Origin of the sequence: Klebsiella sp. JN_Kp126 (assembly GCF_033843325.1) — a bacterium.
GTDB lineage: Bacteria > Pseudomonadota > Gammaproteobacteria > Enterobacterales > Enterobacteriaceae > Klebsiella > Klebsiella michiganensis.
This window is the reverse complement of record NZ_JAWXQV010000078.1, coordinates 1-57,251: the sequence shown is the minus strand read 5'-3', so window position 1 is coordinate 57,251 and position 57,251 is coordinate 1. Positions and strand designations below refer to the sequence as shown.

Sequence of the window (57,251 nt, the reverse complement as noted above, 5' to 3'; positions counted from 1 at the left end):
ACCTGATTATAATGACCTAATTTTCATAAAGTTAGCATGTTAAAATTTCATAATTCACAGTATAACGTGACGATCATCACATAAGAGATCCTGGAACTGATGAAAGATCGAGCAATGTTGGTTTTATCCACAGATTACGCATGTGCTCTGGGCATATTTTGTCTAAAAACTCGATTTTCCTCTCACGTCAAGGCTGTAAATGGAAACAGTAGTGGGGCTTTTCCCCAGTTATCCCATTTTTCTGTGGATAACAGGGTGTAAGATCCTGTTCATTGTCGGTGACCAGTTCTGGAAAACCCGGTTTCACCATTTTCACAGCGGCAAAAAATCGCAAAAAAAACCATATGAATCATCAAATTGTCATACTTACTCAAGAAAAGGTAAACTCTATCCACAACGGATGAAATTACTGCTCACTTTTTAGTCAGAGGTTTACGCTATGCCGACCATCGCGCCGCTCTTATCCCCCCCGCAAAGCCAGGAGCAGCTTCTGGCCCAGGCGCAGCAGCTGGCAGGCTATTCGCTGGGGGAGCTGGCCCAGCTTGCCGGAATTCCGATTCCGCGCGATTTAAAACGTGATAAAGGCTGGATCGGCATCCTGCTGGAGATATGGCTTGGTGCCAGCGCAGGCAGCAAGCCGGAGCAGGATTTCGCCGCCCTCGGCGTCGAGCTGAAAACCATCCCCATCGATTCATCAGGTCGCCCGCTGGAAACCACCTTCGTCTGCGTCGCGCCGCTGACCGGCAACAGCGGCGTCACCTGGGAGAGCAGCCACGTGCGTCATAAGCTCAAGCGGGTACTGTGGGTACCGGTAGAGGGCGATCGCGCGATTCCTTTGGCCGAACGCCGCGTCGGCGCACCGCTGCTGTGGAGCCCCAGCGAAGAAGAAGATCGCCAGCTGCGTATGGATTGGGAAGAGCTGATGGATTTGATCGTCCTCGGCCAGGTCGAGCGCATCACCGCCCGCCACGGCGAAGTGCTGCAGCTGCGCCCGAAAGCGGCAAACAGCAAAGCGCTGACCGAGGCGGTGGGCGCCCGCGGCGAACCGATCCTCACCCTACCGCGCGGTTTCTATCTGAAGAAAAACTTTACCGCCGCCCTGCTCGCCCGCCATTTCCTTCTCTCCTCGAAATAACGGCCTGGAGATGATTAATTTTTTGTTCTGCCGTGGCGGTTGCATATAATCGCATCTTTCTATTTTGCAGGACTTTGAACGATGTTATTTGCATGGGTAACCGATCCTAACGCCTGGCTGGCGCTTGGTACGCTGACGCTGCTGGAGATAGTGCTCGGGATCGATAATATTATTTTCCTCTCTCTGGTGGTGGCAAAACTGCCCACTGCGCAACGGGCACACGCCCGCCGTATTGGGCTGATGGGGGCGATGATCATGCGTCTGGCGCTGCTGGCGTCAATCGCGTGGGTCGTCAAGCTCACTAATCCTCTCTTTACCGTGCTAGGCCAGGAGATCTCGTTTCGCGATCTGATCCTCCTGCTGGGCGGGCTGTTCCTGATCTGGAAGGCGAGTAAAGAAATTCACGAATCCATTGAAGGCGAAGAAGAAGGGCTGAAAACCAACGTCCATTCATTTATGGGCGCCATCGTGCAGATTATGCTGCTGGATATTATTTTCAGCCTCGATTCGGTGATCACCGCCGTCGGGCTGTCGGACCATCTGTTTATTATGATGGCGGCAGTGGTTATCGCGGTGCTGGTGATGATGGTTGCCGCCCGTTCGATAGGCGATTTTGTTGACCGCCATCCTTCGGTGAAAATGCTGGCGCTGTCGTTTTTGATCCTCGTCGGCTTCACGCTGATGCTCGAAAGTTTCGACGTGCACGTGCCGAAAGGCTACATCTATTTCGCGATGTTCTTTTCGATTGCGGTTGAAAGTCTCAACCTGCTGCGCAATAAAAAAAATCCGCTGTAGCCCGCTAAAATGCAGCCCTGAAACGGGCTGCAATTCTTTTTTAAGACTTAACTGCTTTTTATGTCTCACAAATCAGGCTATTAATATACTGGTACGAGGTGCGGCTATAATAGGGGTGATAGCGATGAAAAAATGGGCAGTATTGATTTCCGCCGTAGGACTGGCGTTCTCGGTTTCCGGTTGCAGCAGCGATTACGTCATGGCAACCAAAGATGGTCGCATGATTCTGACCGACGGCAAACCCGCCATAGACGACGACACCGGCCTTATCAGCTACGAAGATCAGCAGGGTAATAAAATGCAGATCAATCGTGACGACGTTTCGCAGATTATTAAACGTTAAGTCCCGCCGTCAGGTCGCGATTTAGCGTTTTATCGCACCGTTGAGCAGCGTTCTTTATTCTTCAGCATTCAGAGAAAAGTCGGGATACACCTGATCTGTCCGCGAGGATTCATCAGGCCGGATTCCGTCAGCCCGGCTTTTTTGATTTTTTTACTTCCCCTTTTTCTCCCCCTCTGCCATTTTTATATTCCTTTGTCGGGGAACGCCTGACCTTGTTGATAAAAAAGGAAGCCGGCTATGCAGTATCACCGTATCCCACACAGTTCTCTTGAAATCAGCACGCTGGGGCTGGGCACAATGACGTTTGGTGAGCAGAATAGCGAGGCAGACGCGCACGAGCAGCTCGATTACGCGGTGAGTCAGGGCATTAACCTGATTGACGTCGCGGAAATGTATCCCGTCCCGCCGCGCCCGGAAACCCAGGGCCTGACGGAAACCTACGTCGGTAACTGGCTGGCGAAGCGCGGCAATCGCGAAAAGCTGATTATCGCCTCTAAAGTGAGCGGCCCTGCCCGCAATAACGACAGCAGCATTCGTCCTGACCACAAGCTGGATCGTAAAAATATCCGCGAGGCGCTGCACGACAGCCTGAAGCGCCTGCAGACCGATTATCTCGACCTCTATCAGGTACACTGGCCGCAGCGCCCGACCAACTGTTTCGGCAAGCTGGGCTACACCTGGGCCGATTCCGCCCCGGTCGTCACCCTGCTGGATACGCTGGACGCGCTGGCCGAATTCCAGCGCGCCGGCAAGATTCGCTATATCGGGGTCTCTAACGAAACGGCGTTTGGCGTGATGCGCTATCTTCATCTGGCGGACAAGCACGACCTGCCGCGCATCGTGACGATCCAGAACCCGTACAGCCTGGTGAACCGCAGCTTTGAAGTGGGCCTGGCGGAAGTCAGCCAGTATGAAGGCGTGGAGCTGCTGGCCTATTCCTGCCTGGCGTTCGGCACGCTGACCGGGAAATACCTCAACGGCGCAAAACCGGCAGGCGCGCGCAATACGCTGTTCAGCCGTTTTACGCGCTACAGCGGCGAGCAGACGCAAAAAGCGGTGGCGGCCTATGTCGATATCGCGAAGCGGCACAACCTTGACCCGGCGCAGATGGCGCTGGCCTTCGTACGTCGTCAGCCGTTTGTCGCCAGCACCCTGCTGGGCGCGACCACCATGGAGCAGCTGAAAACCAACGTCGAAAGCCTGCATCTGGAGCTGAGCGCAGAGGTTTTAGCCGAGATTGAAGCGGTGCATCAGGTTTATACCTACCCGGCACCGTAAGGCCGTAAAAGCTCCCGGATTGCGGCTAATGCCTTATCCGGGCGACTCCCTTTCCCGGAGGCGATGCTACGCATCTGTCCGGGCTACAAGTTCGTGCGGTTTGTAGCCCGGACAGGCGCGACGCGCCGCCTCCGGGAGATTATTTACGCCGTCCCCAAATCCACAGGGCAGTAATCGCCAGGGCGAACACCACGCCAAAGCCAATCCCTACGCTGACGACAGGAATACCGATGCTCACCGCCAGCGAATAGAGGCCCAGCATCAGCAGCATCGCCACGTTTTCGCCGAGGTTCTGCACCGCGATAGCGTTGCCCGCGCCGACCGTATGTTTCCCTCGCTCCTGCAGCAGGGCGTTAAGCGGCACGATAAAGAAGCCGCCGAACGCGCCGAGCAGCAGCAGCAGGGCAAACGCCGGCAGCAGCGCCTGCTGGATGGCGAAAAAGATGACCGCCACGCCAATCAATATCCCGGCGGGCATGCAGCGCGACACCGTTTCCAGCGTCACCAGCTTCGCCGCCGCGCCGGCTCCCAGCACAATCCCCACCGCCACCATCGCGTTAAGGTAGGTCGGCATGGCGTTGCTGGTAATGCCCAGCGCCGCCGGCACCCACAGCACCAGCAGGAAGCGCAGCGTCACGCCCGCCCCCCAGAACAGGCTGGTGCCGACTAACGAAAAGCGGGTCTCACCGTTGCGCCATAACGTCGTACAGGCGCTAAAGAAGCTGTGGGTCATGGGCCTGAAACGCCATGATTGCCCGGGACGCGCCGCTGGCAGCTTCGGGATCCACAGGTTGGCGACCACCGCGCCGGCGTACACCACCGCGCAGACGCCGAGCGCCGCCATGATATGCCAGTCCGCCAGGATACCGCCCGCCATCGAGCCGAGCAGGATCGCCGCAATGGTCGAGGACTCCATCAGGCCGTTCGCTTTCACTAACTTATCGCCGGTGGTCAGCTCGCCGAGAATGCCGTATTTAGCCGGAGAATAGGCGGCAGCGCCGATGCCCACCAGCGTATAGCCAACAAACGGATTCACGCCAAAGCAGATGCACCCCGCGCCGATCAGCTTCAGGCCGTTCGCCACCATCATCACCCGCCCTTTGGCAAAGCTATCGGCAAACTGTCCGACAAACGGCGCGAAGAGAATGTAAGCGCCCACAAACAACATCTGTAATACCGGTTGGCTCCACTCCGGGTAGAACAGTTGCTTCATCAGCGCCAGGGTGGCGAACAACAGCGCGTTATCGCCAAACGCCGAAAGAAACTGGGCGCAGATAACCGCCATCATCCCTTTCGAATACAGCGATGTGTTAGTGTGTACTGACTCACTCATCCGAACCTTCCGCCTGTTCAACCATGCCTTTAAGGGTGACAAAGTCCGGCTTGCCGCTGCCCAGTACCGGGAGCTGCTTCAGCCAGCGAATGTCGCGCGGTACCGCCAGCTCCGGTACGCCGTGTTCACGGGCATAGCGCAGCAGTTTTTCACGATTCAGTTCATTATCGGTGGTAAACAGCACCAGCGCCTCGCCTTTGCTGGCATCCTGTTTAATCGCCGTGGCGTGCATTTTGTCCGGCGAAACCGCCAGCGCCACCTGCTCGACCATCTCCAGCGACACCATCTCACCGGCGATTTTGGCAAAGCGCTTCGCGCGGCCCTGAATCCGCACATAGCCCTGTTCGTCAAAGCTGACGATATCCCCGGTGTCATACCAGCCGGCCTCGACTACGCCGTGCTGATTTTCCGCCGCGGGCGCTTCCAGCACGCCGGGATTCTCCACTCGCAGATAGCCGTTCATGATGTTCGGCCCTTTAAGCTGTAAACGGCCCCCCTCTTCAATACCGGGCATGGCCAGCAGACGCGCGTCCATCCCCGGCAGAATGCGGCCAACGGTGCCCACTTTCGCCGCCATCGGCACGTTGATCGATACCACCGGCGCGCATTCAGTGACGCCGTAGCCTTCAAGAATGCGCAGGCCAAACTTGTCCTGCCAGATCTGCTTTGTGCTTTCCTGCAGCTTCTCCGCCCCGGCGACAACGTAACGCAGGCGATAAAAATCATACGGATTCGCAAAGCGGGCGTAGTTGCCAAGGAAGGTGGAGGTGCCGAACAGCACGGTACAGTTGCGGTCATATACCAGCTCCGGCACCACGCGGTAGTGCAGCGGGCTGGGATAGAGGAAGACCTCCGCGCCGGTAAACAGCGGGGTCAGCAGGCCGACCGTCAGGCCAAAGGAGTGAAACAGCGGCAGCGCCGACATAAAGCGGTCGTTGGCGGTAAAGTCGGCAATGGTTTTAATCTGCTCGACGTTGGCCAGCAGGCTTTTATGGCTATGCACTACCCCTTTCGGATTGCCTTCCGAGCCGGAGGTAAACAGAATCATCGCCGCGTCTTCCGGCTGCTGCGTAACCTGAGCCAGCTTCGGCATCAGCAGATGGCCAAAAATCCACAGCTTATCGGCGGCGGTAACCTCGCCTTTTAAATCTTCGAGAAATACCCAGCGTACCTGAGTCAGCTGCTCCGGCAGGTGCCAGAGTTTGCCTTTTTCGAGGAAGGTGCGTGAGGTAAACACGGTTTTGATTTCCGCCGCGGTAATGGCGCTGCTCAGGCCTTTGACCCCGGCGGTATAGTTCATCATCGCCGGGATTCGTCCGCGGGCGATCGCGCCAAAAATCACCGCCGCGCTTATTCCGGCGTTCGGCAGCATCAGGCCGATTTTTTCGCCCTGGGCGCTGTATTTTTCCAGAATGCGCGCCACGAAGAGGGTTTTGGTCAGCAGCTTACGGTAGGTGTCCGGCTGAAAATTGATATCTTCCACGCAGTGTTTGCGCGCGCCGAAGCGGTCCTGGGCCGCCAGCAGCGACTCATACAGCGTTTCGCGCGGGCGCACCGCCATCCGCGCCTCCATCATGATCTGATGCAGCATTTCACCGGCAATTTTACGCCGGTCGCGGGCGCGCGGCGCATCGGGCATCGGCAGATGCGTCGGCGGCAGCAGATGCAGCTGAATGCGCGGGAACAGGCGGCGCTTGACCAGCCCCTTCAGGCGGCTAAAGGGGGTTAGTTCAGCGCCTTCGATTCTCAGCGGCACGATGGTCGCCTGCGACTTCGCCGCCACAAAGGCGGCGCCGTCGTAAATTTTCATCAGCGAACCGCTCACCGAGATCCGCCCTTCCGGGAAAATCACCACCGGGCGCCCCTGCTCAATCAGGCGGACCAGATGTTTTATCGACATCGGTTTGGTCGGGTCCAGCGGCACAAAATCAATAATCGGCTTTAGCGCGCGCATAAACCAGCGATCGCTGATTGAGGAATAGACCGCAAACACCGGGCGCACCGGCAGGAAAAGCGCCAGCAGTACGCCGTCAATAAAGGAGACATGGTTTGGCGTGATCAGCACCTTTTGCTGCTGCAGCGCCTGGGGGTCACCGGTTAACTTGACCCGGTACAATCCTTTGAAAAGTAGTCTGAAAAATCCCAAAAGCATAACAACTCCGTTTGACCGGTTAATCAGTCAAAGCAGGTTACATGAGAAGGGACGGAAAATGCACCAGGAGGAGCGGAATTCAGGACAAAAAAAACCTGCGCATCCGCGCAGGTCGGTGCAAGATAATCAGTACGAAAAGCGTACTTAAAAAACTCACCAATCAATACCTCTGGGATCCTGATTGTCTCGTTTTTCCCGCCGCCGGCGCCAGCCATAAAACGCAAGGGAATAAGCCTAAGTGCAACCAGTTATTACTTTTTTCGTGAACTGTAACAACGGCTAACGGCGGGCAAAAAAAAACCTGCGCATCTGCGCAGGCTGGTGTAATTAAGTGGTCAACCTGAAGTTGACTCCACCTATCAATACCTCTGGGATAGCCAGAGTATCAATGCAATGAATGGGTAAACCAGCGAACATTCGCAACAGCCAATCGCAAAGTGTAAGCAAAGGTGTGGATTGTCCGTTCCCGGAATCATTCTCCGCTCCCCTGTGGGTAACTATTTCACCCGCAACGCTAATCTGCGTCACAATTGCATTAACCCAAAAGTACCAACCCTTGAATCTGCCGCGCTTTCCCGTAACATAAATGCCATGTAAACGCTTACCCTAAAAAAGGCCTGGTATGGCGACTATTAAGGATGTAGCCCGGCTCGCAGGAGTCTCCGTCGCTACCGTCTCCCGCGTTATTAACAATTCACCGAAAGCCAGCGAAGCCTCGCGCCAGTCGGTAGGCGCCGCGATGGAAACGCTAAATTATCACCCCAACGCCAACGCCCGCGCGCTGGCGCAGCAGTCAACGGAAACCGTCGGCCTGGTGGTGGGCGATGTCTCCGACCCCTTCTTCGGCGCGATGGTGAAAGCCGTCGAGCAGGTCGCCTACAATACCGGCAATTTTTTGCTGATCGGTAACGGCTATCACAACCTCCATAAAGAGCGCCAGGCGATTGAACAGCTGATTCGCCACCGCTGCGCGGCGCTGGTGGTCCACGCCAAAATGATCCCCGATGACGAACTGGCCTCGCTGATGCAGCAAATCCCCGGCATGGTGCTGATTAACCGCATCCTGCCCGGCTTCGAGCAGCGCTGCGTGGCGCTGGATGACCGCTACGGCGCATGGCTCGCGACCCGCCACCTGATTCAGCAGGGGCACACCCGCATCGGCTATCTCTGCTCTAATCACGCTATTTCCGATGCTGAAGACCGGCTGCAGGGCTACTGGGCAGCGTTAAAAGAGAGCGATCTGCCGTGCAACGATCGCCTGGTGACCTTTGCCGAGCCCGATGAGAGCGGCGGAGAACAGGCGATAACCGAGCTGCTGGGCCGCGGCAGGAACTTCAGCGCCGTCGCCTGCTATAACGACTCGATGGCCGCCGGCGCGATGGGCGTATTAAACGATAACGGGATTGATGTGCCGCGTGAGATTTCGCTGATTGGCTTTGATGACGTGCTGATTTCGCGCTACGTGCGCCCGCGTCTGACCACCGTACGCTATCCGATTGTCACCATGGCGACGCAGGCCGCGGAGCTGGCGTTAGCGCTGGCGGAGCATCGCCCGCCGCCGGAGATTACCCACCTTTTCAGCCCCACGCTGGTCCGCCGTCACTCGGTGATTGCGCCCCTCGGCAGCGATAAATCGTAGCGGTATAAACTGACGGCGCTGGCCGGATAATCCAGGCCTTCGCCGATATACTGCCAGCCAAAACGCTCATAAAAATCGCGGCAGGCGGAGTAGAGAAATAGCTCGGTATAGCCCTGCGCTCTGGCATATCCGATGACGTGCTGCTGTAGTTTTCCCGCCAGCCCCTGCCCGCGCGCCTCAGGCGCCACGTAGAGCGCCGCCATCCACGGATAGAGATCCTGACGGCTGATTAAATCGCAGCGCCACAGGCCGACGGTGCCCAGCAGCCTCTCGCCCTCCACGGCCACAAAGGTAATGGGCAGCGCTCCCGGCGTCTGGCTATGTTCGACAATGCTGGCGAAGAACGCCCGCGGCAGCGCGTCAGCGCCAAACGCTCGCCAGAGCCACTCCGTCACGCATGAAGCGTGCTGCGGCGCAGCGTAGAGGGGGTGAATAATCATACCAGCTTTCCCTGAAAAATCGGTACCGATTCAAAGAGATAGCCGTCAAAGTCCGGCGCGTCTTCATCGGAGAGCTCCAGCAGGCTGTTTTTGACATTTTCAAGATGCTGCCACATTGCCTGCCAGGCCCCCATCACATCGCGTCGGCGCAGGGCGGCGAGCAGCGTTTGCCGGTCCCCGAGCCACTTCAGCCGGTACGCCCGGCTGGCGATATGCACGTTGAACTGCTGCCACAGCGGGCTGCTGTCCATCTGCAGCCAGATGCGCTCAACCGTCGCCAACAGCATCTGATTTTGCGTCGCGCCGGCCAGCACCAGGTGAAACAGCCGGGCGTTATCCTGGCTGGTATCGTTGGCGGCAATCGCCCGCTGTTCCTGCTCGATAATCCGCTTCAGGTTATCGATATCGGCGCGGGTGGCCATTTTGGCGGCAAAAGCGGCGATATTGCTCTCCAGCAGCTGGCGGGCCTGCAGGATTTCGAACGGCCCGACGTCGCTGCTCAACATCTGTTCTTCCTCGCTATCGTCCTCGTGCGGGATGCGCATCACGTACACCCCGGAGCCCTGGCGAATGTCGACCGTCCCCTGCAGCTCCAGCATCAGCAGCGCTTCGCGGACGATGGTCCGGCTCACGCCGTAGGTCTCGGCGATATTGCGTTCCGGCGGCAGGCGCGACCCGATGGGATAGCGCCCCTGCGCAATCTGTGCGCGTAAATCATCACCTATTTCCTGGTAGGGTTTCTTTTCCGGCGGAATGATAGCCTTCTCCACAATATCACCTGTGCGTTATGAGCCTGCGAGTCAATATCGGCCGCTATCTTAGCAAAATTTCAGCCCGGCTAGCGCCACTCATCGTCAATATCCAGCGTCAATTCCCGGCTCTCGCCTAGCTTACGGAACCAGCTGGCGGACGCCTTGGGCCGCCGCGCACGATTATTTTGCAGATCGATTTCAATCAGCCCGTAGCGATTTTTAAACGCGTTCATCGGCGAAACGTTGTCGGTAAACGCCCACAGCATGTAGCCGTGGCAGTTGGCCCCCGCTTCCCGCGCGCGCAGCGTTTGCCACAGATGCTCGCTGATAAAACGGATCCGGTAGTCGTCGGCGATGGTGCCTTCACCATTGCGAAACTGCCCTTCGTTTTCCACGCCCATGCCGCTTTCCGCCACGAACCACGGAATATTGCGGTAGTCCTGCTTGATCCGCATCGCCATATCAAAAACGATTTGCGGATAAATCTCCCAGCCGCGGGAGTGGTTCATCCGCCGCCCCGGTAGCTCAAAGGGCTCATAGTAGTAAGCCGGATGGAACGGCGTCTGCGGATGCCAGGCGCGCGATGGAGCCTTAACCCGATGCGGGTAGTAGAGATTAATCCCCAGCTCATCAACGGTGTTGTCGCGGATTATCGCCAGCTCCTCCACGTCATAATCCCAGGAGACCCCGTGCTGTTCGAGCAGAGCCAGTAGCTCGGGCGGGTAGAGGCCGTGGACCAGCGGATCGAGGAAAACCCGGTTATAAAACAGATCGTAGCGTTCGGCGGCGCGTACATCGTGCGGCGCTTTTGAGCGCGGATAGGTGACCTCCGGGTTAAGAATGCAGCCTACCGTGCCGCGATAGCCTTTCTCGCGAAACAGCCGGACCACTTTTGCCGTCGCCAGCACCTTGTGGTGATTCCACTGCATCCAGGTGCCGGTGTTCTGCTCGTAAGGCCAGCGCAGCGCATCCAGATAAACGCGGGTCTGCACCACGATCGGTTCATTGAAGGTAAACCAGCGCGTGACTTTGTGGTGATAGCGGGCGAACACTTTCTCCGCGTACTGCACAAACAGCTCAACCACCTTTTTTGACGCCCAGCCGCCGTACTGCTCCAGCAGATAGCCGGGAAGTTCATAGTGCTCAAGACAGATCATCGGCTCGATGCCGTTGGCCAGCAGTTCATCGAAGAGCTGGTCGTAGTAAGCCGCATAGTCTTCATCGACCGTGACGTTTTCATAATCGGTGAGAAAGCGCGACCAGTTAATCGACGTGCGGTAGTGGGTCAGCCCCGCCAGCTTCATCAACTGCACGTCTTCGCGGAAGCGGTTGATAAAATCGGTCGCCACCGCCGGGCCGTAGCCGTTATGCCAGACGCGGCGGTCGTTCTTGTACCAGAGATCCGGCCAGGAATCCTGGCCCGCTTTCTTACCGCACCAGCCCTCGGTTTGCCACGCGGAAGCGGCGGCGCCGAGGATAAAGTCGTGGGGGATCGCCATCTTTACTGTCGTCATTGTGTCCTCATATCTGTTGGCTGGCCTGCTCGTTCTCCGCCTGGCGCTGAGCGTTTTCCGCGCGGCGGGAGGCTATTTTGACGAACGGCAGATAGATCAGCACCGCGGTCAGGATGCAGATAAGCTGCGTCACCACCGCCCCCATCGAACCCGCCGTAGAGAGCCAGGCGTTGATCAGCGGCGGGGTGGTCCACGGCACCATCACCACCGCTTTACCGGCAAAGCCGGCGGCGGTCGCGAAGTAGCCGATGCTGCCGGTCACCAGCGGCGTGATGATAAAAGGGATCGCGAGGATCGGATTGAGCATGATCGGCATGCCGAAAATCACCGGTTCGTTAATATTGAACAGACCCGGCCCAATCGACAGCTTGGCGATCTCTTTCATCTCTTTGCGTTTGGTGGCGATCATGACCGCGATCAGCAGGCCAATCGTCAGCCCCGATCCGCCGATGCTCATATAAACGTCCCAGAACGGCATGGTGATGATATTCGGCACCTCTTTGCCCTGCTCAAAGGCGCTCATATTGACGGTGATGGCCCCTAGCAGCAGCGGTTCGCGGATCGGTTTGATCATCTGGTTGCCGTGGATACCGATAACCCAGAACAGCTGCGCGACAAACATCAGCAGCAGGATCCCCGGCAGGCTTTGCACCACCCGCTCCAGCGGCTGCTGCACCACCTGATAGACCGCGTCATACAGGTACATGCCGGTGGCCTGATGGAAAATAAAGCCAAAGGTGGCAATCACCGTGGTGGTGATAATGGCCGGGATCAGGGCGGAGAACGACGCCGATACGTTGGGCGGCACGGTATCCGGCATCTTGATCTTCAGCCCCTTGCGGCCCTCCAGCCAGCAGTAGATCTCCACCGACAGAATGGCGATAAACATACCGAGGAACAGGCTACGGGTATCGGAAAACTGGCGCAGCAGCACATCTTTCACTTCATGCATTTGCCCGTCGACCATCATTTCGACGGTGGTCGGCGTCACGCAGATAAAGCAGATCACCGCCAGCAGACCGGGGAACAGGCTCTTGATGCCGTTAATCCGCCCCAGCTCAATGCCGATAAGAAAGACCGCGCCAATATTGAGAAAGTTAAGGGTGGCGTAGTTGATCGCGCTGGTAATGGGTTTCAGCGCCGCCAGAAAAGAGAGCGCCTGAAAGCTGGCGAGTCCATTTTTCGGATCCAGCACCATATTGGAGATCAGCACCGAAAAGGCGCCGACGATGATCACCGGCATCAGGGTAATAAAAGCGGATTTTATCGCCATGATGTAGCGGTAGCTGTTGAATTTCGTGGCGAAACTCCCCAGTGAGTCGATCAGTTTGTCCTGCAATGCCATAGAGGATACCTCAGGTTTAAGGGCTTTTAGCGCACCAGGTGTACAGCCAAACACCTATTGGCATACCAAAAAATAGCCACTGAGGAGAATAAGTTCTGTGATTAAGCTCCCAACCCGTTCATTGGTATTCCAGAAAGGCGATAATTGGCATACCGCATTTGCGGTTTTCTTTTCCCTGCGATCAATTCCTGTAAAAGCGTGATCGCGATGGTTTTTTACCACGCCATGAAGCCATATCCCCCTGAATGTCTGTGATAAACTGCGGTTCACCACGTGATATCAGGAATCGGATGAATGGCTACAATGCTGGATGTCTCAATTCGCGCAGGCGTCTCTAAAGCGACGGTTTCCCGCGTGTTGAACGGCACAGGTCAGGTGAAAGAGAGCACCCGCCAACAGGTTTTTAAGGCGATGGAAGAGCTGGGCTATCGGCCAAACTTTCTCGCCCGCTCGCTGGCAAACCGCACGAGCAACAGCATCGGTCTGGTGGTTTCCACCTTTGACGGTTTCTATTTTGGCCGCCTGCTGCAGCAGGCTTCTCGCCAGACGGAAGCCTGGGGCAAACAGCTGATCGTCACCGACGGCCACGATGCGCCGGAGCGTGAAGAAGAGGCGGTGCAGATGCTGGCCGATCGCCAGTGCGATGCCATCGTGCTCTACACGCGCCATATGAGCGAAAAGAAGATTATGTCGCTGATTGAGTCTATCGCCATGCCGCTGGTGGTGATCAACCGCGACGTTAGCCAGGCCCGGGAGCGTTGCGTGTTCTTCGAACAGCAGGACGCGGCGTTTCAGGCGGTTGAGTACCTCATTGCCCAGGGCCATCGCGATATTGCCTGTTTGACCGTGCCGATGCACACGCCGACGGGTAAAGCTCGCCTGGAAGGCTATCGCAACGCGCTGAAGAAGCACGGCATCAAGTGGGATCCGGCGAAGGTGAAATACGGCGACTCCACCATGAGCCGCGGCTATGAACTCTGCTGCGAGCTGCTGGAAGAGAAAACGCCGTTTAGCGCGCTGTTTTCCTGTAACGATGATATGGCGCTGGGCGCGTCGAAAGCGCTGCATCAGGCAGGGCTGCGGATCCCGCAGGATATTTCGCTGTTTGGTTTTGATGACGCGCCGAGCGCGAAATGGCTGGAGCCGGGGCTGTCGACGGTCTATCTGCCGATCGATAACATGATCACCACCGCTATCGATCAGGCCATCAAGCTGGCCAACGGCCAGCCGATCGAGACCATACCGCCGTTTACCGGCAAGCTGGTGCTGCGCGAGTCGGTCACCACCGGGCCGTATTACGCATAATTAGCGGGCCCGATAAGCGAAGCGCCATCGGGCACCACCTTACAGCTGCTCGAGCGACAACAGCTCTTCAATGGTCTGGCGACGACGGATCAGCCGCGCTTTGCCGTTGTCGAACAGCACTTCCGGCAGCAGCGGACGGCTGTTGTAGTTAGAAGACATCGACGCGCCGTAAGCGCCGGTATCGTGCAGCACCAGATAATCCCCCGGCGCCACCGCAGGCAGCAGGCGGGTTTCCACTTTCCCCCCCTCCTGCTGGGTAAATACATCACCCGATTCGCACAGCGGCCCGGCCACTACGGTTTCAACCTCCGCCGCGGCGCGCAGATCGCGGCCGTCCGCGGCGAGAGCGGTAATATGGTGATAGCTGCCGTACATCGCCGGGCGCATCAAATCATTAAAACCGGCGTCAATCAGCACGAAGTGGCGGCTGCCCATCTCCTTCACGCTGCGAACCTGAGAAACCAGCACGCCGGACTCCGCCACCAGGAAGCGACCCGGTTCGATCTCAAGCGCGACCGGATGGCCCAGATGTTTAGCGATCTGCTCGCGCGCCGCGTTCCACAGGCCGAAGTAGTGATCGGTATCGATCGCCTCTTCATCTTCGTGATACGGGATCGACAGTCCGCCGCCGGCGGAGATCGCCTGCAGATCCTGCCCGAATTCAACAACCTGACGCACCATCGCGCCGCAGACCTGTTCCAGGTGACCATAGTCGACCCCAGAACCGATATGCATGTGAATCCCCACCAGCTGGAGCTGATAGCGACGCATCACTTCCAGCGCCGCCGTTAAATGGCTGTGCCAGATCCCGTGCTTGCTGTTCTCGCCGCCGGTATTGGTTTTTTGGCTGTGGCCGTGGCCGAAGCCCGGGTTAACCCGCAGCCAGACGCGGTGGCCCGGAGAGACTTCGCCCAGCTGGCTCAGCATATCAATTGAGCCGGCGTTGACCGGGATCTGCAGCTCTTTAACCCGCGCCAGGGTTGCATCGTCGATCAGATCGGCGGTAAAGACGATATCTTCCGGATGCTGATGCGGATCGTACCCGGCCGCCAGCGCGCGCTCGATCTCGCCCAGCGACACCGAATCCACCTTCACGCCCTGCTCGCGCATCAGGCGCAGAATATGGATATTGGAGCAGGCCTTCTGCGCAAAACGCACCACGTCGAACTGGCTCAATTGGGCAATCTGGCGGCGGATAATCTGCGCGTCGTAAACCCAAACCGGGCAGCCGAATTCGGCGGGCAGACGCAGCAGGTTTTCTGCGCTCAGGTCGGTATCGGTAGCGTAAAGCGAGTGTGGCATAAGGAACTCCGGTGCTGTGTGTGCGTTATTTCTGTTTTTTACGATTACGCCACAGCGCGTACGCAATAAAAAATATCGTTTTATTGCCACTCTATGCAAAAATGATATGGCTTGCGCCACTTAAGGAACCCCCATGCCCGCCGTCAACCTGCGTCATATTGAAATCTTTCATGCGGTGATGACCACCGGCAATCTGACCGAGGCCGCACGCATGCTGCATACCTCGCAGCCCACCGTCAGCCGCGAGCTGGCGCGTTTTGAAAAGGTGCTGGGGTTGACGCTATTCTCCCGCACGCGCGGGCGCCTGCAGCCTACGGTTCAGGGATTACGTCTGTTTGAAGAGGTGCAGCGATCCTGGTACGGTCTGGACAGAATCGTCAGCGCCGCGGAAAGCCTGCGCGAGTTCCGCCAGGGCGAGCTGTCGATAGCCTGTCTGCCGGTCTTCTCCCAATCGCTATTGCCGCTGCTGCTGGCGCCGTTTTTAGCGCGCTACCCGCAGGTGAATATTCAGATTGTGCCGCAAGAGTCGCCGCTGCTGGAGGAGTGGTTGTCGGCCCAGCGCCACGACTTAGGGATCACGGAAACGCTGCATACGCCGGCGGGGACTCAGAGGACGGAGCTGCTCTCTCTCAATGAAGTTTGCGTGCTTCCTCAAAATCATCCGCTGTGCGGGAAAAGCCTGTTAACGCCACAGGATTTCCAGGGAGAAAACTATATCAGCCTGTCGCGAACCGATAGCTACCGCCAATTACTCGACACGCTCTTCAACGAACATCAGGTCAAACGCCGAATGGTTATTGAAACACACAGCGCAGCCTCTATTTGCGCCATGGTGCGTGCTGGGCTGGGTATTTCTGTTGTTAACCCACTGACCGCGCTGGACTATGCTCATAGCGGTATAGCTGTACGTCCTTTTAGTATTTCGGTCCCCTTCACCGTCAGCCTGATTCACCCGCAGCATCGTCCGACATCAGCCCTGGTTGAAGTCTTCAGCCGCCATTTAATCAGTGAAATTCCAAATATCGTCTCCTCATTTAACAAATTAATAAACAAATCCTAAAATAACGCCAGCAGCATAAATAGCTTAGATGTTATATAGGTGTATTAGTTAAATTAAACCGCACAGCGAAATAAGATTTATCGTCACGTCAAATGACATTAAAAGCATTCGCGAAAGTTATTTTAAAAATATTAAATTTCTATTTAATATTTTTTAAGTCCACTCATCTATTCCTCCTGATATATACTGCAGCCACATTCATAAGGCATATCAACAGACTCGTTGACGAATAATCACTTCCGCCGCCTGAATGAAAACCTTTCGCGATGCATGAATGCGTTGAGCATTATTATGTTAAGGACTAACAAATGAAAAAGACTCTTCTGGCCTTTATTCTCGCGACCTGCGCTTCCTCCGCGCTTGCCGCCCCCACTGCCGTATTAAAAGTCAAAGGCGTATTAACCAATGCCGCCTGCTCCCCTGAACTCAGCCAGGGCGGTATCGTTGACTATGGCACCATTCACACCTCCGAGCTTTCCGACTCCGCCGTTAACCAGTTAGGGCAGAAAACCATCGATCTCACCATTACCTGCGACGCGGCAACCAAAATCTCCTGGAACCTCGTTGATGACCGCGTGGACAGCCGCGCCGGCATTACCGTCAACAACGGCAACGCCACCGGCGGCTCCGTATCGGACGCCAGCCAGACCTACGGCGTCGGCATGGCAAAAGAGGTGGCTATTGGTAACTACTCCCTGTTCGTTAACGTCGGCAGCGTGGTGGCCGATACCAACAAAGTCGACGCCATCGTGATGGACGGCAACAACAGCGTATGGACCAAAAGCACCGACGGCTTAACCGCCGGCCTAAACAGCCGCGATTTCACCGTCGCCACCTCCGGCAGCCTGGAGCCGCTGGCCTTTACCAGCGCCACCTTCCCGCTGGTCACCTCGCTGGCGATTCAGGACACCAAAACCCTCGCCATCACCGACGACACCGATCTCAGCGGCCAGCTGACGATTAGCCTGCGCTATCTGTAAGGCTCTCCGGAATCTATTACGTTAAGGAATAACCGATGAAAAAAACGCTGATTGCCGCCGCGCTGGTACTCTTTACCGGCTCCGCGCTGGCTGAACAGAATGCGGTATTGCAGGTTCAGGGGAAGCTAACCGCGGCTTCCTGTACGCCGGAATTAAGCAACGGGGGCGTCATTGATTATGGCTATATTCACCTCAGCACACTTTCTCCTACAGAAGTTAACCCGCTGGGCTTTAAAGATATTGAATTAACTATCAATTGCACAGCACCGACCAAAGTGGCCTGGACGTCAGCGGATAATGAAACTGACAGTCAGCCCTCCCCGCCTATAAACGTCATCACGACTTCAGGTTCAATGGCATCTCCCCCAACCTATCAGGCCTATGGGGTGGGTAAAACTGAGGATGGCGTGGCTATTGGTAACTACGCTTTTTTCACGGATCAGAGCCCAACTTACGATGGTAACGTCGGCAGTATTATTTATCATAATCCTGACTGGGGCTCTGCGCGTTGGAGTGCGGGTCCCCCCTCGCTAAGAAACGATGGATACTCATTGATATCCGTTGCATCTCCAGACACTTTAGAACCTATCGCCTTTAGTCGCGCGGTTTTTAAACTGTCCGCGACACTGTCGATAAAAGACACGACCTCGTTAAATATTAAGGACGATACCGAGCTGAAAGGGCAGGCAACCTTCACATTGCGTTATTTATAATATTTTATTGCCATTACGGGTGGAATAACGCCATTCCACCTGTTTAAAACCGACGGACACGGAGTGTCTTTTTCATTCAAGGAGCACACTATGAATTGGTTAACTATTTTTTTGCGTAAGGCTATGTTCCTGGCATTAACGCTTTCTCTTCCTCTAACTGTTAATGCCGCAGGTATGGTTCCAGAGACCAGCTTATTAGTCATTGACGAAGCCACCCACAGCGGTACGATAAACGTTAAAAACACCGATAATACACCCGCGCTATTATATACGACGGTGGTTAATCTTCCCGACGACAATAATGGCATAAAACTTATTCCAACCCAGCCGGTAGTCCGCCTGGAACCCGGTCAAACCCAGCAGCTGCGCTTTATTCTGCAAAACGAGGCGCCTCTCGACGTGGAACATTACAAACGCGTCACCTTTGAAGGTATTCCGCCGAAAAGTGACGATAAGAAAGTTAAAATTGGGATCAATATTCGCCAGGATATCCCAGTATTAATTCGTCCGGCGAAACTTCCCGTGGTCACAGATGCCTGGAAAACCCTTCAGTGGTCCGGTTCCGGTACGACGGCAAAAGTCACTAACCCGAGCAAATACGTGGTCAGGCTGGCACAGAACGTGATCTTCCAGCCCTCCGGTATCGCGGGGAATATTAAAAAAACCTATATCCTACCCGGCGAGTCGCTGAACATTGCGCTCACCAAAAGCATTAGCGGCAGTAATAAGGTGAAATTCTTCCCGGCCAGCCGCTACGGCGTTGAAGTACCGAGTTTTGTCGCCGATTTCAATGCGAAGTAGGTTACTGAGTGATGCATAAAAAAAGCCTCCTCAGCTATTTTGTCGCGAGCGCGCTGTATGGCGCACTGGCACTTATGTATACCTCCCACGCCAGCGCCCGTGAGGTGACGTTTGACACCGGTATCCTGCACTCACGCGGCCTCAGTACCGATCTCAACCGCTACTTTGCCGAAACGCCCCGCTATTTGCCGGGCGTACACTCCGTGCAGGTGGTGGTCAATGGCAAAAATCGCGGTACCGCCGCGGTACGCTTTGGAGAAGACGGCACGCTATGCATTGATAATGACTTTCTGGATTTTGCCGGGTTGATGCCCGTACCGCTAAAAGCGGCTGAAGCCTGCCACAATATTCGCGACGACTACGCACAGGCGGTGGTGAACGCCCTGCCCGGGCAGAACAGCGTTGAGCTTTATCTGCCGCCGGAAGCGCTTAATGGCCTGAACGGCGAGGTTAAAAACTTCCAGCACGGCGGCACCGCGGGCATGCTCAACTACTCACTGTTCAGCACACGCAGTGAATACCAGGGTAGCGAAAGCAACAACTACTCGCAGGCCAGCCTCGAAGGCGGGTTTAACGTTGCCGAATGGGCGCTGCGCAGCCGCTACATCATGACCGACGATGACGGCGATAAAAACGCCGAGAGCATTTACACCTACGCCGAGCACGTTTTCGCGGCGCAGAAAATGACCATGCAGGTCGGCGAAATCAACGCCAGCTCAGACGTTCTGAGCGGCATGCCGATTACGGGCGTTCAGCTCACGCCAACCAGCGCTCTGCTGAGCAGCGGCAATGGCGTAAGCGTCTCAGGTATCGCCCGCACCTCACAGGCGCGCGTCGAAATCCGTCAGAATGGCCGCCTGGTATTTAACACTCTGGTACCTGCCGGCCCCTTTACGCTGGACTATGTGCCGGCGGTACGCAGCAACGTCGACCTTGAAGTCACCGTCATTGAATCTGATGGCGCATCCAACCGCTTTATCGTACCGGCCTCCGCCGTGAGGGCGCAGCAGCTGGCTCGTCCCCAGGGGCTTTCCGCTTCCGTGGGGCGGGTGCGGAATATTGATGGTGATTATGATGACCCTTGGGTTTTCAACATTTCCGATGGCTGGCGAATGCTACCCCGCCTGAACTTTTATGCATCAGGCGCGCTGACTCAGGATTATCAGGCGACCGGCGCGCGGACAGAAATTCTGCTGACCGATAGCTGGAGTGTCTCCACCAGCCTTGCCGGGAGCCGGGCGCAGTTTGGCGATAACAACAGCGGTCTCAAAACCGAAATACAAAGCACTCTCTCTTTGAGCGACACGTTGAACTTAGCGAATAGTATCGCCCACTATAGCGGCGGCTATCGTGAACTGGCTGACGCCCTCAACGATGATTTCCAGCCTTACAACAATAGCTACTCTACCAACCTGAACTGGTCCTCCGGGTTACTCGGTACCTTCAGCATCAGTTTCAACTATAACCAGGCCAGCGGCGTCGGTGAAGACTCCCGCTACGTGCTGGCTTCATGGGGTAGAACTTTTAAATATGCCTCGGTATCCGTCAACTGGCAAAGCTCGGTCGGCAATACTAACGACGCCCAGGACGACGATATGCTTTACGTTAACCTGAGCATTCCACTCGGCGGCTCTCAGAACATCAGTTCCTATATGCGCAATCAGGACAACCGCACCAGCTACGGCGTGCAGAACTCCGGGCCCCTGTCAGCGCATACCAATTACTATATCTCAGCCGACCGCGACAACGACAGCAACGAGAACAGCTTTAACGGCAACATCAGTAGCAACCTTCACTACACGCAGCTCAGCCTGGGCGGCGGCAGTAACGGCAATAGCCAGCGCAACTATAACGCCGCACTGACAGGCGGTATTGCGGTACACAAAAGCGGCGTGACCTTTACTCCGTACCCCATTCACGACACTTTTGCCATTGCGAAGCTGAACGAAGACAAAGCCGGGGTGGAAATCAATACGCCGCAGGGCACCGTCTGGACCGATAAGTGGGGTCAGGCAGTGATCCCGGGGCTTAATGAGTGGCGCAATTCACGCATTGAGATTGATGCCAACAAGCTGCCGCAAAGTATGACCCTGGCCAACGGCACCAAGTACATTGCCGCCGCGCATGCTTCGGTGAGCGAAGTGAACTTTAAGGTGCTTAACAGCCGCCGCGTCATGCTTCGGGTTGAAAAGGTCGATGGAAGCGCGCTGCCAAAAGGGTTGTCCATTGTGGATGAAAAAGGTCATTACGTCGTCACCAGCGTCGATGACGGACACGTTTTCCTTAACGACGTAGAGCAAGTGAGCACCCTATACGCCATGGACAATGACAATAATCGAATTTGTAAGATTGCCTGGAGCTTGAGTGATAAACGCGATGAAGAGGCGTTTTACGAGGAGGCCAACGGAGAATGCCGATGAAAAACTGTATCAAATATCTGCTTATCGGCAGCGGGCTGGCGGTTTGCGCATTTGCCCACGCGGAAGATAACGACTGCCAGATAACCGTTTCTCAGACCGAGATAAACTACTCCCGGCTTCGGCGCGAAGATATTATCACCACGCAGCAAAGCTGGAACAAAATGCCCGAGCGTGAAGTTACCATCAGCGCGTCATGCCCGGAACAGCGGCAGATGGGAGTTCAGGTATTAGGCATGGCGGGCGAAAAAGGCCGTTTTCAGTTTGGACAGAAAGGCGGCGTGGCCTTTAAAGTTAGCGAGGTAACGGTAGACGGCAAACCGTACCGCGTCGGTAAAACGGTCGATCAAATTAACCTCACGCCGGAGAGCGGGTCTGCTACCTCACTGTATATCCACAATAACGACACCGTAGTCGCGGTGGACAACAACGCCGTGCCAACAGGTAGGCATATAAGCTTTACCGTGACGCTGTTCCCTGTGCTCAACGAGGCAGCGTTTAGCGGAAATAACGATGAAACGCAGCTAGTGTCGGATATCACCTGGCAGCTGCTGACGCGGCAAAAATAGCGCGGGTAGTATTGGATGACGGCGCTTGCATGTCTTATCGATCCACGACCTTGCACTCACAGGCCGGACAAGCGCGAAGCCTCATCCGGCCCCCACCTCACGACAGCATAAACTCCACCGCGTCCGCCGCGTGGATCGCGGCCGTATCAAACACCGGCAGCGGGCTGCTCTCTTCCGGCACCAGCAGGCCGATTTCGGTACAGCCGAAAATCACCCCTTCCGCCCCCTGCTCCGCCAGGAGCTCGATGACCTGAAGATAGTAGTCGCGTGAATGCTCGCTAAACACGCCGAGGCACAGTTCATCAAAAATGATCTGGTTAATCCGCTCGCGATCTTCAGCCTCCGGGATCAGCGTGTCGATAGCGAACTGCTGCTGCAGGCGCCCGCGATAAAAATCCTGCTCCATGGTATAGCGGGTCCCTAATAGCGCAACGCGGTTCTGCCCTTTCGCGGTAATCGCCCGTCCGGTCGCGTCGGCAATATGCAAAAACGGCACATCGCAGCGCGTTTCAATCGCCTGCGCGACTTTATGCATGGTGTTGGTACACAGGACAATCCCCTCTGCGCCCGCCTGCTGCAGGCCGGCCGCCGCCTGGGCGAGGATCTCGCCCGCGCGCTGCCAGTCGCCGCTTGACTGGCAGGCTTCAATTTCGTGGAAATCCACGCTGTGCAGCAGCAGGCTGGCGGAGTGCAGGCCGCCGAGGCGCGCTTTAATACCTTCGTTAATCAGCCGGTAGTAAGGAATCGTCGATTCCCAGCTCATGCCGCCTAACAGACCAATCGTTTTCATCATCCCTCCTTGTGTGAGGTTTTCAGTAAAACAAAGTTGTGATCGACTTTCCACTTCTCCCGACGATCGTTTCCTTTTAGAAGATTATGCGATAGATTAAATGAAACATTGTTTCATTTAATTACAGGACCAGCGGATGTTTATTTTTCATAAAGAGACCACCCTTGAAGATCTGGGCAATGGCGTCACCCGCCGCATCCTTGCGCACGATGGCAAGATGATGGCGGTTGAAGTGAACTTCGAAGCGGGCGCTATCGGGCCGATGCATAATCACCCGCACGAGCAGCTCACCTATGTGCTCTCCGGCGAGTTTGAGTTCACCATCGGTGATGAAAAGCACGTGGTCAGCGCCGGCGATACGCTCTATAAGAAGCCGGAAATTATGCACGGCTGCGTCTGCCTGAAGCCGGGCACGCTTCTTGATACCTTTACTCCCGTTCGTCAGGATTTTCTGCAAAAGTAATCTCTCCTGCCCCAGGGCATGCCAGGCGTGCCCACCATTTTCTGAACTTTTCCGCTACTAATAATTGTCATAAAGTATGTCGTAGCATAATGATTAGCAGAGCAATTAATCCCGCCTGAATAGCCTCACTGCACCTGCCGCTCATCCTTTTCTATGACCTGGCTTCCTGCAAAATGCGCGCGGCAGCACCTTTTTGAAACATCGTTTCGACTTTGATCACATTTCCGCGATCAACCGAATGACTCCGTAATAAATAGCAATAAAATAAAATTAAAACGGCGTTTTACAAAATCAGGACGCCGGGTAAGACAAAATCAAAAAACAGATATTCTCCAGGGACGACAAGCGCGCAAAAGCGCTCAACACACGCACCGTTAACAAGGAATGCTTTACCGCTGACATACCAGGAACGCATTAACTTTCCGGCGGCACGGGCCGCGGGAAAGGCAGTAACCCCGAATCCGTATTACAAACTCGTAAGCCAGGTAGGTATGTATGAATGAAAACAGAATGCTGGGATTGGCATGGATATCCCCCTATATCATAGGGTTGATAGTCTTTACCGCCTTTCCCTTTGTTTCATCTTTCTTCCTCAGTTTCACTGAGTACGATTTGATGAGTCCACCGGTGTTTAACGGCATCGAAAACTATCGCTACATGCTGACCGAAGATGGCCTCTTCTGGAAATCGATGGGCGTAACGTTTGCGTATGTCTTTTTAACCATCCCGTTAAAGCTGGCTTTCGCGCTGGGGATCGCTTTTGTCCTCAACTTTAAGCTGCGCGGCATCGGTTTTTTCCGTACCGCCTACTATATCCCGTCCATTCTCGGTAGCTCGGTGGCGATCGCCGTTCTGTGGCGCGCGCTGTTTGCTATCGACGGCCTGCTGAACAGCTTTATCGGCGTACTTGGCTTCGACCCGGTCAACTGGCTCGGCGAGCCTTCGCTGGCCCTGATGTCCGTCACCCTGCTGCGCGTCTGGCAGTTCGGTTCGGCGATGGTCATCTTCCTTGCGGCGCTGCAGAACGTTCCGCAATCACAATATGAAGCGGCGATGATCGATGGCGCGTCAAAATGGCAGATGTTTATGAAGGTCACGGTGCCGCTGATCACGCCGGTGATTTTCTTCAACTTCATCATGCAGACCACTCAGGCGTTCCAGGAGTTTACCGGCCCGTACGTCATCACCGGCGGCGGCCCAACCTACTCCACCTATCTGTTCTCGCTCTATATCTACGACACCGCCTTTAAGTACTTCGATATGGGCTACGGCGCGGCGCTGGCGTGGGTACTGTTCCTGGTGGTCGCGGTCTTTGCCGCCATTGCGTTTAAGTCTTCAAAATATTGGGTGTTCTACTCCGCCGATAAGGGAGGCAAAAATGGCTGATATCCAACAAATCTCTGAAGCAAGGGACATCGCCGAACGTGAAGTCGCGCGGACGCTGCGTCGTGAAAAAGTCAGCCGCTCGATTCGCTACGTGATCCTGCTGTTCGTCGGCCTGCTGATGCTCTACCCGCTGGTATGGATGTTCTCGGCGTCGTTCAAACCAAACCACGAGATCTTCACCACCCTGAGCCTGTGGCCTGCCCACGCGACATGGGATGGCTTTATCAACGGCTGGAAAACCGGCACCGAGTACAACTTCGGTCACTACATGCTGAACACCTTCAAGTATGTGATCCCGAAAGTGCTGCTGACCATTATCTCCTCCACCATCGTGGCCTACGGCTTTGCCCGCTTCGAGATCCCATGGAAGAAATTCTGGTTCGCCACGCTGATCACCACCATGCTCCTGCCGAGCACCGTACTGCTGATCCCGCAGTACCTGATGTTCCGTGAAATGGGCATGCTGAACAGCTATCTGCCGCTGTACCTGCCGCTGGCCTTCGCCACTCAGGGGTTCTTCGTCTTTATGCTGATTCAGTTCCTGCGCGGCGTTCCGCGCGACATGGAAGAAGCGGCGCAGATTGACGGCTGCAACTCCATTCAGGTGCTGTGGTACGTGGTGGTGCCGATTCTGAAACCGGCGATTATCTCGGTGGCGCTGTTCCAGTTCATGTGGTCCATGAACGACTTTATCGGTCCGCTGATTTACGTCTACAGCGTGGATAAATACCCCATCGCGCTGGCGCTGAAAATGTCCATCGACGTCACGGAAGGCGCTCCGTGGAACGAAATTCTGGCAATGGCGAGCATCTCCATTCTGCCGTCCATCATCGTGTTCTTCCTGGCACAACGCTACTTCGTACAGGGCGTTACCAGCAGCGGAATTAAAGGTTAAGAGGGAAATATCATGGCTGAAGTTATTTTCAACAAACTGGAAAAAGTCTACTCCAACGGCTTCAAGGCGGTACATGGTATCGATCTGAAAATCGCGGACGGCGAGTTTATGGTTATCGTTGGGCCGTCCGGCTGCGCCAAATCCACTACCCTGCGCATGCTGGCCGGTCTGGAAACCATCAGCGGCGGCGAAGTGCGGATTGGCGAGAAAATCGTGAATAACCTCGCGCCAAAAGCGCGCGGTATCGCAATGGTCTTCCAGAACTACGCGCTCTATCCGCATATGACGGTACGCGAAAACCTTGCCTTCGGCCTGAAGCTGAGCAAGCTGCCGAAAGATCAGATTGAGGCCCAGGTAAACGAAGCGGCGAAAATCCTTGAGCTGGAAGAGCTGCTGGACCGCCTGCCGCGTCAGCTCTCCGGCGGCCAGGCACAGCGCGTGGCGGTTGGCCGCGCGATTGTGAAGAAACCGGATGTATTCCTGTTCGATGAACCGCTCTCTAACCTTGACGCCAAGCTGCGCGCCTCGATGCGCATCCGTATTTCCGACCTGCATAAGCAGCTGAAGAAATCCGGTAAACCGGCGACCACCGTGTACGTTACCCACGATCAGACCGAGGCGATGACCATGGGCGACCGCATCTGCGTGATGAAGCTGGGCCATATCATGCAGGTGGATACCCCGGACAACCTCTATCACAAGCCGAAAAACATGTTTGTGGCCGGGTTTATCGGCGCGCCGGAGATGAATATTCGTCCCAGCAAGCTGGTTGAGCAAGCGGGTCGCCTGCATCTGACCGTTGGCGACGGGCTGCTGCCGCTAAACGACAGATTGCAGAGTAAGGTCGAGACCCATAAGAACCAGCAGGTGTTCTTTGGCGTCCGCCCGGAGTTCGTCTCCATCTCCGATGAACCGTTTGCTGAAGGCTCCTGCGCCGGTGAAATGGTGCGGGTGGAAAACATGGGCCATGAATTCTTCGTCTACCTGAAGGTTGCCGATTATGAACTGACCGCCCGCGTGCCGTCCGATGAAGCAAAGCCAATGATTGAGAAAGGGCTTCATCGCACGGTGCATTTCAAGTTCGATCTCAACAAGTGTCATATCTTTGACGCCAAAACTGAACAGAACATCTCTCTGTGAACCCTGGAGTATTAAAATGAAAAAAGTGCTTTTAAGCGCCGCAATCTCCGCAACTTTGGGCCTTACCGCGTTACCTTCCATGGCGAAGGATGTCGACCTGCGTATGTCATGGTGGGGCGGCAACGGCCGCCACCAGGTAACCCTGAAGGCGCTGGAAGAGTTTCATAAACAAAACCCGGATATTAACGTTAAAGCGGAATATACCGGCTGGGACGGCCATCTTTCGCGCCTGACCACGCAAATCGCCGGCGGCACGGAGCCGGACGTGATGCAAACTAACTGGAACTGGCTGCCGATCTTCTCGAAAAACGGCGAAGGCTTCTACGATCTGAATAAGATGAAGGACGTAATCGACCTGAGCCAGTTTGATGCCAAAGAGCTGCAAACCACCACGGTGGACGGCAAGCTTAACGGTATCCCTATTTCCGTCACCGCGCGCGTGTTCTACTTCAACGACGAGACCTGGAAAAAAGCCGGCGTCGAGTACCCGAAAACCTGGGACGAGCTGATGGCGGCGGGTAAAACCTTTGAGAGCAAGCTGGGTAAACAGTATTACCCGGTGGTGCTGGAGCACCAGGACACCCTGGCGCTGCTCAATTCATATATGATTCAGAAGTACAACCAGCCGGCTATCGACGAAAAAACCAAGAAATTCTCCTACAGCAAAGAGCAGTGGGTCGAATTCTTCCAGATGTATAAAAAGCTTATCGACAGCCACGTCATGCCGGACACCAAGTACTATGCCTCGTTCGGTAAGAGCAATATGTATGAAATGAAGCCGTGGATTCAGGGCGAGTGGGCGGGGACCTATATGTGGAACTCCACCATAAACAAATACTCCGACAACCTGAAGCCGCCGGCGAAGCTGGAGCTGGGCAGCTATCCGATGCTGCCGGGCGCCACCGACGCGGGTCTGTTCTTTAAACCTGCGCAGATGCTCTCCATTGGTAAATCCACCACAAATCCGGAAGCGGCGGCGAAGGTGATCAACTTCCTGCTGAACAGCAAAGAAGGCGTTGAGACGCTGGGACTTGAGCGCGGCGTGCCGCTGAGCAAAGTCGCGGTGCAATACCTGACCGAAAACGGCGCGATCAAAGAGGACGATCCGGCGGTATCGGGCCTGCGCCTGGCGCAGTCCCTGCCGGCCAAACTCTCGGTGTCGCCGTACTTTGACGACCCGCAGATCGTCGCCCAGTTTGGCACCTCTCTGCAGTACATCGACTACGGGCAGAAAACCGTAGAAGAGACGGCAATTGACTTCCAGCGTCAGTCTGACCGCATCCTGCGCCGCGCGATGCGCTAACAACCCGTTATCGGTCCCTACCCCGCAGCTCCGGCTGCGGGGTATTTTTTTAGCAAGGAGTGAATGAATCATGAAAGGCAAAATCATCCCGCTGAGCTTTCTGCATACGCAGGACAGCGAAACCGGTCACCAGGTGATCCGGATGACGCCACCGCATGTTATCTGCCACCGCAACTACTTCTATCAAAAATGCTTTACCCGGGACGGCAGCAAGCTGATTTTCGGCGGCGCGTTTGAAGGCCACTGGAACTACTATTTACTCGATATCGCCGGCCAGCAGGCCACCCAGCTCACCGACGGGCCGGGCGATAACACCTTTGGCGGTTTCCTTTCCGCCGACGACCGGTCGCTGTGGTACGTGAAAAACAACCAGCAGCTGCGCCGCGTGGATCTGGCCTCGCTGGAGGAGCAGGTGGTGTATCAGGTGGATGACCAATGGGTGGCCTACGGGACCTGGGTCGCCAATAGCGATTGCAGCCAGATGGTGGGTATCGAAATCAAAAAAAGCGACTGGCAGCCGCTGACCGACTGGGGCAAGTTCCGCGCATTCTACTTCACCGAGCCGGAGTGCCGGCTGATTAATATCGACCTGCGCAGCGGCGAGCAGCGCGTGATATTGCAGGAAAAACGCTGGCTCGGCCACCCGATTTACCGCCCGTTTGATGACAGCACCATCGCCTTCTGCCACGAAGGCCCGCGCGATGCTATCGATGCCCGAATGTGGCTTATCAACGCTGACGGCAGCCATATGCGCAAGGTTCGCCAGCACCGGTCGGGAGAGAGCTTTACCCACGAATTCTGGGTGCCGGATGGATCCGCGCTTTACTATGTCGCGCATCAGGAAAACGATCCGCATCGCTATCTGTATCGCGCCGACCCGGCAACGCTGGAAAATCGCCAGCTGATGTCCATTCCCCCCTGCTCACATCTGATGAGCAATCACGATGGCACCCTGGTAGTCGGCGACGGCGCGCCGCACAGCACCGGCGATATACAGCTTAACGATCCGTTTATCTGGGTGTTTGATATTGCCGCCGATAAGCAGACTGCGGTGTGCCGCCACGACTCCACCTGGAAAGTGATTGAAGGCGAGCGCCAGGCGACGCATCCGCATCCGTCATTTTCACCGGATAACCGCTGGGTGCTGTTTACCTCCGATAAAGAGGGTATGCCGGCGCTGTATCTGGCGGAGGTGTAGTGATTCGGCAACATCCCGGCTCGCGCGGTGCTTAGCCGGGCTACCGCTCTCTGCGGGCCGGTAGCCCGGACAGATGCGCAAGCATCGCCTCCGGGACATTATGCCTCTCTGCGCGCTGCTCCCGGGGGCGGCGCAAAGCGCCTGCCCGGGCTACAGCCGTCTGCGACCCGGGAAGACCGTCAGAAGAAATATTTAAACCGCACCCGCGCGCCGTAGCGTTCATCGGTATTGCCGCTTTTCGCTGCCGATGAATCGAGCCATGACGCATAGGCTCCGAGATAAATATTAAAGTTCGGCATATCCATAATATTCGGCAGATGCCATGAGGTATGAATGGTGTGAATGTCGTAGCGCCCCGGCGCCAGAATCGCGCAGTCGCTATCGCACTCCGCGTTGACGCCGGACATATTAAACTGGTCGATTTTGTTATGCGCATAGATATAGCCCAGCTCCACGCGATGCCATAACGCATTGATACCGGCGCTGAAATCCTTTTCGTCCGCCGCGTCCAGATACGCGGTGCTTAAGTTCACCACCGCCCCGTCCTCGGCATCGGTTTTCAGCGTGTTCCAGCTCATCGTCATGCCGTAGCCGGTGCGGCTGGACTGATCGACCCAACGTCCATTCTGATTCTCATAACCGTAAGCATTATTAACGAGGTTACTCTCCATCGCCGCCGCCACCGACCAGGCGCCGGATTGCCAGGCCGCGACCGGACGCACGTAAACCACATTTTTACGGTTATCCAGCGCGTTGCCGTGATAATTCTGGTCCACGAACAGCGAGCTGCCGTCCTCCACCAGCGTATTCACCTCAAAATACCAGTTATCGAGATTTTTACTCAGCAGGAAGTTGCCGCCGCTGCTGCTGCGTCCGCGCCCCTCTTTCATCATATAAATATAGCCGTAGCCGTCGCTATACAGATCGTTCGCCGTGTTGCCGGAATATTCAACAAACGTATCCTGATTAAGCGGGAACATATCGTAGGCTTCGAAGCGACCGATTTTAATTTTCCAGTCGTCCTGCTGACCGAAGAAAAAGGCTGCATCATCAAGATTCATTTTACCGTTCATATCCGCCAGCGGCTGCACGCTGAATCCGGCATATTTACCGTTAGCCCCTTTGCGTAATCCATCAAAGCCGAGAAGAATACGGCCATTAATATCCCAGCGCTCTTTATCTCCCGGCGCCCAGTTTTTATTGGCGCTGGTTTTCACCGACGTCAGGCTACCGGTGCGGCTGGCGCCGTCCATATTAAACTCAACGTCGCCATAGAATTTTAATTCACCATAATCATTAAGTTGTAAAGCGGGTTTAGCCGGTGCGGCGCTGGCCACCGTCGTCGCTTGTGCCTCCTGTTTTTTTAGCGCGCGGATTTCCGCCTCCGCGCTGGCCGCCCGCTGCTCTGTCGCCTTTAGCCGTTGTTCCATTTGCGCCAGCCGCTCCTCAAGGGATAACGGCGCCTGAGCATTAGCCAGAGGGGTAAATAAAGACGTCAGAACACACCCGACCCAGATTTTATTCATCGGAATAACCCTTTATTATTTAGTTAAATAGTATTTTTTATTTATGGGTAAAGCTCGACGACAGTGACAATAATAACCCGCCCATCGTCGAAGACGGGTTATTAACAACTATTCAGTAAAACTTATTCCAGCTGCCAGGCGCCGGCTTCGGTTAAATAAGCCGAACCGCTCCAGGCAAATAAAGCCAATTCGCGACGATCGGCATCCGGATATATACGACTGCTAAGACAGGCCTCGCCATCATTAACAAACACTTCGACGGAAGAGCTATCGAAGAATATCCTTAGCTGCAGATCGGCGCTTTCGTTCAACGGGACGCTGCGGGTGCCGCACAGGCCATACTGCGGATAGTGCCGCTCGAGCACCAGGCGCTGCATCTGCGCATCCACGTAAACGCGCAGACCTTCGCCGAAGCTGAGGCCATACTGCTCGGCGCTGCTGTTCAGGCCATCCCAGTGCAGGATCACCTCCATCGCTTCGCAGTTCTCCACCATCGTGGTCTGCTGGTTTTTCAGGGTCGTCACCGGCCACGGGAAGCTGGCGCCGCGCATGCTCTCGACCTCTTTCGCCGGACGCATCTGCAGTCGATTATCCGCGCTCAGGCTCAGTTCACGCGGCAGCGACAGCATGCCTGCCCAGCCGTCCTGCTGCTCCGGCAGCGGCGACTCCCACATATCCAGCCAGCCGATGACAATGCGGCGGCCGTCGGGAGTGAGGAAGCTTTGCGGGGCATAAAAGTCGTGGCCGTGATCCATTTCCACAAACTCGCCCTCACGCACAAACGCCTGCCCCGGCCGCCATTCACCGAGCAGATAGCCGCTCTGGAACAGGTTGCGGTTTTGATAGCCTTTAGCCGCCAGCCCCTGCGGAGAGAACATCAGAATATGCTTGCCGTTGAGGGCGAAGAAATCCGGGCATTCCCACATGTAGCCCATCTCTTTTTCCGCCTCATCAAGGACGCCGGCATCCTGCCACTGGCGCAGATCGGCTGAACGATACAGCCGCACCTGGCCGGTGTCGCCATCGCGAGCGCCAACGATCATGTACCAGCTGTCCCCTTCTCGCCACACTTTCGGGTCGCGGAAATGGTGCATGCCCGGCGGGGTGTCGACCACGATCCCCTGGCGCTCGAAGTGAATGCCGTCGCGGCTGGTGGCCAGACATTGCACCTGATACAGGTTGGCTTCATCGCTGGGATCGCCATGAAATTTATGCCCGGTATAAATCAATGCCAGCGTATCGCCATCCACCACCGCGGAGCCGGAGAAGCAGCCGTCTTTATCCTCCGGGCCTTCCGGGGCCAGCGCCACCGGCAGATGCTCCCAGTGCACCAGATCTTTACTGCGCGCGTGGCCCCAGTGCATCGGCCCCCATTTGGTGGAGTACGGATGGTGCTGGTAAAACGCGTGGTACCAGCCGTCAAACCAGACCAGGCCATTGGGATCGTTGATCCAGCCCGCACGGGCGGCCAGGTGATAGCGCGGATACCAGCGCAGGTTCAGCTGTTCATGTTTAGCCTGCAGTTCTTGCTCAGCCCGGGAAATTGAATACGTCATATTCATTACTCTTTTGATTCAGATAGCGGAAGTTTGCGGCATTAGCGGGTCCGAAGAGGACTTACTGGAGCGCAACAAGAAGATGGAGATAAAGGTGGTGCAGAACACCAGCAGTCCCATAATCAGATAGGACTGGGCGAAGCCGTATTTCTCATAGCTATAGCCAGCGAGCGGCGACAGAACCGTCGCGATAACCGAGCTGGTGCAGGCAAAGCCGACCAGATACAGCGTGGATGAAAGACGCTTGTCGAAGTTTAAGCTGTTGTATTTAAAGATAGATACCAGCAGTACCGGCAGCTCGACGGCGTGGAGCAGCTTGGTGATGGAGATCAGCAGCGGCCCCTCCACCAGCCCGGAAGCCACCATACGCATGGCCATCACCATTCCGGCGAAGATCAGGCCGTTTTTCGCGCCGACGCGGTTAACCAGCCACGGTGCGCAGAACATACCGGCGGCTTCCAGGAACACCTGGAACGAGTTCAGGTAGCCGTACATCGCGTTGCCTTCCTGCAGGGTCGGGAACTGGGAAGAGAAGTAGACCGGGAACTGCTGGTCATAAACGCCGTAGATACAGGTGCCGATGACGAAGAAGACCAGCGCCCAAAAGCGCGGCAGGGTCAGCAGACGCAGGGCGTCTTCCAGCGTGACTTTACCGCCGGATACCGCCTCCTGCATGGCATGCGGCGCGGAAGAGACCCGCAGTCGCGCCAGTAGGAAAAAAAAGACCAGTCCGGAGCAGCTGGCCACCGCGAAGTTTAAGTGCGGGTTAATGTTGAACAACAAACCGGCGAAGAAGGTCGCCACCGCCCAGCCCAGCGAGCCCCACATCCGCGCCTTGCCGAATTCAAACTGGCTCTGGCGCGCGACGCGCTCGGTGTAGGATTCCAGCACGCCGATACCGCCGTTGAAGGTCAGTCCGATATAAATCCCGCCGAAGATGCTGCCGAGTAAGACGTTAATTTTGAGGAGGTAGCCAAACGCCATATAGGCCGGGCCGGAGAGGATCAGCAGTACGGTGATGTACCAGAGCAAATTTTTACGCAGGCCGAGTTTGTCCTGAATAAAGCCGTAGCACACCTGGGCGAAAAGCGCGGAGACGGAAAGCACTGAGAAGATAATTCCCGTATCCCCCGGCTTAAGTCCCACTTCCTGATGTAGCCAGATAGAGAGCAGCGAACCTGAAGAGGACCAGGTCACGAAAAAGAAAAAGAGTAACGCACTGAGTAACGGATAGCTGTGAGAGTGATGCGCTTTCATCATGACATTCTCATGTTGGAGTAATGCTATTATGGTAACGTTAACAAAAAGCGAAACTCACTTCGTTTTGTTGCGATTCATGATGTTAATCACAAAAGTTAACGTTAACATAAAGGAGATGAGATCTCGATCAAATATTCATCTTCTTCGCTCGCGCTACGTGTACGATAGAATATTGTATGATCCTTTTACATCAGTAACTTAGTTGACCCCGCTGCTGGCGGCAAGGGTGGAGCACTTAATATGGCATCTCTGAAGGATGTAGCAAAGCTGGCGAATGTCTCGCTAATGACGGTCTCCCGGGCGCTTAATAGCCCGGAAAGGCTCAAGCCGGAGACCCTGGCTCGGGTCCAGGCGGCTATCGAAGAGACCAACTACGTCCCCGACCTGTCGGCGAAGAAAATCCGCGGCGCTCACGCGACGCCAAACACCATCGGTGTACTGGCGCTGGATACCGTCACCACGCCGTTTTCGGTGGAGATTACGCTCTCCATCGAAGAGACCGCACGAGCGCACGGCTGGAACAGCTTCGTGGTCAACATGTTCTCTGACGATAGCCCGGACGCTATCGTCGACCTGCTGCTCTCCCATCGTCCGGACGGCATTATCTACACCACGATGGGTCTGCGTCAGGTACCGCTACCGGCCAAGCTGTTAACCCTCCCCTGCGTGCTGGCCAACTGCGAAAGCCTGCACGACCCGGTGGCCAGCTATATCCCGGACGACGAACAGGGTCAGTATACGGCGGTGCAGGCTCTGCTGGCCGCCGGTTATCGCCGGCCGCTGTGCCTGCATCTGCCGGCGAATCATCTGGCGACCGTCCGCCGCCGTCAGGGGCTGGAACGCGCCTGCCGGGAAGCGGGTGTTGACCCGGATACGCTCGCTCACTGCTATATGGCCTACGGCGATGAGCACTATCGCGATATTCCCGCCATCGTGCTGGCCCATATTCACCAGCGCAAGCCGCAGTTCGACTCGGTGATTTGCGGCAACGACCGCATCGCGTTTATGGTCTATCAGACGCTGCTGGCGCGCGGGCTGCGCATTCCGCAGGATGTGGCGGTGGTGGGTTATGACAATATGGTGGGGATTGGCGATCTGTTTTTCCCGTCGCTCTCAACGGTGCAGCTACCGCACTATGATATCGGGCGCCTGAGCGCCCAGCACATTATTAACGGCGACAGCCATCGGGAGACGGTGAAAGTAGCCAGCCCGTGGCTGCCGCGCGAGTCGTTGTAATTAATTGCCGATATTGCGCAGCTTCTCGCCGGACATCAGCCTGCGTTCAATATGCTCCAGGGTGACGTTTTTGGTTTCCGGGATCAGCCAGAACGTCACGCCGATAAAGGCGACGTTCAGCGCGGTGTAAAGCCAGAAGGTTCCTGCCGCGCCGATCGCGTCCAGCAGCGTCAGGAAGGTCGCGCCGATAATCATGTTCGACACCCAGTTGGTGGTGGTTGAGCAGGTGATACCGAAATCGCGGCACTTCAGCGGCTGAATTTCCGAACACAGGATCCACACCACCGGCGCGGCGCTCATCGCATAGCCGGCAATACACATCATGGTCATCCCCACCGACAGCCAGGAGAGACCGCTGGAGGCGGTGCCGTTATCAAACTGCATCAGACAGTAGCCCAGCACCAGCGTGCCGATGGCCATCACGCTAAAACCGATTTTCAGCGCCGGCTTACGTCCGGCCTTATCGACGGTAAAGACGGCGATAAAGGTAGCGAACATAAAGGTCAGGCCAACCACCAGGGTCGCGACCATCTGCTGTTCGGTGGTGGTGAAGCCCGCCATTTTAAAGATGCGCGGCGCGTAGTACATGATGATATTCATACCGGTAAACTGCTGCATCGCCTGCAACAGCATGCCGAGGAATACCGCCCGCCGCACGTTGCGGTTGACCTTAAACAGCGCCCAGCCGCCCTGCTTCAGCTTCAGGCTTTCGCGAATCTCGTTGAGCTCGTCACGGGCTTTTTCTGACGTGTCGCGCAGCATCCGCAGCACCTCTTCCGCTTCCACGTGACGCCCTTTTTCCGCCAGCCAGCGCGGGCTGTTCGGCAGGAAGATCACCAGAATAATCAGCACCACCGCCGGCAGCGCCAGTACGCCAAGCATCGCCCGCCAGTTGCCGCTATAGCTGAACGCGGTGTCGGAGAGAAACGCCATCACGATACCCAGCGTCACCATCAGCTGATACATGCTGATCATCTTGCCGCGCACGTTTTCGCTCGCCATTTCCGACAGGTACAGCGGCGCGGTATAAGAGGCGATCCCCACGGCGACCCCGAGAACGATCCTTGCCACCAGCAGCATTTCGACGCTGGTCGCAAACGCGGAGCCCACGGAACCGGCAACGAACAGCACCGCCCCCACCATCAGGCTGTATTTGCGCCCGAGGCGGAAAGAGAGCCAGCCGTTAAATAACGCGCCGATGGCGGCTCCCAGCATCATGCTGCTCACCACCCACTCCTGCAGGCGGCTGGATAAAACAAAATGGTCGGTAATAAAGGGCAGCGCCCCGGCAATCACCCCGATATCGAGGCCAAACAGCAATCCTGCCACCGCGGCGGCAATGGAGACAAACTGATTCATGCGCCGGGTATCGCGCTGCGTACGCGGCATGGTTGTAGAGTCGTGACTGAGAGTGGTCATTTTTTTCCTGCCAGACGAAGTAAGACATACGATGAAACTACGGGATCGGCGGCGTAAGGTGTCAGGCAGGACACGCCAAAGATATGGATTAAGTTGCTACAGGCAATGGTTTTGTGATGGACATTCAACTTTCATAAGAGCAGAAAATAAGCATTTCATCTTCAACAACCCCTGTTACATATAGATACTTACCTCAAAAACAAATAAACCATATGGACTATTTCAGTTTCATCATATGGACAATTGTTATTCAGACATAAAAAAACCCTGCCGAAGCAGGGTTCCATTTTGCGCTGATAACGCGGCAAATATTAGCGCGCCAGCCAGCCGCCATCCACCGCGACAGTGTAGCCATTGATGTAGTCAGAAGCGCTGGAGGCCAGGAAGACCACCGGCCCCATCAGGTCGCTCGGCAGACCCCAGCGTCCCGCCGGGATACGGTCGAGGATCTCGCTGCTGCGCTGTTCGTCGGCGCGCAGCTGCTGGGTATTGTTGGTCGCCATATAGCCCGGCGCCAGCGCGTTGACGTTGATGCCGTGCTTCGCCCACTCGTTCGCCAGCAGACGAGTCACGCCCATCACCGCGCTTTTTGACGCCGTGTAGGAAGGTACGCGGATCCCGCCCTGGAAAGAGAGCATCGAGGCAATATTGATAATCTTGCCGCCGGTCCCCTGGGCAATAAAGTGCTTCGCCGCCGCCTGAGACATAAAGAACACGCTCTTAATGTTCAGGTTCATCACGTCGTCCCAGTTTTTCTCGCTGAATTCGATCGCGTCTTCGCGACGGATCAGGCCGGCGTTGTTAACCAGGATGTCGATATGGCCGAACTCCGCCACCGCGCGCTCCAGCAGCTGCGGGATACCGTCAATCTGGCGCAGATCGGCGGTCAGGCTGAGGAAACGACGGCCCAGCGCCGTGACGCGCTCAATGGTTTCCGTCGGTTCAACAATATTGATACCCACGATATCGCAACCGGCTTCCGCCAGGCCCACCGCCATGCCCTGGCCCAGACCCGTATCACAGCCGCTCACCACGGCTACTTTGCCCTGCAGGGAGAATGCATCGAGAATCATACTTGGTTCCTTAATCTTTCAGAGCCTGTGTAGGTACAGGCAAGGTTCTGATAGTCCAGCCTGCGGCTTGTGCAGACCCTTATGGTTTGAAGAACTCGCAGGGATTGCCCCTTCTAAAAATAAAACAGAGTTCCGTTTTACAGTGAGCACATCTTAGCCCCGGCTAAAGTCATTTTCAATTATTATTAAAACATCGTTTCAATTTTAAGACTGTTAAATGTTAAAAATGCAAAACAGATCACGAAGCGGTGATTGATAAACCGTGAAACTCCTATTTAATTCAATAAAATACAATGAGTTATTCAAACTTAAAAAAAAGACGGCGGATCGAAAAAAAACGGCAGGAAAACAAAGAGCGCGGGGATGCTGGCCGTACTGTCAGCAAAAAAAGGCGATCTATAGCAAGAAGTTGTTGCGAATTGCGTCCGCCATCACAAATAATGAAACGATGTTTTGATAAATTAACACCCATCTTTTAAATCTACTTCCACTGGCCGGTCAACGCAGGCGGGCAACATCTCAGGAAGGAAAAGGAGTACATCATGGCTAAAGGCATGCGGGTTAAACTGAATTATGACGTTAGCCGCGATCCGGACACCGGCGCGGAGATCACCCGCTTAACCCCACCGGAAGTGACCTGTCATCGTAACTATTTCTATCAGAAGTGTTTTTTTAACGATGGCAGCCACCTGCTGTTTGCCGGCGAATTCGACGGCAACTGGAACTACTATCTGCTGGACCTCGCAAAGGCCGAGGCGGTACAGCTAACGGAAGGCGCCGGTGATAACACGTTTGGTGGTTTCCTTTCTCCGGATGATAAATCCCTTTATTACGTGAAGAACGACCGTACGCTGCTGGAGGTTAACCTCACCACGCTGCAAGAGCGTGAAGTGTATCGCGTCGCCGATGAGTGGGTGGGCTACGGTACCTGGGTGGCCAACAGCGATTGCACCAAACTGGTTGGCATCGAGATTGCCAAAAGCGACTGGACGCCGCTCAACGACTGGCAGATTTTCCACGATTTCTTCCACAAAGGCCCCCACTGCCGCCTGCTGCGCGTCGACCTGCAAACCGGCGAAAGCAGCGTGATCCACGAAGAGAGGAAATGGCTGGGCCATCCGATTTATCGTCCGTTTGATGACCATACCGTCGCCTTCTGCCATGAAGGGCCGCATGACCTGGTCGATGCGCGGATGTGGATGGTAAATGAAGACGGTAGCAACGTGCGTAAAGTCAAAGCGCATGCGGAAGGCGAAAGCTGCACCCACGAATTCTGGGTACCGAACGGCTCCGCGCTGGTGTACGTCTCTTATCTGAAGGGCCAGCAGGGCCGGACAATTTACAGCTTCAACCCGGATACCGGCGTTAATGAAGCGGTGATGCAGATGCCGGCCTGTTCGCATCTGATGAGTAACTTTGACGGCACGATGCTGGTTGGCGATGGTTCCGGTACCCCGGTGGACGTCAAAGACACCAGCGGCTACACCATTGATAACGACCCGTATCTGTACGCTTTCGATGTCGCGAAGCAGTCCTATTTCCGCGTTGCGCGTCACGATACCTCCTGGGCAACCGTGGCCAATAGTCGCCAGGTTACCCACCCGCACCCGTCCTTTACGCCGGACGATAGCGCCATTTTGTTCAGCTCCGATAAAGACGGCAAACCTGCCGTGTATATCGCGAAGCTGCCGCCCCAGCCTGAGATGCTGAAGGCATAGCGTTAGCCACTGTTTGAGTTAGTGTTTCTGTAACTGGCCTTGCCCTCCTTTCGGAGGGCTTTTTTATGCCCGGCGTTTTCCCCGGATCGCGCTGCGCTTATCCGGGCTACATTCCGTGCCGATGGGGCGCATTGCGCCGCTCCGGGAAGAGGGATTCATACCAACGGAAAACCCCGGCTGACCGCTCCGGGGTAAACGATGAGGACATTTTTTCAGTTAGAAGGAGTAGGCAACACCTACGCGGAAACGGGTCTGGCGGTCGCTGCGATCGTTGACGCCAACGTTGCCGAGCTCGCCGTACGGCGCCCAGTTTTTATCCAGCTTGTAGGCAACCTTGAGGTTGTACTCCTGCGAGTACGGTTTGTTGTCGTTGCGCTTAACCCCTTCGGTACTGCGCGCATAAACGTAGTTCAGCTCCGTACGCCAGTCGCCGAAGACGTAACCGGCCCACGCATCGCCGCGGTTAACTTTGTCATCATCTTTCCCTGCATTCGCCGGGTAGCGGGTATAGTCGTAACGATAGCGGGCGGCGACGTAGAAGCCATTATCGAAGCTGTACTGCACGCGCAGGTTTGGCTTGTAGATTGAGCGGCTATCGTTACTTTCAATATTGAACCCCGGCGTGACCGAGAAGTTTTTATTCGCCTTCCACTGCCAGGTAATGCTCTCTTCATGACCATTACCGACGAAATCTGAATAAGGCTGGCTGGTGTTATCGCCGCCCGACTTCCACTTCGCCTCAACGGAGAAGCCAAAGCCGTTAGCGAAACGATGGGAGACGGAGACGCGGTCGGCGTTGCTCTTATCCGATTTGCCGCCGTCAATGAATTCGTGACGTAAATCTACCGTGACGGCTGAAGCCGCGAAAGACATGCCACAGAGTGCAGCAAGGGCCAGAGATCTTGCGAACATAAATTACCCCTCATAATTAAAATATCGTTTCGTTTTTATAAAACCGTATTTTATTTTTTAGGCAATAATGTTTTAGTGATCGCGATCGTAAATATTTGTTTCAAAAAAGGTGGCACAGAAAGACGTGACAACGCTCAACAAAATAGCGCGTCAGAAAGGAATTTTTGGCAGGGTAACGGCTGGCGGGAAGCAAAAAAAAGCCTCCACAGGGAGGCTCAGTTAACGCATATATCAGAAGGGGCTTATTCGCGTTCCACCGCCAGCGCCACGCCCTGGCCGCCGCCGATGCATAGCGTGGCCAGCCCTTTGCGGGCATCGCGTTTAATCATCTCGTGCACCAGGGAAACCAGAATGCGGCAGCCGGAAGCGCCAATCGGGTGGCCCAGCGCAATGGCGCCGCCGTTCACGTTCACCCGCCGCTCGTCCCATTCCAGTACCCTGCCCACCGAAATGGCCTGAGCGGCAAAGGCTTCGTTGGCTTCGATAAGATCGACTTCATCCAGCTTCCAGCCCGCGCGTTCAAGGCAGCGACGGGTGGCATGGACCGGCGCGATCCCCATCAGCGCCGGATCGACGCCCACGCTGGCAAAAGCGCGGATCCGCGCCAGAATCGGCAGCCCCAGCTCCTCGGCTTTAGCTTCGCTCATCATCATCACCGCCGCCGCGCCATCGTTAATGCTTGAGGCATTGCCGGCGGTGACCGAACCCTGCTGGTCAAAGGTCGGCAGCAGGCTGGCCAGCGCTTCTGCGCTGGGGTCGACGCGCGGCTGCTCATCGGTATCCACCAGGCGCGGAATACCGTTGAGTTCGCTGGTCACCGGCACGATTTCATCGCGAAAGCGTCCGGAATCAATCGCCCGCCGCGCTTTGTGCTGCGAGCTAAGCGCCCACGCATCCTGCAGTTCACGGCTGATGCCATACTCGCGCGCCAGGTTCTCCGCCGTCACGCCCATATGGTAGTCGTTAAACGCATCCCACAGGCCATCGTGGACAAGGCTGTCGATAAGCTGGCTATTGCCCAACTGGGCGCCGGTACGGCTGTCGGTCAGCACGTGCGGGGCGCGGCTCATATTCTCCTGCCCGCCGGCGATCACCACGTCCGCTTCGCCGCACTGAATCGCCTGGGTCGCCAGGTGCAGCGCCTTCAGTCCGGAACCGCAGACGTCGTTGATGGTAATAGCAGAAACGGTATTAGGCAGCCCGCCGCGGATCGCCGACTGACGCGCCGGATTCTGTCCGGTTCCTGCCGTCAGCACCTGGCCGAGGATCACCTCATCAATACTTTGCGGATCGACGCCGCTGCGCTCAACAAGCGCCTTCACCACCACGCTGCCCAGCTCCACCGCCGAATGACGCGACAGCGCGCCCTGAAAACAGCCGATTGGCGTTCGCAACGCGCCGACGATTACGACATCTTTCATCCTCTACCTCTGCTCCGCCTCTGCGCAAAGAAACAGCATCATAGTAGTGAATTGTTATCAAAAATTTTCGCAATTGTTTAAAAAAAGTGAGGGGAATCACAAAGATCGTCGGCGATGGCAAAAATGTCCCCTATTCGCGCCCGTGCCCCTGCAGATGCTGACGCAGCCAGCTTCCCGCTTCTCCCGGCGGCGCCTTTTTATTCCACAGCAAATCGGTGGAGATCATCCGCGGCCAGCCGGCAATATCCAGCGCCACCAGGCTTCCGCTCCCGGCGAACTCCTCCACCAGCGCGCTGGGCAAAATACACCATCCCAACCCCTGCGCCGCCATGCTGAACAGCAGCAGATAGTTAGGCGCCGACCATACCAGACCGCGCGCCGGTTCCGCCATATTTTCCAGATAGGTGCTCAGGCGCAGCTCGCGCCAGCTGAACAGCTCGTCGCGGGTGACGCTGCCCTGGGCCGCCAGCGGGTGCCGGGGCGCCACGAAGATAGCCATTTCGGTTTGCATCGGCAGCCGGATACTGCCTATTTCTGTCGGATAGCTGTCCCTGGCCTCAATCAGCCCCACCTGCGCCCGCTCCTTTTGCAGCAGATCGATAACGTCGTCGTCTTCGCCAATCAGGCACTCAAATTCGGTGTGCGGAAAACGACGATCGAACTGCGCCAGCAGATCTTCCAGCACATCGGGATGCAGCGTATCGGAGAGCACAAAGGTCAGACGCGCTTCGGTGTTGCCAGACAGCGAAATGGCCAGCTCATCCAGCCTGTCGCTGGCCGCCAGAATCGCCTTCACGTAGCTCAACACCTGTTCGCCCTGCGGCGTGAGCGTCGGCTGTCTGGAGGTGCGATCGAACAACGTCACGCCAAGATCGGCTTCCAGGTTGGCGATTGCGGTGCTGATGGTGGACTGGCTTTTGCGCAGCCGCCGCGCCGCGGCAGAGAATGAACCGCAGGCCACGGATTCGACAAACGCGGTTAAAGCTTCGGGAGAATAGCGCATGAACTATCTACTTAATCGATGGATACTATCTTTTGTTTATCATATTTATCCATAAAATGCCGGGTAATTTCATATAAAGACCGGAGGCAACAAGCCATGCAACAAGTCAACGCCCAGCGCAAAACGCTGACGGAACGGGTAATCCACGCGATAAGCTTTGAAGGTCTGGCGACGCTGATCCTCGCCCCAACCGCCGCATGGCTCATGCAGCGTTCGGTCGTTGAAATGGGCGGGCTCAGTATCCTGCTCGCGACGCTGGCGATGGTCTGGAACATTATCTATAACGCCCTCTTCGACCGGCTGTGGCCGGTAACCCGGGTCGTCCGTACCCTGCGGGTCCGCGCGCTGCACGCGATCGGCTTCGAGTCAGGCTTTATTATTATCGGCGTCACGATGGTCGCGCTGGTGCTGGGCGTTTCGCTGATGCAGGCGTTTATGCTGGAAATCGGCTTTATGCTGTTCTTCCTGCCCTACACCATGGCCTTTAACTGGGTCTGGGATATGCTGCGCGAGCGGGTCATTAAGGTTCGCCAGCAGCGGATCGCCGCCCGCGAGTAATCTTTAGCAAAGCGCCCGGCCGGTAACGGGCGCTCCGCCGCTTCATTTCTGCGCCAGAAACTATCGCCACAGCTCATCCATAAATGTGATAAATTGCACTCCTTTTTGTTCGTTTTCTGGTTGATAAAGTCGCATAATGTCTAAAATTTGGTCTAAAGAAGAAACTCTCTGGAGTTTCGCCTTATATGGCACTGCTGTAGGCGCTGGCACGTTATTCTTGCCGATCCAACTGGGATCCGCGGGCGCTATCGTTCTGTTCATCACCGCGCTGGTCGCCTGGCCGTTAACCTACTGGCCGCATAAAGCGCTGAGCCAGTTTATTCTCTCCGCCAACATCGCCCCGGGCGCGGGGATCACCGGCGCCGTTAATCACTATTACGGTAAAAAGATCGGTAGCCTGATTACCGGCCTCTATTTCCTCGCCTTTTTCGTGGTGGTGCTGATCTACGCCGTCGCCATTACTAACTCGCTCGCGGAGCAGCTCTCCAGACATGTGCCCATCACTTCTCAGGTCAGGGCGCTGCTCAGCCTGGGCGTGGTGCTGGTGCTGAATCTGATCTTTTTAATGGGCCGCCACGTCACGATTAAAGTCATGGGCTTTTTAGTCTTCCCGCTGATCGCCTGTTTCCTGTTCCTCTCCATCTATTTAATGGGGAGCTGGCAGCCGGCTTATCTGACCAGCCAGATGCAGCTGACCCCGCACACGTTCCACCAAATCTGGATCTCGATTCCCGTGATGGTTTTCGCTTTTAGCCATACGCCGATCATATCGACTTTTGCTATCGATCAGCAGGAGAAATACGGCGAGCAGGCCATGGGTAAATGCAAAAAAATCATGAAGGTGGCCTACACCCTCATCTGCGCCAGCGTGCTGTTTTTCGTCTTCAGCTGCCTGCTGTCGATACCGGCGGGCTATATTGAAACCGCCCGCCATCAAGGGGTCACGATTCTTTCCGCCCTGTCGATGATGCCGGGGTCGCCGGCGTGGCTGGCGATCACCGGGATTATTGTGGCGGTGGTGGCGATGTCGAAATCGTTCCTTGGCACCTATTTTGGCGTGATTGAAGGGGCCAGTGAAATCGTCAAAACGTCCCTCGCCCAGGCGGGGATTCGTAAAAGCCGCGCGTTTAACCGGGCGATGTCGATCCTGCTGGTTTCGACGCTGACCTTCGTGGTGTGCTTTATCAATCCCAACGCTATCTCAATGATTTACGCCGTCAGCGGCCCGCTTATCGCGATGATCCTGTTCATCATGCCAACCCTCTCGACGTATCTTATTCCGGCGCTGAAGCCCTACCGCTCGGTAGGTAGCTTTATTACCCTGGTTGTCGGTTTGCTCTGCGTGTCGGTGATGTTTTTTAGCTAATCCTCTTCGTGCGGCGAGTCTTTTCCTCGCCGCACGTTCTGCCAACATTCTCCCCCCACCAATCTCCCTGACGGACATACACTTATCCCTTGCACACCTAGAAAGCAGGGGTTTATATGTCCAGCGTAAAATTATCCGGTACTGCGACGTTAGGCGATCGTCAGGTTTATCGTCTGGGATACGGGGCGATGCAGCTTGCGGGGCCCGGCGTCTTCGGCCCGCCAAAAGATCCGCAAACCGCTATCCGCGTACTGCAGGAAGCGGTCGAGTCGGGCGTCAATCATATTGATACCTCCGATTTTTACGGTCCACACGTGACTAATCAGCTCATTCGCCAGGCGCTGCATCCCTATTCCGCCGATCTGTGCATCGTCACTAAAGTCAGCGCTCGCCGCGACGATAAAGGCAACTGGCTGCCCGCGATGTCGCCCGCGGAGCTCACTGCGGCGGTGGAGGACAATCTGCGCAATCTGGGCCTCGACGTGCTTGAGGTGGTGAACCTGCGCAGTATGCTCGGCACGCATGGCCCGGTTGAAGGTTCGCTGGAGGGGCCCTTAACCACCCTTCTGGAGCTGAAAGAACGCGGGTTGATTCGCCATATCGGGCTGAGTAACGTCACCGCCAGACAGGTGAGCGATGCGCAAAAACTGACGCCAATCGTCTGCGTTCAGAACCAATATAACGTGGCGAACCGTCAGGATGATCCGCTGATCGACGAGCTGGCGGCGCAAAATATCGCCTGGGTGCCCTTTTTCCCCCTCGGCGGTTTTACCCCGCTTCAGGCCCGGGAGCTTAACGAAGTCGCCGCTTCGCTTGACGCCACGCCGATGCAGGTGGCGCTGGCCTGGCTGCTCCAGCGCTCGCCGAATATCCTGCTCATTCCGGGTACCTCCTCGCTACAGCATCTGCACGAGAATCTTGCCGCCGCGCAATTAACGCTCCCACCAGAAGCGTTAGCCATTCTGGATAATCTCCAGCCCCGCTCCTGATTTCAGGCTTCTGCGGATCGATATTCGCAGAAGCCTTCTCCTCAATATTTGCCTGGAATTACCTTAACGCCACTGGCACTATACATCCTACAAATTAGGCGTTATCCGCTTTATTCTCTTACGGATAACCCTATGCAAAGCATAGATTTAAACTTTTTCGACTGGCCTCCTAATTGGAGGCTTCTGTCGTTTTTGTCTCGCCAAAATTTTCGAACTCTTGATTACAGGAAAAACAATATCTCATTCAAAGTTTATACAAATCAATTTAGCTGCAAAGATAGCTAACAACATCAAATGCTCATAAAAACATCTGGTTAACACAATCAGAATGTTTGTATTGCTATATAAAAAATCGACCACACACAATAACAATTTACAAGGATTTCACATGACAGAGGGAACGATAAAGACGAGTAAGTATGAAATTATTGCTATTTTCAGGGAAGAGCTCCGAAAGCAGGCGGAGATAGAAGTTTTTGTTAATAACAAAAGCACTATTACCCAGCTAACGCGGGTAGATTTTGCCGAGTTTCATATCTCCACCACCAGCAAAATCCCCGCGGGGCATAAAGTTAAATTTATTCTGCATAGCGATTCAGGGAAAATCGAGTTTTGCTCTACGCTAAAGAAAAGCTATGCCGGCGGTGAAGGGAAATGCAGGAAGGTCGCATTTACCTTACCGGAATGTATCCAGGTGGTTCAACGCCGGCGCGATCCCCGATTCCGCCTGCGCCACGAGCACGAATTCTTTTGTCACGGCCGACACAAAAACGGAGAAAACTATCTATTCGAAATCAAAGACATTTCGGACGGCGGTTGCGCGCTGATGACCAGGAGCCCCAATCTGAAATTCCTCAGCCATAATGCCATCCTCAAGAACGCTATCCTCGCCCTCGCTGAATATGGCGAAATCACCGTAGATTTAGTTATAAAAAATGTTGTTATGGTGACTTTAGATGATAACGAGAAGTCAGATAGCTACTACCAGATCTCCTGTCAGTTTAAATTTCGCCATCTTGATAACAAGAAGCGAATAGAGAAAGTACTGCTCGACTTGATTATGGAAGCCAAGAGAAAAAAGAGAGTCTGAACCATTGGACAGTATATTACTTTACACTGATGACAATATCATCGGGCAATCAATCCATGATTATATGATTGATCGCGCCAGGGATATCACCACCCTGAAATTTCAGGATATTGTGAAAGGGGTCGGCGCCTCCCCGGCAGCCACCGTTATTATCAATATCATCCACAAAGATATCTCTGCGGCCACAACGGTCGCATTACTGAACACTTTGCGCAAGCGCCTGACGCATTGCGCGCTGCTGGTGCTGATCGTCAAAAGCGAGCTGTCCAGCCTGTTCCGGGAGCTGCTTGATCTAGAAAACCTGTTGATTCTGACCGAAAAATCCTCGCTGGCAGATTACTCAGCCATCATCAGCAGGCCCTCAACCGCCGAAGGCTGCCAGGGGCTATGCACCCGCCGCAAGCTGACCGCCAGGGAACTTCAGGTGCTGGAGTTAATTATTGCCTGCAATAACAGTAAAAGGATTGCGGTGCTTCTCGACATTGATCATAAAACGGTCCACAGCCATAAGGTACATATTATGAAGAAGCTCGGGATGAATAACTCGCGAATAATGAACAAAAGCATAGTCAATATGTATCAGTGCTAAAACCAAAAATATGTGGGTGACCAATCAAAACCCGATAATTTATTGGCGATAAGCCATTAATAATCATTCCCATCGGTAGAAAGGTCACCTATAATATTCTCCTCTCTTTACCTCTGACCTGATTTTTGACGAGAGATAATGAACGCAACTCTTTTTTCCAGGCATAATTTATCACGTAGCGATATATCCGTTCGTTATGTCTTTCAAAAAATGTTTTCCCCAAAAGGTACGCTCGTCGCCGTTGAGTGCCTGAGCCGCTTTGACCACCTCTCTATATCGCCGGAAAACTTCTTTCGCTACGCCAATACGGGACTACGCGAAAGCATTTTTATGGAACAGCTGGCGCTTATTGAAAAACATAAACAGTGGTTTAAGCAAAATGCTATCTCGGCGACGATTAATGTTGATGACCATATACTTAACGTATTGCAACGCCCGGAGATTAAAGCGCTCGTCGACCAAATCGGCTGCGTCCATTTTGAAGTGACCGAGAATTCCCATAATCTTTTGAATAATGCTCTCGCAACCTGGAATAACCCGCAAAGCACTACGCTCTGGCTCGATGATTTTGGCTCTGGCAACGCCGGTATTCACGCGATTCGCGACTATCATTTCGATTATGTCAAAATCGATAAAGACTTCTTCTGGCTTTTAATGCAAAAAGATTCCGGTCGTCCGTTAATGGATGCCCTCGTCACTTTCCTTTCCCGCAACCACCATAATGTGATTATTGAAGGTGTAGAAAGCGAAGCGCATAAGGCCTGGTTGCAGGGCATGGAATGGTTTGCTATTCAGGGACACTACTGGAAGGAAGTGAGCATTGAACAATTGGTCCAGGAAGATATCACCGCATAAATAAATGCCGGATAACTCCGGCATCAAAAGTCATACTCGCGCAATACCCTCTCCCCTTCAATTATAAACGAGCTCCCATGTTGCCCAGCTGGTCAACGGGCCGCTGGTTGCTTTTTCCGGCGCGGGGGTCACGTAGCCGATGTAATAGGTAAATACGCCGCCATCGACCGCTTTTTCGACCAGCGGCACCCGGTTTTGCAAGGGGTCGGCCGGGACGATTTTATTACTTTTATCGAGGGTATTATTATCATTGGTCGACAGCGCGAGGAAAATATGGCTGGCGCCGTCCGCCCGCGTATTCCTCAGGTAGCCGGCATTTTCATTGCCCACCGCATTGACCGTAAAGCCGTCAACCCAGCGGACGTTAACCAGGCGGATCTCGTCTTTATCCGCCGCGCCGCCGTCGTGACGCAGCTGGCAGTTCGAGAGTTCCAGCGTAAAAGGCTGCGGCTTCATAAATGCCCCGGCGCCGCGATCGTGTACTTCGGCCAGGCTGACCGGCGCCAGCCAGACGCTGCCGCTCCCCGCGTTGTTGCCGCCGTTCAGCGCCACGCTACAGGAGATATCCGTCACCCGTCCGGCAAAATCCACCCGCCCTCGATCGTAGTTGGTCTCAAAACCCGACGCCGGGGAGGCCATCAGCATCCCGCCGATCAGCGCCAGTTGAATGAGTCGTTTGCTATTTTTATATTGTGCTGAATCACGCATACCCGCCTCCCGCATTAATCGTACGTCAGGTTAAAGATCATGTGCGACTCTACCTCACCGGTACTGGTGGTCGGCGCATATTGATAGAAACGCGCATGCAGAGGCAGGGTGATGTATCGGGTTTCTTGCGTGCGCAGCGTACCGACGCTGTATTTCTTGTTGAATTCCAGCGGTACGCCCTCTTTCAGAACCTGGATACCAATTCCTTTCGCCAACGAGGAGCCGGATTTTTCGTTCAGCAGCGCGCCTCGGCTCACCGTGGTGCCGGTGGCCAGCGTGCCGGAGAAAGAGGTCTGGATATTGGCGTATCCCGACTCGCTTAACCCGCCGCTGCACTGCAGCTCAATATTAAAATCCTTCCCGCCCGCGGTGGTGCCGACGCCGTTGAGATCGCTGCGCTTGATGGTACCGACATCGACGTTCATATTTTTGCCGCTCAGGATGGTACATGAGGGCGATACCACGGTGATGGCGTTGGCGCTCAGGCGGGTTTCGAGGATCGGGTTATTGCCGTTCTCCCAGTCGTAAGAGGTGTACTTACCTGCCGCCAGGGTTCCGCTGCCGGTCACGCTCGCGGTTTTAATCACCTCCAGCGTAAAGCGGGAGCCTTCCAGCGAGTAATTCGTGGTCCGGCTGACGTAGCTGGAGAACGTGTCAGGGTAGATAATATTGACCGTCGCCCCGCCGCGGCTGAACCGCAGGCCGATCCCGGGCACGTTGGTGGAATAAATTTTATTTCCCAGATCGGTCGCCCCGGGGGCGACGATTTTGGCCACAAAGCGGTTAGTGCCGCTGCTGCAGCTATAGCTGGCCCCGCCCGGCGCCGACATGGTCCAGTCCCGGGACACGATCACCGAGCCTACCGGCAGATCCGGCGGAACCACCACCCGGCCCACAACCATGTCGAGGCTAACCGTCGGCTGCGACAGGCGCGTACAGTACGCCCATGCCGACGTGGTCCCCATCGCCATTAAGCCAATAAAAAGCGTCAGTTTTTTCATTAGCGACATAGCGTTTCCTTTGTTTTTTCCTGACTTAATTCCACCGAGCACTGTCCGCCGCTCCACTTAACCGTGGCCTTCGGCGCGCTGGCGTCGCTGATAAACATCATGCTGCCCTGGCCCACCACGCCGATCTCTTTCCCGGAGGGGTTGTAAATCGTGGCGGCGAACGGTAGCGGCAGACCGTTTGCCTGACGCGCCTGCAGAGTGACGTTGTTCTGCAGCGTGGTATCGAAGGAGACCTTGACCACGCTCCCTTCCCACGGCACCACCTGCGCCACGGTACTGCCGAAGGCGACATCGTCGTTGCTGCCTTTCGGGTCAATTTCAACGGAATTTATCCGGTAAGGCCGCAGATACGGCAGAATGGCGTAGCCGTTGCTGTCGATGCGGGTACCCGGCGAGCCGGGCAACATCGCCCCCGCGGCGTCTTTCGCTTCGATCAGCGCCATGGTGGTGCCGCTTTCCGGCGAGAATACGACGCCGTGCTGATGCGCGATCAGCGTCCCGCTGGCGCCTACGCCGCTCTGGCGATAGCCTTCGCCCTGGCTATAGCTGCCGTTCAGCGTGGTCCACGGGGTACGGTAGCTGCCGTTCAGCGCCACATCGTGCTGACCGCCGGTAGAGGTCGTGGTCGACACGCCGTAGTTGAGGTTGTTTTCACTATCCAGCGAACCGTTGACGCCAATCTGCGAACTGGCGAAGCGTGAGTTATTAAACGCGGTATTCGACGTCAGGTTAGCCGTACGGTTTTCACCGAACCACAGCGGGTAGCTAAAGTTGAGTGACACGCGATCGTCGCGACGGTGGCCGGAGCTATCCGGGGTATAGACGCGCTGGGCGCTGACCGACCACGAGAGCCGACCGTACATGTTGTTGTAACTAAACTGGTACTGCTTCTCCGTTCCCGAACGGTTCCAGTAATCCGCCACCCGGCCGCTCAGGTAAAAACCGCCCCAGCCGTCCGGCAGGTTCTGGTTGACGGTAAAGGTCATCCCGTTTTTCTGGCGCCACACGGTGTAGTTGCTGTTGTAGTTCTTCTCCTGATCGACGGCGTAGAGGGCGTCGTTCAGGTTGTAGTAGCCTTTGGTGGAGTAGCGATACGCCGCCAGCACGATGCTGGTCTGGGTTTCGGTAAACATGCGGTTAAAGGTGGCGCGATAGCTTTGACCGTGCTCGTCAAGGGTATCGCTCTTCAGCCGCGAGTGAGTCACGTCGAATGAGAGCGCGCCGATGCCGGTATTCATCCCGGTCCCCAGCAGGAACGCCTGATAGTCATCAAATCCGGTGACGCCGGTATAGCCGGTAAACAGGTTATTTAAACCATGCTGCCAGGTTCCCTGGTAGAGCATCGGTTTATTACGCAGCGAACTATCGTCGACTTTACCGGCGGAGAGCGCGTAGCGGGTCATTCCCGGACGCAGCAGCTGCGCTACCGAGGCGTAAGGTACGCTAAATACCTCGACCGAACCATCGGCCTCTTTAACCGACACTTCAAGGTCGCTACCGTAGCCGGAAGGATAGACATCCTGCAGGGTAAACGGCCCCGGTGGCACCGTGGTCTGATAGATAATATTGCTGCCCTGACGCACCGTCACCAGGGCGTTGCTTTGCGCCACGCCGCGAATTTCAGGGGCGTAGGAGCGCATTCCGTCGGGGAACATATTGTCATCGGTCGCCAGGTTAACCCCGCGCAGGCCGATGGTGTCAAAGAACTCGCCGTTGGTAAAAATCTGCCCGCCGCTGACTATCGAGTTCATCTGCGGAATCGGCCGCTGCAGATAGGTCTGGTTGCTGTTCCAGTGCGCTTTCCCCTGCTGCTGCTGCCAGTTCAGGTTACCGATATGCTTGAGCAGCCAGCCGTCCCACGACAGGCCCGCGTTAACGCCAAGATATGCGCTGCTGTTATCGGAACCGTTGGCCGAGGAGATATGGCTGTTCCAGGCGTTGGCCATCCAGCCTAAATTCAGCGCCGCAACGCCTTTATCCCAGAACTGCGGGCTGACAAAGTTTTTCAGGCGCTGATCTTCGTAGATTTGCGGTACGGCAATATCCAGTCTCAGGGAGGACTGAATCAGCGTGTCTTTGACGTTATCTTCGTGACGCCACTCCTGCAGGCGTCCGCAGAAGCCCTCTTTTTCGCTGAGCTGCGGATTTAATTTTTTCGGCGAAATACCATACTGCATCAGCATCGCTTTGGTATAGCAGACGCCCATTTTGCCGTCTTTACCGGCGGTGATTTTCAGGTCGTAGCGCCCTTTCCATTCGCCGTTGGTATAGACATCAAGGGAGTAGACGCCCTCGCTGATAGCGCTGGTCGAGAAGCGCGACAGGTCGACCTTTTCGCGACTGCCAACGATAAAACCATCGTTAAATTGATAGATCGTTCCCGGGTTTTCCTGTCCGCTGGAAAATGGCGGAAAGCAGCACAGCGCAACCGCGATAGCCGTGCTTAATCTTCCCGGGCAGATTGACCTCTGCTTCATGATCGTTTCCCTTATTTGACGGTAACTTTCACTGCGACATCTGCACCATAATCATTAATGTTGTTAACGGTCAGGGTCTCGCCTTTGCTCACCGCTGAAGAGAGGGCGATGGTCTGGCTGGACTGCGGGGCAAACATGACCGTTTTGCTGTTGAGCGCTTTGCCGCCGTTACGGGAGATACGGCTTACGGTGATATAAAAGGGCGTTGGGTTACTGACGGACAGGCTGCTGCCGTTAGCGGAGAGCGCCAGTTTTTCTGCCGCAGCGTCGCGATTGCCTAGCCCGGCAGGGCGATAAATAAACTTAAAGCGCGAACGAATCGCCAGCTGCAGAATATTTTGCCCTTCGTTTTTCTGGCTGGCCTCAACCGGCGGTATTTCCAGAAGGTTCAGCCACCACAGCGTCTCTTTATCTTTAGCCAGCCCTGCATTACTGCCGAGCTTAATACGCAGGGTTTGACCGCTTTTCGCATCAACCCGGGAAATAGGCGGCGTGATAATAAAGGGGGTAGTAATGGTATCCGGCGTCGCGTCGGCATTACCGTTATCCAGCCAGGCTTGCGCCAGCGCCGGACGGTCGGCGGTGTTAGAGAGCTGCACCGTTATTTCTTTTTCATTTCCTGGATAAATAAAGCGGGTACCGTTAACAATAATATTATTGGCATGGGCCGCAAAACTAAAAATGAAACAGAAAAAAAGGGCAATACGCTTCATGCTGACCTCAGAATAAAAAAATAAGCGGCAGCAGTGGCCGCTTTATTATTGTTGTATACCCTAAATAATTCGAATGACGGGTATAAACCGCCCCGGCGCGAGGCGGCCTTTATCTCTCAGTCGATATTACTGGTAGGTAATTTCGTAAGTCGCATAGCTGTTAACCACACCGGTGGTAACAGTCGTCGGGGTGCTGGTCGCGTAGCCGACGTAGTAAGTGAAGCGCGCGCCATCCTGAACGGCAGAGGCATCACCGGCCGCTTTAGGCTGGGTGCTGTCGCCCGGGATGATTTTGTTGGTCAGCGCGGTGGCGTTGTCGGTGGAGAGAACCAGCTGGATATTCTGCGCGCCGGCGGCTTCGGTGTTAGCCAGGTAGCCCTGCTGTTTAGCGGTTGCGCCCGCCAGCAGGTTACCGCCGGTCCAGTTCACGCCCAGTTTGCTCACATCATCCTGTTTGGTGCCATCAGCCGCCTGGCAGTCAGAAACATCGATGGTGAAAGATTTCGGTTTCAGATAGGTATCCGCCGCGGCAGCTTTAACTTCCGTTAAAGTCACTGGTGACAGATAAACGTTCGCATCGCTGCCCTGGCCGTTTACGGAAACAGTACAAGATACGTCGGTAACTTTACCGAAGAAATTAACCTGACCGCCGCCTACATTGGTATCAGCAGCATTTGCCGCAGCCATACCAAAAAACGCAGTTGCCATTGCAGCAGAGAGAAGAACCTTTTTCATTGCCATTTCCTTGTCAGAGTGAATTAAGTATCAATGAGCAAACAGTTAATACTCACAAAAGTCAGAAGCGATTTGCGATGCTCACTTTTGCAACTGTTAATAGAAACTTCGACTGACCGGAAGCCGCAATATTTAAGGCGTCAGGAACGAACTCGATAAAAGAATTCGTCAAGGCTGTCGGCGTCAAAGAATGCTATTTTTCGCTGACAAATATACATATGTTCACGAGCTGTTAATCAATGTAACAGATAGCTCACAACTATTAATTACTGGGGATTGATAGCAAGAAACAAAGCTATTGTTATTTACACTGAAGGGGAAAAGACGATATGGAATTAACAAGATAGCAACCTATAGTTGCATAAAAGGTTATTTCTCTACAGAGAGAACAATCCTAATCCGTCAGCAGTCTCCCTTTTTCGTCAGTTGAAAATGCAGATACAACGCGCGCCACCCTGCCGGCGTAATCGTCACTTCGCGAAATCCCGCGGTAGTGCTAAACCAGCCGTTCTCCAGACCGTGCTGCAGCAGCGCCGCGCCCGCCGCGCCCCCAAGATGAAAGCGTCGTTCGCTCCAGTCCAGACAGCCGCAGCTGGCTTTGCGCCGGGAGCCGCGCTTCACCACCACTCCCAGCCGGGCAAAGTGCGCTTCCCCGGCGAGCGTCAGCGCCGTTCCGTCAGGCGTTATCCACGCTTCACGCTGCAGAAAATCATACAGCGATACCGCCACTTCTCCGGCCAGATGATCGTAACAGGTGCGCGCCAGGCGCAAATTGACCGGCGTGCTGGTTGCGAGCGCTACCGCGCGCTTGCCGGCCATGGTCATCATATTCTCCAGCAAACCGGCGACATCGCTACCGGCGAGGCGGTAGTAGCGATGCCGGCCCTGGGCAAGGCAGATTAATAAACCGCTGTTGACCAGGCGGCTAAGATGCGCGCTGGCGGTCGAAGGGGAAATATCGGCGACGGCGGAAAGCTCGGTCGCCGTCCACGCCCGGCCGTCCATTAAGGCGCACAGTATCTTCAGGCGCGAGGCATCCGCCATCGCCGACGCCACTGCCGCCATCGCTTCGGCCAGGGACTCATCGTCTTCAATTAGCTCAACAGGTTTTAACATAGTGCCTCGCTTATTTTCCCTAACCACAAACAGCAGCCAGAGTACCGGGGATGGGCAGGTTAAGCACGGTATTCGCGCAGCACCTGAGCCACCCGAATGTGATAACAGGCGAAAATGCTCTCCCGCCCCTCTTTCTGCGCAGCCTGATGGCAAAGGTTGCGTTTCCACGCCTGCACCGCTTCCTCATCCCGCCACCAGGAGAGCGACAAAATTTTCCCCGGTGTGGTCAGGCTTTGGAAACGCTCAATGGCAATAAAACCGTCAATATTGTTCAGCAGCGGCTTCAGCTCCGCCGCCAGCGCTAAGTAACGTTCCTGACTCGCCGGAGTGACCTCGGCTTCAAAGAGTACGGCAATCATCCCATTGTCCTCACGCAATCTGTGTGAGGGTCACTGTATCTTTTCACCCTGGCTCAATGCTTCGTTGACGGGCGAAATATCGCCGCTTTATTTGCTCAAAAAACAGCCAATGCATTCACATTAAAAATAATTAATCACGCGAGGCGAGAAAACTGCGCGGCTGTTGAGATCGTTTTCCACGGCGAAAGAGACGCTGCAGAATAAATCATCTGTTTGTTTTTATTGAAAATAAAAAATTAAAATTTAGGCATTCATCATCATACCGTCACAAAAGTGTGATCTAAATCGCACTTTTTGCAACGCGCGTTATAGTTAGCAGACTTATTATAAGTCCATCGAAAGCAACAACGCTTTCCACCATAAAAGTTAAAAGGACAAACACCATGAAAAACGTAAAATTACTTGCCGCTGCCGGTATGCTGTCTCTGGTCTCTTTCGCTAGCTTCGCTCAGCCTGTTAGCGTAACCGCTGATACGCTGGACAACGCCGAAGCCAAAATCGCCGCCATTGCTAAAGACCAGGGCCAGTCTTACCACATTACCGAAGCGTATACCGGTAACCAGGTTCATATGACCGCCGAGCTGTCTAAATAACCGAATGGTTGCAGAGGGAGCTGCCGGACAGGTCGCTTGACGGCGGCTGGTCTGGCTCCCGCCACATAATAAGCACACAGCAATGTCGAGCCCCTTAATGGGGCTTTTTTTGTTTCTGGCGAACAGTGCCCCCACAGCCTGGTTTGTGGGTTCACTGCCGTCTGCGGTGCCGTAGCCCGGACAGATGCGCAGCATCGCCTCCGGGAAATTCAGCCACGCTGCGCGCTGCTCCCGGGGGCGGCGCCTGACGCGCCTTGCCCGGGCTACAGGTTCACCGCCGTCTGCGGTGCGGTAGCCCGGACAGATGCGCAGCATCGCCTCCGGGATGTTATCGGCCCGCTACGGCGCTCTTTTTCGATAACGCACGCTGAATCGACAGTACGCTGAACAGCACAATCACCAGCCCCACCAGCGCCATCCCCTCGATCTTTTGCCCGAGGAAAACCCAGCCTAATAGCACCGCCGTCACCGGACTCAGCAGGCTCATCGCCGACACCGCCACCGGGGAAAGGCGGCTGATACCGCGAAACCACAGGCCGTATGCCAGCATCGCCCCGGCAACGCACAGCCACAGATAGCCCGCCGCCTGAGTCGGCGTCACCTGATGCAGCGGCGGATCGACCAGTAACGCAATTGGTGCCAGTACGATACCGCCAATCAGCAGCTGCCAGCCGGTCAGCGCGATAACCGGTAAAGCGATCGCCCAGCGACGCGACAGCCAGGTTCCCAGCGCCATGCTCATCGCCCCCAGAAACGCCGCGGCGATCCCCAGCGGTTCGAGCGTGGTTTGCGGCGACAGCAGCAGCATCGCCATTCCCGCGATCCCCATCAATGCCGAGAGCACCGCCAGCCAGGGCGATCGCTGACGATCGACGCACCAGGCTAACAGCATCACCAGCAGCGGCTGGATCGCCCCTATCACCGCCGCCAGGCCGCCCGGCAGCCGATAGGCGGCAATAAACAGCAGCGCCTGAAACGCGCCGATATTCAGGATCCCGGTAACGATCAGCTTCCACCACTCGGCGCGCAGCGGGAAACGGCGACTCCAGATCAGCAGAGCGATCCCGGCCGGCAGCACCCGCAGCAGCGCGGCGATAAACGGCCGATCCGGCGGCAGAAACTGCGAGGTCACAATATAGGTGCTGCCCCAGATGGCGGGGGCCAGCGCGGTTAAAAACAGATCAACCATCAAATTGCGCGAAACAAAGGCCATGATTTTATCTTCACATCAAGGTAAATTGTGGCCTAAGTATGTATCGATATTTATCTTGATATCAAGACAAGTGAGCATTAATGGACAAATCACCGCAGACCGACGCCGTGGATCGCATTCTTGAACAGTGGAAACGGGAACGTCCCGATCTCGATTGCAGTCCGATGGGCCCGTTTGGCCGCCTGAAACGCTGCGCGCTGCTGCTGGAGCCGCGCATTGAAGCGGCTTTTCTTCGTCATGATTTAGTGCGCTGGGAGTTTGATATGCTGGCGACGTTGCGGCGGGCGGGCGAACCGTTCGTGCTGTCGCCCACCCAGCTCTTTTCAACGTTAATGATCACCTCCGGCACCATGACCCATCGTCTGAAAGCGCTGGAAAAACGGGGGTTTATTCGCCGTCTGCCAAACCCGGACGATGCGCGCAGCATGCTGGTCGCGCTGACGCCAGAGGGGCGAGAGTTAATCGACAGGGCGGTGGAAAGTCACGTGGAGAATGAGCGGGAGCTGCTAAGTGGACTCTCAGCGGCGCAGCGCCATCAGCTTGATGAAGCGCTGACGATTTTTATGCGCCTGCTGGAAAAAGAGTAATACCCACCCGCTTTGAATAAGGCGCTTACCTTGTTGCCGGATGGCGGTTGATGAAGCACCACCGTTATTTCCCGGAGGCGATGCTGCGCATCTGTCCGGGCTACCGGCCCGCAGACGGCGG

At 55.5% G+C, this 57,251-nt stretch carries 52 protein-coding genes and 1 pseudogene; 29 read left to right on the top strand and 24 right to left on the bottom strand.

Features of this window, described 5'->3' with window-relative positions; all coding sequences use genetic code 11:
• Positions 1-211: 211 nt before the first annotated feature.
• The 5 genes and pseudogenes from SIK97_RS18585 to SIK97_RS18565 form a co-directional block, all read left to right on the top strand.
• A pseudogene (locus tag SIK97_RS18585) lies at positions 212-352 on the top strand (hypothetical protein); the annotation flags it as partial.
• An 87-nt stretch (positions 353-439) separates the two neighbouring features.
• On the top strand, positions 440-1,135 hold the full coding sequence (mutH, locus tag SIK97_RS18580) for a DNA mismatch repair endonuclease MutH (protein ID WP_014226661.1): 696 nt from the start codon (positions 440-442) through the stop codon (positions 1,133-1,135).
• Positions 1,136-1,216: 81 nt separating this feature from the next.
• Complete coding sequence (locus tag SIK97_RS18575; RefSeq protein WP_004105253.1) at positions 1,217-1,930, top strand: TerC family protein; 714 nt, start codon at positions 1,217-1,219, stop codon at positions 1,928-1,930.
• Between the two features lie 124 nt (positions 1,931-2,054).
• A complete protein-coding gene (locus SIK97_RS18570; protein ID WP_004105255.1) occupies positions 2,055-2,273 on the top strand; it encodes a YgdI/YgdR family lipoprotein in 219 nt (72 codons plus the stop codon).
• Positions 2,274-2,510: 237 nt separating this feature from the next.
• Entirely contained in the window at positions 2,511-3,551 is a 1,041-nt protein-coding gene (locus SIK97_RS18565) for an NADP(H)-dependent aldo-keto reductase (RefSeq protein WP_014226662.1), read from the top strand.
• A 139-nt stretch (positions 3,552-3,690) separates the two neighbouring features.
• Here SIK97_RS18565 and lplT read toward each other — a convergent pair whose 3' ends face one another.
• Positions 3,691-4,884 (bottom strand): lysophospholipid transporter LplT, encoded by a 1,194-nt coding sequence (lplT, locus tag SIK97_RS18560; RefSeq protein ID WP_057173313.1) that lies wholly within the window; start codon positions 4,882-4,884, stop codon positions 3,691-3,693.
• Positions 4,877-7,036, bottom strand: a complete 2,160-nt coding sequence (gene aas / locus SIK97_RS18555; protein WP_069684217.1) for a bifunctional acyl-ACP--phospholipid O-acyltransferase/long-chain-fatty-acid--ACP ligase — start codon at positions 7,034-7,036, stop codon at positions 4,877-4,879. Before aas ends, lplT begins: the two co-directional genes overlap by 8 nt.
• Positions 7,037-7,658: 622 nt before the next feature.
• Between aas and galR the strand changes: the two genes are divergently transcribed.
• Positions 7,659-8,675 (top strand): HTH-type transcriptional regulator GalR, encoded by a 1,017-nt coding sequence (gene galR, locus SIK97_RS18550; protein ID WP_057173954.1) that lies wholly within the window; start codon positions 7,659-7,661, stop codon positions 8,673-8,675.
• Here galR and SIK97_RS18545 read toward each other — a convergent pair.
• The 4 genes from SIK97_RS18545 to SIK97_RS18530 all read right to left on the bottom strand — a co-directional run bounded on the left by SIK97_RS18545 (position 8,636) and on the right by SIK97_RS18530 (position 12,726).
• On the bottom strand, positions 8,636-9,115 hold the full coding sequence (locus tag SIK97_RS18545; RefSeq protein ID WP_057173955.1) for a GNAT family N-acetyltransferase: 480 nt from the start codon (positions 9,113-9,115) through the stop codon (positions 8,636-8,638). The two genes, galR and SIK97_RS18545, sit on opposite strands and share 40 nt — an antisense overlap.
• Complete coding sequence (locus SIK97_RS18540; protein WP_004105268.1) at positions 9,112-9,885, bottom strand: GntR family transcriptional regulator; 774 nt, start codon at positions 9,883-9,885, stop codon at positions 9,112-9,114. Before SIK97_RS18540 ends, SIK97_RS18545 begins: the two co-directional genes overlap by 4 nt.
• Before the next feature lie 68 nt (positions 9,886-9,953).
• Positions 9,954-11,381 (bottom strand): glycoside hydrolase family 1 protein, encoded by a 1,428-nt coding sequence (locus SIK97_RS18535; protein WP_057173956.1) that lies wholly within the window; start codon positions 11,379-11,381, stop codon positions 9,954-9,956.
• Between the two features lie 7 nt (positions 11,382-11,388).
• The gene (locus SIK97_RS18530) at positions 11,389-12,726 is read right to left on the bottom strand and encodes a PTS sugar transporter subunit IIC (protein ID WP_014226668.1); all 1,338 of its coding nucleotides are present in this window, start codon (positions 12,724-12,726) and stop codon (positions 11,389-11,391) included.
• Between the two features lie 303 nt (positions 12,727-13,029).
• Between SIK97_RS18530 and SIK97_RS18525 the strand changes: the two genes are divergently transcribed.
• Positions 13,030-14,031, top strand: coding sequence for a LacI family DNA-binding transcriptional regulator (locus tag SIK97_RS18525; RefSeq protein ID WP_162140818.1), 1,002 nt, complete (start codon positions 13,030-13,032; stop codon positions 14,029-14,031).
• A gap of 39 nt (positions 14,032-14,070) precedes the next feature.
• On the opposite strand, the gene lysA is transcribed toward SIK97_RS18525, so the two are convergent.
• Positions 14,071-15,333: a diaminopimelate decarboxylase gene (gene lysA, locus SIK97_RS18520; protein WP_025107409.1), complete on the bottom strand. Its 1,263-nt coding sequence runs from the start codon at positions 15,331-15,333 to the stop codon at positions 14,071-14,073.
• Between the two features lie 133 nt (positions 15,334-15,466).
• On the opposite strand from lysA, the gene SIK97_RS18515 reads away from it, so the two are divergent.
• The 6 genes from SIK97_RS18515 to SIK97_RS18490 all read left to right on the top strand — a co-directional run bounded on the left by SIK97_RS18515 (position 15,467) and on the right by SIK97_RS18490 (position 21,873).
• Positions 15,467-16,393, top strand: a complete 927-nt coding sequence (locus tag SIK97_RS18515; RefSeq protein WP_047722966.1) for a LysR family transcriptional regulator — start codon at positions 15,467-15,469, stop codon at positions 16,391-16,393.
• Positions 16,394-16,701: 308 nt separating this feature from the next.
• Positions 16,702-17,373 (top strand): DUF1120 domain-containing protein, encoded by a 672-nt coding sequence (locus SIK97_RS18510; protein ID WP_057173957.1) that lies wholly within the window; start codon positions 16,702-16,704, stop codon positions 17,371-17,373.
• A 35-nt stretch (positions 17,374-17,408) separates the two neighbouring features.
• Positions 17,409-18,086, top strand: a complete 678-nt coding sequence (locus tag SIK97_RS18505; protein ID WP_047722964.1) for a DUF1120 domain-containing protein — start codon at positions 17,409-17,411, stop codon at positions 18,084-18,086.
• A 123-nt stretch (positions 18,087-18,209) separates the two neighbouring features.
• Positions 18,210-18,887 carry a fimbria/pilus chaperone family protein gene (locus tag SIK97_RS18500; RefSeq protein WP_259347305.1) on the top strand — a complete coding sequence of 226 codons (678 nt, stop codon included), beginning with the start codon at positions 18,210-18,212 and terminating at the stop codon, positions 18,885-18,887.
• A gap of 11 nt (positions 18,888-18,898) precedes the next feature.
• The gene (locus SIK97_RS18495) at positions 18,899-21,307 is read left to right on the top strand and encodes a fimbrial biogenesis usher protein (RefSeq protein ID WP_057173958.1); all 2,409 of its coding nucleotides are present in this window, start codon (positions 18,899-18,901) and stop codon (positions 21,305-21,307) included.
• Positions 21,304-21,873, top strand: coding sequence for a hypothetical protein (locus SIK97_RS18490; RefSeq protein WP_319610949.1), 570 nt, complete (start codon positions 21,304-21,306; stop codon positions 21,871-21,873). The genes SIK97_RS18495 and SIK97_RS18490 overlap by 4 nt, the downstream gene beginning before the upstream one ends.
• 97 nt (positions 21,874-21,970) lie before the next feature.
• Here SIK97_RS18490 and SIK97_RS18485 read toward each other — a convergent pair whose 3' ends face one another.
• Positions 21,971-22,663: an aspartate/glutamate racemase gene (locus SIK97_RS18485; protein WP_025107407.1), complete on the bottom strand. Its 693-nt coding sequence runs from the start codon at positions 22,661-22,663 to the stop codon at positions 21,971-21,973.
• A 136-nt stretch (positions 22,664-22,799) separates the two neighbouring features.
• Between SIK97_RS18485 and SIK97_RS18480 the strand changes: the two genes are divergently transcribed.
• The 6 genes from SIK97_RS18480 to SIK97_RS18455 all read left to right on the top strand — a co-directional run bounded on the left by SIK97_RS18480 (position 22,800) and on the right by SIK97_RS18455 (position 29,048).
• The gene (locus SIK97_RS18480; protein ID WP_004853896.1) at positions 22,800-23,126 is read left to right on the top strand and encodes a cupin domain-containing protein; all 327 of its coding nucleotides are present in this window, start codon (positions 22,800-22,802) and stop codon (positions 23,124-23,126) included.
• Between the two features lie 495 nt (positions 23,127-23,621).
• On the top strand, positions 23,622-24,512 hold the full coding sequence (locus SIK97_RS18475) for a carbohydrate ABC transporter permease (protein ID WP_014226679.1): 891 nt from the start codon (positions 23,622-23,624) through the stop codon (positions 24,510-24,512).
• Complete coding sequence (locus SIK97_RS18470; protein WP_014226680.1) at positions 24,505-25,407, top strand: carbohydrate ABC transporter permease; 903 nt, start codon at positions 24,505-24,507, stop codon at positions 25,405-25,407. Before SIK97_RS18475 ends, SIK97_RS18470 begins: the two co-directional genes overlap by 8 nt.
• A gap of 12 nt (positions 25,408-25,419) precedes the next feature.
• Positions 25,420-26,547, top strand: a complete 1,128-nt coding sequence (locus SIK97_RS18465; RefSeq protein WP_014226681.1) for an ABC transporter ATP-binding protein — start codon at positions 25,420-25,422, stop codon at positions 26,545-26,547.
• 16 nt (positions 26,548-26,563) lie between these two features.
• Positions 26,564-27,850, top strand: a complete 1,287-nt coding sequence (locus tag SIK97_RS18460; protein ID WP_057173960.1) for an ABC transporter substrate-binding protein — start codon at positions 26,564-26,566, stop codon at positions 27,848-27,850.
• Positions 27,851-27,920: 70 nt separating this feature from the next.
• Positions 27,921-29,048 carry an oligogalacturonate lyase family protein gene (locus SIK97_RS18455; RefSeq protein WP_077270593.1) on the top strand — a complete coding sequence of 376 codons (1,128 nt, stop codon included), beginning with the start codon at positions 27,921-27,923 and terminating at the stop codon, positions 29,046-29,048.
• Positions 29,049-29,227: 179 nt separating this feature from the next.
• Here SIK97_RS18455 and SIK97_RS18450 read toward each other — a convergent pair whose 3' ends face one another.
• The 3 genes from SIK97_RS18450 to SIK97_RS18440 all read right to left on the bottom strand — a co-directional run bounded on the left by SIK97_RS18450 (position 29,228) and on the right by SIK97_RS18440 (position 33,390).
• Positions 29,228-30,574, bottom strand: a complete 1,347-nt coding sequence (locus SIK97_RS18450) for a carbohydrate porin (RefSeq protein WP_049078707.1) — start codon at positions 30,572-30,574, stop codon at positions 29,228-29,230.
• Between the two features lie 122 nt (positions 30,575-30,696).
• The gene (locus SIK97_RS18445) at positions 30,697-32,130 is read right to left on the bottom strand and encodes a glycoside hydrolase family 32 protein (protein WP_049078706.1); all 1,434 of its coding nucleotides are present in this window, start codon (positions 32,128-32,130) and stop codon (positions 30,697-30,699) included.
• A gap of 18 nt (positions 32,131-32,148) precedes the next feature.
• Positions 32,149-33,390 carry an MFS transporter gene (locus SIK97_RS18440; RefSeq protein WP_014226685.1) on the bottom strand — a complete coding sequence of 414 codons (1,242 nt, stop codon included), beginning with the start codon at positions 33,388-33,390 and terminating at the stop codon, positions 32,149-32,151.
• A 240-nt stretch (positions 33,391-33,630) separates the two neighbouring features.
• Between SIK97_RS18440 and SIK97_RS18435 the strand changes: the two genes are divergently transcribed.
• A complete protein-coding gene (locus SIK97_RS18435) occupies positions 33,631-34,626 on the top strand; it encodes a LacI family DNA-binding transcriptional regulator (RefSeq protein ID WP_049103129.1) in 996 nt (331 codons plus the stop codon).
• On the opposite strand, the gene SIK97_RS18430 is transcribed toward SIK97_RS18435, so the two are convergent.
• On the bottom strand, positions 34,627-36,045 hold the full coding sequence (locus SIK97_RS18430) for a sugar porter family MFS transporter (protein WP_014226687.1): 1,419 nt from the start codon (positions 36,043-36,045) through the stop codon (positions 34,627-34,629). It lies immediately after the preceding gene.
• Between the two features lie 311 nt (positions 36,046-36,356).
• Positions 36,357-37,118 carry a 2-dehydro-3-deoxy-D-gluconate 5-dehydrogenase KduD gene (gene kduD / locus SIK97_RS18425; RefSeq protein ID WP_004124661.1) on the bottom strand — a complete coding sequence of 254 codons (762 nt, stop codon included), beginning with the start codon at positions 37,116-37,118 and terminating at the stop codon, positions 36,357-36,359.
• Positions 37,119-37,660: 542 nt separating this feature from the next.
• Here kduD and SIK97_RS18420 point away from each other — a divergent pair.
• Positions 37,661-38,836, top strand: a complete 1,176-nt coding sequence (locus SIK97_RS18420) for an oligogalacturonate lyase family protein (protein ID WP_049103124.1) — start codon at positions 37,661-37,663, stop codon at positions 38,834-38,836.
• A 216-nt stretch (positions 38,837-39,052) separates the two neighbouring features.
• Here SIK97_RS18420 and SIK97_RS18415 read toward each other — a convergent pair whose 3' ends face one another.
• From SIK97_RS18415 to SIK97_RS18405, 3 genes are all read right to left on the bottom strand, one after another.
• On the bottom strand, positions 39,053-39,748 hold the full coding sequence (locus SIK97_RS18415) for a porin (protein ID WP_032720124.1): 696 nt from the start codon (positions 39,746-39,748) through the stop codon (positions 39,053-39,055).
• 242 nt (positions 39,749-39,990) lie between these two features.
• The gene (locus tag SIK97_RS18410; protein ID WP_009651683.1) at positions 39,991-41,169 is read right to left on the bottom strand and encodes an acetyl-CoA C-acetyltransferase; all 1,179 of its coding nucleotides are present in this window, start codon (positions 41,167-41,169) and stop codon (positions 39,991-39,993) included.
• A 130-nt stretch (positions 41,170-41,299) separates the two neighbouring features.
• A complete protein-coding gene (locus SIK97_RS18405; RefSeq protein ID WP_182095189.1) occupies positions 41,300-42,172 on the bottom strand; it encodes a LysR family transcriptional regulator in 873 nt (290 codons plus the stop codon).
• A 96-nt stretch (positions 42,173-42,268) separates the two neighbouring features.
• Between SIK97_RS18405 and SIK97_RS18400 the strand changes: the two genes are divergently transcribed.
• From SIK97_RS18400 to SIK97_RS18375, 6 genes are all read left to right on the top strand, one after another.
• Complete coding sequence (locus tag SIK97_RS18400) at positions 42,269-42,730, top strand: multidrug/biocide efflux PACE transporter (RefSeq protein ID WP_025107400.1); 462 nt, start codon at positions 42,269-42,271, stop codon at positions 42,728-42,730.
• Between the two features lie 136 nt (positions 42,731-42,866).
• Positions 42,867-44,096 carry an amino acid permease gene (locus SIK97_RS18395; protein WP_014226692.1) on the top strand — a complete coding sequence of 410 codons (1,230 nt, stop codon included), beginning with the start codon at positions 42,867-42,869 and terminating at the stop codon, positions 44,094-44,096.
• A gap of 116 nt (positions 44,097-44,212) precedes the next feature.
• Positions 44,213-45,085, top strand: coding sequence for an aldo/keto reductase family oxidoreductase (locus SIK97_RS18390; RefSeq protein WP_057173963.1), 873 nt, complete (start codon positions 44,213-44,215; stop codon positions 45,083-45,085).
• A gap of 388 nt (positions 45,086-45,473) precedes the next feature.
• Positions 45,474-46,175 carry a flagellar brake protein gene (locus SIK97_RS18385; RefSeq protein WP_014226694.1) on the top strand — a complete coding sequence of 234 codons (702 nt, stop codon included), beginning with the start codon at positions 45,474-45,476 and terminating at the stop codon, positions 46,173-46,175.
• A 4-nt stretch (positions 46,176-46,179) separates the two neighbouring features.
• Positions 46,180-46,764 (top strand): helix-turn-helix transcriptional regulator, encoded by a 585-nt coding sequence (locus SIK97_RS18380; RefSeq protein WP_025107398.1) that lies wholly within the window; start codon positions 46,180-46,182, stop codon positions 46,762-46,764.
• Positions 46,765-46,902: 138 nt separating this feature from the next.
• On the top strand, positions 46,903-47,619 hold the full coding sequence (locus SIK97_RS18375; RefSeq protein WP_032694725.1) for an EAL domain-containing protein: 717 nt from the start codon (positions 46,903-46,905) through the stop codon (positions 47,617-47,619).
• Positions 47,620-47,676: 57 nt separating this feature from the next.
• Here SIK97_RS18375 and SIK97_RS18370 read toward each other — a convergent pair whose 3' ends face one another.
• The 7 genes from SIK97_RS18370 to SIK97_RS18340 all read right to left on the bottom strand — a co-directional run bounded on the left by SIK97_RS18370 (position 47,677) and on the right by SIK97_RS18340 (position 54,737).
• Entirely contained in the window at positions 47,677-48,327 is a 651-nt protein-coding gene (locus SIK97_RS18370; protein ID WP_014226696.1) for a fimbrial protein, read from the bottom strand.
• Between the two features lie 14 nt (positions 48,328-48,341).
• A complete protein-coding gene (locus SIK97_RS18365) occupies positions 48,342-49,337 on the bottom strand; it encodes a fimbrial protein (RefSeq protein WP_004124708.1) in 996 nt (331 codons plus the stop codon).
• On the bottom strand, positions 49,328-51,814 hold the full coding sequence (locus SIK97_RS18360; protein ID WP_032751099.1) for a fimbria/pilus outer membrane usher protein: 2,487 nt from the start codon (positions 51,812-51,814) through the stop codon (positions 49,328-49,330). The genes SIK97_RS18365 and SIK97_RS18360 overlap by 10 nt, the downstream gene beginning before the upstream one ends.
• Before the next feature lie 11 nt (positions 51,815-51,825).
• Complete coding sequence (locus SIK97_RS18355) at positions 51,826-52,527, bottom strand: molecular chaperone (RefSeq protein ID WP_000820820.1); 702 nt, start codon at positions 52,525-52,527, stop codon at positions 51,826-51,828.
• Positions 52,528-52,653: 126 nt separating this feature from the next.
• Positions 52,654-53,262, bottom strand: coding sequence for a type 3 fimbria major subunit MrkA (gene mrkA / locus SIK97_RS18350; RefSeq protein ID WP_001493056.1), 609 nt, complete (start codon positions 53,260-53,262; stop codon positions 52,654-52,656).
• A 402-nt stretch (positions 53,263-53,664) separates the two neighbouring features.
• Positions 53,665-54,378: an ArsR/SmtB family transcription factor gene (locus tag SIK97_RS18345; RefSeq protein WP_032751100.1), complete on the bottom strand. Its 714-nt coding sequence runs from the start codon at positions 54,376-54,378 to the stop codon at positions 53,665-53,667.
• Positions 54,379-54,437: 59 nt separating this feature from the next.
• Positions 54,438-54,737: an antibiotic biosynthesis monooxygenase family protein gene (locus tag SIK97_RS18340; RefSeq protein ID WP_014226700.1), complete on the bottom strand. Its 300-nt coding sequence runs from the start codon at positions 54,735-54,737 to the stop codon at positions 54,438-54,440.
• Positions 54,738-55,120: 383 nt separating this feature from the next.
• Between SIK97_RS18340 and SIK97_RS18335 the strand changes: the two genes are divergently transcribed.
• A complete protein-coding gene (locus tag SIK97_RS18335; protein ID WP_014226701.1) occupies positions 55,121-55,330 on the top strand; it encodes a YdgH/BhsA/McbA-like domain containing protein in 210 nt (69 codons plus the stop codon).
• 328 nt (positions 55,331-55,658) lie between these two features.
• On the opposite strand, the gene SIK97_RS18330 is transcribed toward SIK97_RS18335, so the two are convergent.
• The gene (locus SIK97_RS18330) at positions 55,659-56,543 is read right to left on the bottom strand and encodes an EamA family transporter (RefSeq protein WP_049101484.1); all 885 of its coding nucleotides are present in this window, start codon (positions 56,541-56,543) and stop codon (positions 55,659-55,661) included.
• Positions 56,544-56,623: 80 nt separating this feature from the next.
• Between SIK97_RS18330 and SIK97_RS18325 the strand changes: the two genes are divergently transcribed.
• Entirely contained in the window at positions 56,624-57,130 is a 507-nt protein-coding gene (locus SIK97_RS18325) for a MarR family winged helix-turn-helix transcriptional regulator (protein WP_047722953.1), read from the top strand.
• Positions 57,131-57,251: the final 121 nt, after the last annotated feature.

Excerpts from the sequence above, each read along its gene's own strand:
- SIK97_RS18330 (WP_049101484.1), bottom strand. The coding sequence starts at position 56,543 with ATGGCCTTTGTTTCGCGCAATTTGATGGTTGATCTGTTTTTAACCGCG.
- SIK97_RS18415 (WP_032720124.1), bottom strand. The coding sequence starts at position 39,748 with ATGTTCGCAAGATCTCTGGCCCTTGCTGCACTCTGTGGCATGTCTTTC.
- lplT (WP_057173313.1), bottom strand. The coding sequence starts at position 4,884 with ATGAGTGAGTCAGTACACACTAACACATCGCTGTATTCGAAAGGGATG.
- SIK97_RS18510 (WP_057173957.1), top strand. The coding sequence starts at position 16,702 with ATGAAAAAGACTCTTCTGGCCTTTATTCTCGCGACCTGCGCTTCCTCC.
- SIK97_RS18545 (WP_057173955.1), bottom strand. The coding sequence starts at position 9,115 with ATGATTATTCACCCCCTCTACGCTGCGCCGCAGCACGCTTCATGCGTG.
- kduD (WP_004124661.1), bottom strand. The coding sequence starts at position 37,118 with ATGATTCTCGATGCATTCTCCCTGCAGGGCAAAGTAGCCGTGGTGAGC.
- SIK97_RS18445 (WP_049078706.1), bottom strand. The coding sequence starts at position 32,130 with ATGACGTATTCAATTTCCCGGGCTGAGCAAGAACTGCAGGCTAAACAT.
- SIK97_RS18490 (WP_319610949.1), top strand. The coding sequence starts at position 21,304 with ATGAAAAACTGTATCAAATATCTGCTTATCGGCAGCGGGCTGGCGGTT.
- SIK97_RS18535 (WP_057173956.1), bottom strand. The coding sequence starts at position 11,381 with ATGACGACAGTAAAGATGGCGATCCCCCACGACTTTATCCTCGGCGCC.
- SIK97_RS18410 (WP_009651683.1), bottom strand. The coding sequence starts at position 41,169 with ATGAAAGATGTCGTAATCGTCGGCGCGTTGCGAACGCCAATCGGCTGT.
- SIK97_RS18570 (WP_004105255.1), top strand. The coding sequence starts at position 2,055 with ATGAAAAAATGGGCAGTATTGATTTCCGCCGTAGGACTGGCGTTCTCG.
- SIK97_RS18455 (WP_077270593.1), top strand. The coding sequence starts at position 27,921 with ATGAAAGGCAAAATCATCCCGCTGAGCTTTCTGCATACGCAGGACAGC.
- SIK97_RS18335 (WP_014226701.1), top strand. The coding sequence starts at position 55,121 with ATGAAAAACGTAAAATTACTTGCCGCTGCCGGTATGCTGTCTCTGGTC.
- SIK97_RS18370 (WP_014226696.1), bottom strand. The coding sequence starts at position 48,327 with ATGCGTGATTCAGCACAATATAAAAATAGCAAACGACTCATTCAACTG.
- SIK97_RS18575 (WP_004105253.1), top strand. The coding sequence starts at position 1,217 with ATGTTATTTGCATGGGTAACCGATCCTAACGCCTGGCTGGCGCTTGGT.
- SIK97_RS18340 (WP_014226700.1), bottom strand. The coding sequence starts at position 54,737 with ATGATTGCCGTACTCTTTGAAGCCGAGGTCACTCCGGCGAGTCAGGAA.
- SIK97_RS18365 (WP_004124708.1), bottom strand. The coding sequence starts at position 49,337 with ATGTCGCTAATGAAAAAACTGACGCTTTTTATTGGCTTAATGGCGATG.
- SIK97_RS18450 (WP_049078707.1), bottom strand. The coding sequence starts at position 30,574 with ATGAATAAAATCTGGGTCGGGTGTGTTCTGACGTCTTTATTTACCCCT.
- SIK97_RS18475 (WP_014226679.1), top strand. The coding sequence starts at position 23,622 with ATGAATGAAAACAGAATGCTGGGATTGGCATGGATATCCCCCTATATC.
- SIK97_RS18530 (WP_014226668.1), bottom strand. The coding sequence starts at position 12,726 with ATGGCATTGCAGGACAAACTGATCGACTCACTGGGGAGTTTCGCCACG.
- SIK97_RS18400 (WP_025107400.1), top strand. The coding sequence starts at position 42,269 with ATGCAACAAGTCAACGCCCAGCGCAAAACGCTGACGGAACGGGTAATC.
- SIK97_RS18405 (WP_182095189.1), bottom strand. The coding sequence starts at position 42,172 with ATGCGCTATTCTCCCGAAGCTTTAACCGCGTTTGTCGAATCCGTGGCC.
- SIK97_RS18390 (WP_057173963.1), top strand. The coding sequence starts at position 44,213 with ATGTCCAGCGTAAAATTATCCGGTACTGCGACGTTAGGCGATCGTCAG.
- SIK97_RS18360 (WP_032751099.1), bottom strand. The coding sequence starts at position 51,814 with ATGAAGCAGAGGTCAATCTGCCCGGGAAGATTAAGCACGGCTATCGCG.
- SIK97_RS18430 (WP_014226687.1), bottom strand. The coding sequence starts at position 36,045 with ATGACCACTCTCAGTCACGACTCTACAACCATGCCGCGTACGCAGCGC.
- aas (WP_069684217.1), bottom strand. The coding sequence starts at position 7,036 with ATGCTTTTGGGATTTTTCAGACTACTTTTCAAAGGATTGTACCGGGTC.
- lysA (WP_025107409.1), bottom strand. The coding sequence starts at position 15,333 with ATGCCACACTCGCTTTACGCTACCGATACCGACCTGAGCGCAGAAAAC.
- mrkA (WP_001493056.1), bottom strand. The coding sequence starts at position 53,262 with ATGAAAAAGGTTCTTCTCTCTGCTGCAATGGCAACTGCGTTTTTTGGT.
- SIK97_RS18385 (WP_014226694.1), top strand. The coding sequence starts at position 45,474 with ATGACAGAGGGAACGATAAAGACGAGTAAGTATGAAATTATTGCTATT.
- SIK97_RS18375 (WP_032694725.1), top strand. The coding sequence starts at position 46,903 with ATGAACGCAACTCTTTTTTCCAGGCATAATTTATCACGTAGCGATATA.
- SIK97_RS18460 (WP_057173960.1), top strand. The coding sequence starts at position 26,564 with ATGAAAAAAGTGCTTTTAAGCGCCGCAATCTCCGCAACTTTGGGCCTT.
- SIK97_RS18525 (WP_162140818.1), top strand. The coding sequence starts at position 13,030 with ATGCTGGATGTCTCAATTCGCGCAGGCGTCTCTAAAGCGACGGTTTCC.
- SIK97_RS18470 (WP_014226680.1), top strand. The coding sequence starts at position 24,505 with ATGGCTGATATCCAACAAATCTCTGAAGCAAGGGACATCGCCGAACGT.
- SIK97_RS18500 (WP_259347305.1), top strand. The coding sequence starts at position 18,210 with ATGTTCCTGGCATTAACGCTTTCTCTTCCTCTAACTGTTAATGCCGCA.
- SIK97_RS18420 (WP_049103124.1), top strand. The coding sequence starts at position 37,661 with ATGGCTAAAGGCATGCGGGTTAAACTGAATTATGACGTTAGCCGCGAT.
- SIK97_RS18435 (WP_049103129.1), top strand. The coding sequence starts at position 33,631 with ATGGCATCTCTGAAGGATGTAGCAAAGCTGGCGAATGTCTCGCTAATG.
- SIK97_RS18440 (WP_014226685.1), bottom strand. The coding sequence starts at position 33,390 with ATGATGAAAGCGCATCACTCTCACAGCTATCCGTTACTCAGTGCGTTA.
- SIK97_RS18495 (WP_057173958.1), top strand. The coding sequence starts at position 18,899 with ATGCATAAAAAAAGCCTCCTCAGCTATTTTGTCGCGAGCGCGCTGTAT.
- mutH (WP_014226661.1), top strand. The coding sequence starts at position 440 with ATGCCGACCATCGCGCCGCTCTTATCCCCCCCGCAAAGCCAGGAGCAG.
- SIK97_RS18480 (WP_004853896.1), top strand. The coding sequence starts at position 22,800 with ATGTTTATTTTTCATAAAGAGACCACCCTTGAAGATCTGGGCAATGGC.
- SIK97_RS18515 (WP_047722966.1), top strand. The coding sequence starts at position 15,467 with ATGCCCGCCGTCAACCTGCGTCATATTGAAATCTTTCATGCGGTGATG.
- SIK97_RS18395 (WP_014226692.1), top strand. The coding sequence starts at position 42,867 with ATGTCTAAAATTTGGTCTAAAGAAGAAACTCTCTGGAGTTTCGCCTTA.
- SIK97_RS18325 (WP_047722953.1), top strand. The coding sequence starts at position 56,624 with ATGGACAAATCACCGCAGACCGACGCCGTGGATCGCATTCTTGAACAG.
- SIK97_RS18355 (WP_000820820.1), bottom strand. The coding sequence starts at position 52,527 with ATGAAGCGTATTGCCCTTTTTTTCTGTTTCATTTTTAGTTTTGCGGCC.
- SIK97_RS18505 (WP_047722964.1), top strand. The coding sequence starts at position 17,409 with ATGAAAAAAACGCTGATTGCCGCCGCGCTGGTACTCTTTACCGGCTCC.
- SIK97_RS18345 (WP_032751100.1), bottom strand. The coding sequence starts at position 54,378 with ATGTTAAAACCTGTTGAGCTAATTGAAGACGATGAGTCCCTGGCCGAA.
- SIK97_RS18485 (WP_025107407.1), bottom strand. The coding sequence starts at position 22,663 with ATGAAAACGATTGGTCTGTTAGGCGGCATGAGCTGGGAATCGACGATT.
- SIK97_RS18465 (WP_014226681.1), top strand. The coding sequence starts at position 25,420 with ATGGCTGAAGTTATTTTCAACAAACTGGAAAAAGTCTACTCCAACGGC.
- galR (WP_057173954.1), top strand. The coding sequence starts at position 7,659 with ATGGCGACTATTAAGGATGTAGCCCGGCTCGCAGGAGTCTCCGTCGCT.
- SIK97_RS18565 (WP_014226662.1), top strand. The coding sequence starts at position 2,511 with ATGCAGTATCACCGTATCCCACACAGTTCTCTTGAAATCAGCACGCTG.